Here is a 44,151-nt window from a genome sequence, read left to right as displayed (position 1 = left end):
CAGATGTGGAAGCCCGGTAACGGGTGGAGCTGACTGGTACTAATAGGCCGAGGGCTTGTCCTCAGTTGCTCGCGTCCACTGTGTTAGTTCTGAAGTAACGAACTGTGTTTATATCCGGTTGGTTAACTTCATAGTGTTTCGGTGGTCATAGCGTTAGGGAAACGCCCGGTTTACATTCCGAACCCGGAAGCTAAGCCTTTCAGCGCCGATGGTACTGCAGGGGGGACCCTGTGGGAGAGTAGGACGCCGCCGAACAACCCGCCCTTTTAGCTCAGTCGGTAGAGCGTCTCCATGGTAAGGAGAAGGTCAACGGTTCGATTCCGTTAAAGGGCTCCAAAACGAGAAGGCCCCCGCCATTGGCGGGGGCTTTTTTGCGTTTCCTGTCGGTTTTTGAGAAGGGTCGGGGGTCTCTGTCAAGCCCCGAGTCTTCGGGCCGTGACCGGGGGCGGGGTTCGGGGCGCAATGGGATCAGCAGGAGTTCCAAGGCCCTCGATCCCGGGAGGAACCTCATGAGCAGCGAACGGATTCGACAGCTCGCCCACACGGTCCGGACGGCACTGGCCGGCGACGGCGCCCACTGGTCCCCGTCCCTGTCCCCGTCCCTGTCCCCTTCACCGTCCGGTACAGGCCCTGACATGGCCGTTGAGACGGGCAGTGTGCCCTGGACCGGGGAGATGGCGGCCCCGTCGTTCATGATCCTGGTGCCGGGGCCCCGCAGGTAGGGCGGGCGGCGCGATGGTGCTCAGTCGCCGTCGCGCTGCCGGGGGATGCGGAAGGCGAGGATGGCCATGTCGTCGGAGGCAGGTTCCGCGGCGAAGCGTTCCACCGCGCGCAGGACGCGGGAGGCGACGGCGCCGGCCGTGAGGCCCGTACAGGTGGTGAGGACCTCGGCGAGGCCGTCGTCGCCGAGCATGCGGGTGCCCTCGCGGCGTTCGGTGACGCCGTCCGTGACGCAGAGCAGGACGTCGCCCGGGTCCAGGGTGAGGGTCTGCTCGTAGAGGTCCAGGTCGTCGAGGACGCCGAGGAGGGGCTGCGGTTCGGCGGCGGAGGTGACCTCGCCGTTCGGGCGCAGGCGCAGCGGCAGCGGGTGGCCGGCGCAGACGACCTTCATGTGGGCGCCGCCGTCGGGCTGCGGGTGCAGCTCGCCGTACAGGAGGGTGAGGAAGCGGCTGCGGTCGCCCTCGTCGAGGATCGCGGCGTTCAGGCGCTCCAGGACGGCCGGGCCGCCGAGGCCCTCGCGGGCCAGGAGGCGCAGGGCGTGGCGGGCCAGGCCCGTGACGGCGGCCGCTTCCGGGCCCGTGCCGCAGACGTCGCCGATGGCGAACCCGTACACACCGGGGCGGATCGGGAACACGTCGTAGAAGTCGCCGCCCACCTCGTTGCCCTCGCCGGCCGCGCGGTAGATGACCTCGACCTCGATGCCGGGGATGGTGGGGGAGCCGGGCGGCAGCAGGCTGCGCTGGAGCGAGCGGCTGATGGCGGTGCGCTCGGAGTACAGGCGGGCGTTGTCCAGGGCGAGGGCGGCGCGGCGGGAGAGGTCCTCGGCGAGTTCGAGGATCTCCTGCCGGAAGTGCTCCTCGGAGGGCTTGCCGAGGGTCAGCATGCCGATGACGCGGTTGCGGGCGAGGAGCGGGAGCACCACGGCCTCGCCGCCGACCGCCAGGGAGGTCTCGGGCCAGGGGCGGGCGCCGGACTCGCGGACCGGCTCGGGCGGGCTGACCTGGGAGAGCAGGGCCTTCAGCCCGTCGATGCGTTCCTCGTCCTCGTGCAGCACGTAGGAGAGGAACGGGTCGGAGGCCTGGTCGGCGATGGTGTAGACGGCGCACCAGGTGGCCAGGGTGGGGACGGTCATCTGGGCCATGAGGGCCAGGGTCTGGTCCCGGTCGAGGGTGCCGGCGAGCAGGTCGGAGGCCTCGACGAGGAAGGAGAGGGAGCCGCGGCGCAGTCGTTCGAGCTCGCCGAGGCGGGCCGATTCCACGGCGAGGGCGATGCGGTCCGCGGCGAACTGCAGGCGCAGGGCGTCGTCGTTGGAGTAGCGGCCGGGCATTTCGGCGGCGACCCCGAGGGAGCCGGTGAGGCGGCCTTCGACCTTGAGGGGGACGGTGATGGCCGAGCGCATGCCGGTGGCTTCGAGGAGGGGCACGGCGCCGGGGACGACGACGAGGTCCTCGTGGACGGCGGGCATGCGGGCGCTGCCGTACCGGTTGGTGCCGGCTTCGACGGGCACGCGGGCGAAGCGCTGGCGGGTGGAGGGCAGGCCGGTGGTGGCGCGGACTTCGAGCTCGGTCTCGTCGTCGGTGGCGAGGAGGAGGAAGGCGGAGTCGGCGTCGAGGAGGTCGCGGGCGCGTTCCACGGTGCGCTGGAGGAGGCCGTCGAGGTCGTCGGGGGCGGGGGAGCCGATGAAGATCTCGAAGGGGTCCGTGGGGCGGGTCTCGGTGAGGTGGCCGCCGTCCAGGGGGACCCGTACCGGGCTCTGCAGCAGGGCGCGCTCGTCGTCGTGCACGAGCAGGCAGACGATGGAGGGCTCGCCGTGGGCATCGCGGACCCGCAGGTGGGAGGCGTAGACGGGGATGACGCGGCCGTCGGCGCCGCGAATGCCGTAGCTGCCCTCCCAGCGGGACAGGCGCAGGGCCTCGGCGATGCCGGTGCCGGTGCCGGGGGTCTGCGGCCAGGCGGCGAGCTCGGCGAGCGGGCGGCCGACCGCCTTCGAGGCGAGGTGCCCGAAGATGATCTCGGCGTCCTCGTTCCAGGCGGAGACGGTGCCGGCGGAGTCGATCTGCAGGACCGCGACGCGGACCCGGCTGTCGGCCAGGGGGAGGAGCTGGTCGGGCACGACGGGCCCCGCAGAGCGGGTACCGACCGGACGGTCCGGCATGTCGAGCCGGAACCACACGTGCTTGTGCGTGGCCGTGTATTCCACACCCCAGCGGGTGGCGAGGGCGGCGCAGAGCATGAGCCCGCGGCCGTTCTCGCGGTCGGGATCCGCGTAGGGGCGGTCGCCGGGGTGCTGGAGGGGGAGCTCGCGCTCCGGGTAGCGGTCGGCGACCTCGACCCGTACGCCGTCGCCGGTGCGCAGGCACAGGACCTCGGCGCGGGTTCCCGCGTGCACCACGGCGTTGGTGACGAGCTCGCTGGTGAGGACCACCGCGTCGTCGACGATGTCCGCGAATCCCCATCCCTGGAGGGTGTCGCGGACGAATGCGCGGGCAGCAGCGACCGAGCGCCCCTGTGGATCGAAACTGGCAGCCGCCCGTGCCGTGATCACAAGTCTCCTTCGACGCGGTGGACAACGGATGCCAGGTTACTTACCTTCGCGGTCGCCATGGTGCCGTCGTCCTGGAATCCACCCGCAGGGTACGGCGGGTGTGCGATGGTGCCGGAGTGTTATGGCCGGGTTAGACCGGGGTGAAACACTGGGCAGGCTTGGAGTCGGACAGCACGTAGGTCCGAGGAGATGGGCACGGAGTAAGTGGGCACGGCGTAAGTGGACGCAGTCTGATGAACAAGATGCCCGGTGGAACAGTGGTCGACCCTTTCGGGAGGGACACGGTGGAGGCTGGCGCGGCGGTGCGGCGTACGGGAACGCGCCCGAAGGGAGGTCGCTCCCGGCGGGGCACGACGACGGAAGTCGATACCGCGGCCCTGAACAGGCTGCTCACGGCCCTGGTGTCGATGCGGGACGGGAACTTCCGCAAGCGGCTGACGGTGTCCGGCGACGGGGTGATGGCGGAGATCGCCGCCGTCTACAACGAGGTCGCCGACCGCAATCTCCACCTGACCGGTGAGCTGTCCCGCGTGCGCCGGATGGTCGGCCGTGAGGGCAAGCTCAGCGAACGGCTGGAAACAGGCGCCTGCGAGGGCTCCTGGGCGGCCGCGATCGACGCCTCGAACCAGCTGGTCGACGACCTGGCCCGGCCGGTGTCCGAGGTGGGCCGGGTGCTGTCGGCGGTCGCGGAGGGTGACCTCGACCAGCGCATGGACCTGCGGACCCAGGCCGCGGAGGGGGCCGGGCACCCGCTGCGCGGGGAGTTCCTGAAGGTCGGGCGGACGGTCAACAACCTGGTCGACCAGCTCTCCGCGTTCACCGACGAGGTGACGCGGGTGGCGCTGGAGGTGGGCACCGAGGGCAAGCTCGGCGGCCAGGCGCAAGTGCGCGGAATGTCCGGATCCTGGAAGGATCTGACCGACTCCGTCAACACGATGGCGTACCGGCTCACCGCCCAGGTGCGTGACATTGCTCTCGTCACGACGGCGGTGGCCAAGGGCGATCTGTCGCGCAAGGTCACGGTGCACGTGGCCGGCGAGATGCTCCAGCTGAAGAACACCGTCAACACGATGGTGGACCAGCTCTCCTCGTTCTCCTCCGAGGTGACCCGCGTGGCCCGCGAGGTGGGTACGGAGGGCGAGCTCGGCGGCCAGGCGAAGGTGCCCGGGGTCGCGGGCGTGTGGAAGGACCTGACCGACTCCGTCAACACCATGGCGGGCAACTTGACGGCCCAGGTGCGCGGCATCGCGCAGGTGACCACGGCGGTGGCCAACGGCGACCTGTCGCAGAAGGTCCGGGTCAGCGCGCGCGGCGAGGTCGCGCAGCTGGCCGAAACGATCAACCAGATGACCGAGACGCTGCGGACCTTCGCGGACGAGGTCACGCGCGTGGCCAGCGAGGTCGGCGCCAAGGGCCTGCTCGGCGGGCAGGCGCAGGTGCCGGGTGCGGCCGGGACGTGGAAGGACCTCACCGATTCGGTGAACACGGTCTTCCGCAACCTCACCACTCAGGTGCGCGACATCGCGCAGGTGACGACGGCTGTGGCCAACGGCGACCTGTCGCAGAAGGTCACCGTGAACGTGGCCGGCGAGATGCTGGAGCTGAAGAACACCGTCAACACGATGGTGGACCAGCTCCAGTCCTTCGGTGCGGAAGTGACGCGGGTGGCCCGTGAGGTCGGCGTAGAGGGCGAACTGGGCGGGCAGGCGCAGGTGCCCGGCGCGGCCGGGACGTGGAAGGACCTCACCGACTCGGTGAACACCGCCTTCCGCAACCTCACCGGGCAGGTCCGCAACATCGCCCAGGTGACGACGGCGGTGGCCAACGGCGACCTGTCGCAGAAGGTCACGGTCGACGTCTCCGGCGAGATGCTCCAGCTGAAGAACACCGTGAACACGATGGTGGACCAGCTGTCCTCCTTCGCCGACCAGGTCACGCGGATGGCGCGGGACGTGGGCACGGAGGGCCGGCTCGGCGGCCAGGCGCGGGTCGAGGGGGTGTCCGGCACCTGGAAGGAGCTCACCGACTCCGTCAACTTCATGGCCGGGAACCTGACCTCCCAGGTGCGCCAGATCGCCCAGGTGACCACGGCGGTGGCCCGCGGCGACCTCTCGCAGAAGATCGACGTGGACGCCCGCGGCGAGATCCTGGAGCTGAAGAACACCATCAACACGATGGTCGACCAGCTCTCGGCCTTCGCGGAGCAGGTGACCCGGGTGGCCCGGGACGTGGGTACGGAGGGCCGGCTCGGCGGCCAGGCGCAGGTGCCCGGCGTGGCCGGCGTGTGGCGCGACCTGACCGACTCGGTGAACGGCATGGCCGGGAACCTGACCTCGCAGGTCCGCAACATCGCTCAGGTGGCCACCGCGGTGGCGCGCGGCGACCTGTCGCAGAAGATCGAGGTCGATGCCCGGGGCGAGATCCTGGAGCTGAAGAACACCCTCAACACGATGGTCGACCAGCTCTCGAACTTCGCGGAGCAGGTGACGAGGGTGGCCCGAGAGGTGGGTACCGAGGGCATCCTGGGCGGCCAGGCCGAGGTGAAGGGGGTCTCCGGCACCTGGAAGGACCTCACCCAGTCCGTCAACTTCATGGCGAACAACCTGACCTCGCAGGTCCGCAACATCGCCGAGGTGACCACGGCGGTCGCCATGGGCGACCTCTCCAAGAAGATCACCGTCGATGCCAAGGGCGAGATCTTGGAGCTCGTCACCACCGTGAACACGATGGTGGACCAGCTCTCCTCCTTCGCCGAGCAGGTGACGAGGGTGGCCCGCGAGGTGGGTACGGAGGGCATCCTCGGCGGCCAGGCCCGGGTGCGCGGGGTCACCGGCATCTGGAAGGACCTCAGCGACAACGTCAACACCATGGCCGGCAACCTGACCGCCCAGGTGCGCGGGATCGCGCAGGTGTCGACCGCGGTGGCCAACGGCGACCTGACCAAGACGGTCACCGTCGAGGCGCGCGGCGAGGTCGCGCAGCTCGCCGACACCGTCAACACCATGGTCAAGACCCTGTCCTCCTTCGCCGACGAGGTCACGCGCGTGGCCCGCGAAGTGGGTACGGAGGGCAGGCTCGGCGGCCAGGCGCACGTGCCCGGGGTCTCCGGGACCTGGAAGGACCTCACCGACTCGGTGAACTTCATGGCCTCCAACCTCACCGGCCAGGTGCGGCAGATCGCCATGGTCACGACCGCCATCGCCAAGGGCGACATGACCAAGAAGATCGACATCGATGCGCGCGGGGAGATCCTGGAGCTCAAGACCACGATCAACACGATGGTCGACCAGCTCTCCTCCTTCGCCGACCAGGTGACCCGGGTCGCCCGCGAGGTGGGTACGGAGGGCATCCTCGGCGGCCAGGCGCGGGTGCGGGACGTGGACGGGACCTGGCGGGACCTGACCGAGTCCGTGAACGAGATGGCCGGGAACCTCACCCGGCAGGTGCGCGCCATCGCGGCCGTGGCCACCGCGGTGACCCGCGGCGACCTCAACCTGAAGATCGACGTGGACGCCGCCGGCGAGATCCAGGTCCTCCAGGACAACATCAACACGATGATCGCCAACCTGCGCGACACCACCTTGGCCAACAAGGAGCAGGACTGGCTCAAGGGCAACCTCGCCCGCATCTCCGCCCTGATGCAGGGCCGCCGCGAGCTGGACGACGTGGCCTCGCTGATCATGAGCGAGCTGACCCCGGTGGTCTCCGCGCAGCACGGGGCGTTCTTCCTGGCGCTGCCGACCGGGGGCACCACCGAGATCGGGACCGACGGGGGCGCGGACGGCTCGTACGAGCTGCGGATGCGCGGGAGTTACGCGTACGCCGGCGGGCAGATGCCCATCTCCTTCCGGCCGGGGGAGGGACTGATCGGGATGGTCGCCGAGGAGAAGCGGATGGTGCTCATCGAGAACACCCCGCCCGGCTACCTGAAGATCTCCTCCGGGCTCGGCGAGGCCCCGCCCGCGCACGTGATCGTGCTGCCGGTGCTCTTCGAGGGGAAGGTGCTCGGCGTCATCGAGCTGGCCTCCTTCCAGCCCTTCACGCAGATCCAGAAGGACTTCCTCAGCCAGATCGCCGAGATGATCGGCACGAGCGTCAACACCATCTCCGTCAACTCCAAGACGGAGATGCTGCTCAAGCAGTCGCAGGAGATGACCGAGCAGCTGCGCGAGCGTTCCGACGAGCTGGAGAACCGGCAGAAGGCCCTCCAGGCCGCCAACGCCGAGCTGGAGGAGAAGGCCGAGCTGCTGGCCCAGCAGAACCGGGACATCGAGGTGAAGAACACCGAGATCGAGGAGGCCCGGCAGGTCTTGGAGGAGCGCGCCGAGCAGCTCGCGGTCTCGATGCGCTACAAGAGCGAGTTCCTGGCGAACATGTCGCACGAGCTGCGGACCCCGCTCAACTCCCTGCTGATCCTGGCCAAGCTGCTCGCCGACAACGCGGACGAGAACCTCTCGCCCAAGCAGGTGGAGTTCGCCGAGACCATCCACGGGGCCGGCTCCGACCTGCTCCAGCTGATCAACGACATCCTCGACCTGTCGAAGGTCGAGGCCGGGAAGATGGACGTCTCCCCGACGCGGATCGCGCTGGTCCAGCTCGTCGACTACGTGGAGGCCACCTTCCGGCCGCTGACCGCGGAGAAGGGGCTCGACTTCTCGGTACGGGTCTCCCCGGAGCTGCCGGCGACTCTGCACACCGACGAGCAGCGGCTGCTCCAGGTACTGCGCAACCTGCTGTCGAACGCGGTGAAGTTCACCGACACCGGGGCGGTGGAGCTGGTGATCCGGCCCGCCGGGGCCGATGTGCCGATCGCGATCCGCGAGCAGCTGCTGGAGGCCGGTTCGCTGCGGGAGGCCGACGCCGATCTGATCGCCTTCTCGGTGACCGACACCGGGATCGGGATCGCCGCGAGCAAGATGCTGGTGATCTTCGAGGCGTTCAAGCAGGCCGACGGGACGACGAGCCGCAAGTACGGCGGCACCGGCCTGGGGCTGTCCATCAGCCGGGAGATCGCCCGGCTGCTGGGCGGGGAGATCCACGCGGCGAGCGAGCCCGGCCGCGGGTCGACCTTCACGCTGTACCTGCCGCTGCATCCGAGCGAGCTGCCGCCGCAGGGGTACGCGCCGCTGACGCCCGGCGGGGCGCGCGGGGAGCTGTACCGCCGCCCGGCCGCCGAGGAGGCGCGGCCCGAACTGCCGGCGGCGCCGGTGGCGCAGGGCCCCGTAGGACCCGTGTCGCCGATGGCGCTGCCGCGGGCCGGGGAACCGGCCGGGCAGGGCTCCTCGGCGCTGTTCCGGCGGCGCCGCAAGGCGATGGCCGAGCCGCCGCTGCGGGCGGAGGTGCCCGGGCAGGGCGAGGCGGAGGCCTGGTCGGTGGAGGAGCCGCTGCCCTCGACGCCGCGGACGTACGACTTCCACGGCGAGCGGGTGCTGATCGTGGACGACGACGTGCGCAACGTCTTCGCGCTGACCAGCGTGCTGGAGCAGCACGGGCTGGCGGTGCTGTACGCGGAGAACGGGAGGGAGGGCATCGAGGTCCTGGAACAGCACGACGACGTGGCGCTCGTGCTGATGGACATCATGATGCCGGAGATGGACGGGTACGCGACCACCTCGGCGATCCGGCGGATGCCGCAGTTCGAGGGGCTGCCGATCATCGCCCTGACGGCGAAGGCCATGAAGGGGGACCGGGAGAAGGCGATCGAGTCCGGTGCCTCGGACTACGTGACCAAGCCGGTCGAGCCCGACTACCTGCTGTCGGTCATGGAAGGGCACATGCGCGGGGCCGGGGCGTGACCGGGCGGGCGGAAGGTGACTCCCGAGGGAACCTTCTGCCCGTCCGGCACGTTTCCGGTTCGTGCGCTGTGACATCTTGGTGACAGGGTGTGGCGATCTCGGGACTGGGGCTACGATGACCGGCACAAGGACGGACGGCGCAAGGATGCCGTCCTCTGGGGCGGGGCCCGGCGCACAGGCCGGAGCCAGGAGCCGGGGAGGCCCCATGCCGGGGCGAGGAGGACAGGGCATGGTGCAGAAGGCCAAGATCCTCCTGGTCGACGACCGGCCGGAGAATCTGCTGGCGCTGGAGGCCATCCTCTCCGCGCTCGATCAGACACTGGTCCGGGCGTCGTCGGGGGAGGAAGCGCTCAAGGCGCTGCTGACGGACGACTTCGCGGTCATCCTGCTCGACGTGCAGATGCCGGGCATGGACGGGTTCGAGACGGCCGCGCACATCAAGCGGCGCGAGCGGACCCGGGACATCCCGATCATCTTTCTCACGGCGATCAACCACGGTCCGCACCACACCTTCCGCGGGTACGCGGCGGGTGCGGTGGACTACATCTCCAAGCCCTTCGACCCGTGGGTGCTGCGGGCCAAGGTCTCGGTGTTCGTCGAGCTGTATACGAAGAACTGCCAACTGCGCGAGCAGGCGGCGCTGCTGAGGCTCCAGCTGGAGGGCGGCGGCTCCAACGGCGCGGTGGACGGCTCCAAGGAGACCGCCGGCCTGCTGGCCGAGCTCTCCGCGCGGCTCGCCGCCGTGGAGGAGCAGGCGGAGGCGCTGACCAAGCAGCTCGGCGAGGAAGCGGCCGATCCCTCGGTGGTGGCCACCGCCGCCCACCTGGAGCGCAAGCTCACCGGGCTGCGGCGGGCGCTCGACGCGCTGGAGCCGGGGACCGGCGGCGGGGCTCCCGTACTGCCCGCCCACAGCTAGCTCCGCCTGCCGGCTCCGCGGAGGCCGTCCGCGACCCGGGAGGGCAGCGGGCGGGCCCGCTTGGCGGGCCGTCAGGTCTGGCGGGACGTCAGGGCGGGCCGCCCGTACGGGCCGAGGGCGCGGGCGTCTCCCGCCCGGTACCCGGACGACACGAACGGGTGAAGGGGTGGGCACGCGTGTCCACCGGCGCGCGCACCGGTAACCTCGGGCGCATGGCCTCAAGTACGTCCGGTAAGGGTTCCCAGAGCACGGCGGGCACCGCGAAGGGCCGCACCGGCCGTACGACGGCGCCGGCGAAGAAGGCTGCCCCAGCGCGCAAGCCGCCCGCGAAGAAGGCGGCGCCCGCCGCCAAGCGCGGCCCCGTCAGGAAGGTCGCGCCGAAACCCGCGCCGTCCCCCACCGGGGGAGTGCTGCGGCTGGTGCGCGCCTTCTGGCTCGGCATCGCGCACGCGGTCGGTGCGATCTTCCGCGGCATCGGCCAGGGCGCGAAGAACCTCGACCCGGCCCACCGCAAGGACGGCCTCGCCCTGCTGCTGCTCGCGCTCGCGCTGATCGTGGCCGCCGGGACCTGGTCGAACCTGAGCGGGCCCGTCGGGGACCTGGTGACCATGCTGGTCACCGGCGCCTTCGGGCGGCTCGACCTGCTCGTGCCGGTCCTGCTCGGCGTCATGGCGGTACGTTTCATCCGCCATCCCGAACAGGCCGACGCCAACGGCCGCATCGGCATCGGGCTCTCCGCGCTGGTCGTCGGAGTCCTGGGGCTCGTGCACATCGCCTGCGGAGCCCCCGGGCGCGACGAGGGCACCACCGCCATGCAGAACGCCGGCGGGCTGATCGGCTGGGGCGCCTCGAAGCCGCTGATCTTCACCATGGGCGCACCGCTGGCCGTGCCGATGCTGGTGCTGCTCACCGTGTTCGGGCTGCTGGTGGTCACCGCGACCCCCGTCAACGCGATCCCGCAGCGGCTGCGGAGCGCGGGGATCCGGCTCGGGGTGATCGCTCCGAACGCCTATGACGAGGAGTACGCGGAGCACGGGGACCCCGCGGCCTCGGCCGCCGCGGACCGGCACGATGCCGAGCAGTGGCGGGCCCGCTCCGGCGCCGCCGGGCCGGGGGACCCGTCGGAGGCCGCCGAGGAGGAGGCGCTCGCCCGGCGGCGGCGCCCCCGGCGGGCCGCGGGCCGGCCGGCCATGGATCGCGGGATGGACGCCGTCGACGTGGCCGCGGCGGCCGCCGCCGCGCTGGACGGGGTGGTGTACGGCGGAATGCCGCCCTCCCCGCTGGTCGCCGACCTCACCCAGGGCATCTCGGCGGAGCGCGGGGGCACGGAGATCACCGCCCCGGTTCCGCCGGCCCGGGAGGAGGGCCCCGCGGGCGGGGGGAAGCCGGCCCGGAAGGACGAGCCCGCCGGGGCCGAGGCTGCCGGGGCCGCGGCCCCGCCGCACGACACCACCGCTGCGGCCTCCGGGACGCTGTCCGTGCCCGACCTGACCAAGACCCCGCCCCCGGCCCAGGCGCTGCCGCCCCGCGCCGAGCAGCTCCAGCTGCGCGGGGACATCACGTACTCCCTGCCCTCGCTGGACCTGCTGGAGAAGGGTGGACCGGGCAAGACCCGCAGCGCCGCGAACGACGCGGTCGTGGCCTCGCTGACGAACGTGTTCATGGAGTTCAAGGTCGATGCGAAGGTCACCGGTTTCACCCGGGGGCCGACGGTGACCCGCTACGAGGTGGAGCTCGGCCCGGCCGTGAAGGTCGAGCGGATCACGGCGCTGGCGAAGAACATCGCCTATGCCGTGGCCTCGCCCGACGTGCGCATCATCAGCCCGATCCCGGGCAAGTCGGCGGTCGGCATCGAGATCCCGAACACCGACCGCGAGATGGTCAACCTGGGGGACGTGCTCAGGCTGGCGGACGCGGCCGAGGACGACCACCCGATGCTGGTGGCGCTCGGCAAGGACGTCGAGGGCGGCTACGTCATGGCCAACCTGGCGAAGATGCCGCACGTCCTGGTCGCCGGAGCCACCGGTTCCGGAAAGTCCTCCTGCATCAACTGCCTGATCACCTCGGTGATGGTGCGGGCCACCCCGGAGGATGTCCGGATGGTGCTCGTGGACCCCAAGCGGGTGGAGCTGACGGCGTACGAGGGCATCCCGCACCTCATCACGCCGATCATCACCAACCCCAAGCGGGCCGCCGAGGCGCTCCAGTGGGTCGTGCGCGAGATGGACCTGCGCTACGACGACCTGGCGGCCTTCGGGTACCGGCACATCGACGACTTCAACCAGGCGATCCGCGACGGCAAGATCAAACTGCCGCCGGGCAGCGAGCGGGAGCTGAGCCCGTACCCGTACCTGCTGGTGATCGTCGACGAGCTCGCCGACCTGATGATGGTGGCCCCGCGCGACGTGGAGGACTCCATCGTCCGCATCACCCAGCTGGCCCGCGCGGCCGGCATCCACCTGGTGCTCGCGACCCAGCGGCCCTCGGTGGACGTGGTGACCGGTCTGATCAAGGCGAACGTGCCCTCGCGCCTCGCCTTCGCCACCTCCTCGCTCGCCGACAGCCGGGTCATCCTCGACCAGCCGGGCGCCGAGAAGCTCATCGGCAAGGGCGACGGGCTGTTCCTGCCGATGGGCGCGAACAAGCCGGTGCGGCTCCAGGGCGCCTTCGTCACCGAGGACGAGATCGCCGGGATCGTGCAGCACTGCAAGGACCAGATGGCGCCCGTCTTCCGCAACGACGTCACCGTCGGGCAGAAGCAGAAGAAGGAGATCGACGAGGAGATCGGCGACGACCTCGACCTGCTGTGCCAGGCGGCCGAGCTGGTCGTCTCCACCCAGTTCGGGTCCACCTCGATGCTCCAGCGCAAGCTGCGCGTCGGGTTCGCGAAGGCCGGGCGGCTGATGGACCTCATGGAGTCGCGGGGGATCGTCGGACCGAGCGAGGGGTCGAAGGCGCGCGACGTGCTGCTGAAGGCCGACGAGCTGGACGGCGTGCTCGCGGTGATCCGCGGGGAGACTCCCGAGTAACGGGCAAAGGACCGGGGGCAACCGTTTCCCCGGGCCGCGTGTCTAGTTGAGGGAGACGGTGGTCCGTTCCGGGCCGCCGCACCGGGCGGGAGCCCCCTGGCCATTCGTATGGCGTAGGGAGGCGCCCCTCCGGTTGCTCCACCCTTTCGTCACCCCCCTAGACTGGACTTCCAGCAGGTGGCTACACGCTCGAAAGGCGCCCTCGTGTCCATCGGCAACGCCAACTCCCCCGAAGAAGAGCGGCCTTCGACCGACGACCGGTCCGAGGACCGCATCGTCGAACGTTCCGTCGAAGAGCCGTCCATCGGGACGGCCCTCAAGAAGGCCCGGATCGCCGCCGGGCTGACTGTCGACGAGGTCAGTTCCACCACCCGCGTGCGCATCCCGATCGTGCACGCCATCGAATCCGACGATTTCTCGCGCTGCGGCGGCGACGTGTACGCCCGCGGCCACATCCGTACGCTCGCCCGTGCCGTGCGCCTCGATCCGGAACCCCTGATCGAGTCGTACGACGCGGCCCACGGCGGCCGGCCGGCACCCACCCCCGCCGCGCCGATGTTCGAAGCCGAGCGGATCCGCCCCGAACGGCAGCGGCCCAATTGGACCGCCGCCATGGTTGCCGCCATCGTCGCCGTGATCGGCTTCGTCGGCTTCACGGCCTTCGGCGGCGCCGACGAGAAGACCAAGCGGCCGGTGGCCGAAGGTTCCGCCGCGCCCAAGCCCGCACCCACCCCGAACGCCTCCAAGCCCTCGGTCCAGGCGCCGCCGGCGCCCACGTCCCCGAAGCCGGAGCCCTCGGACAGCGCCATCGCCGCCGCGCCCAAGGACCTCGTCACGGTCGTCCTGACGGCCAACGACGGCGAGAGCTGGATCTCGGCCAAGGACCACAGCGGACGGCTCCTCTTCGACGGCACCCTCCAGCAGGGTCAGTCGAAGACGTTCACGGACAAGGAGTCCATCGACCTGGTGCTCGGCGATGCCGGGGTCGTGAAGCTCTTCGTGAACGGCAAGGAGATCAAGGACGAGTTCCAGCCAGGACAGGTGGAACGTCTCACATACACCAAGGACGACCCGCGTCAGGGCCAGGCCCAGGCAGGCTGACCAGCAGGGCTGACCAGCAGGGAATAGAACGTTCCGGATCCCCGGGGTGGCGCGCCGCACCCCGGGGATCTTGCCGTCCGGGACGGGAGGCGGGGGCCGGTGCCGGGACGAAGTAGTCTTGAGTCCATGCCCGAACGCCGTACCGTCGCCCTTGTCACTCTTGGCTGCGCCCGTAACGAGGTGGACTCGGAGGAGCTCGCAGGCCGCTTGGCGGCGGATGGCTGGGAGCTCGTCGAGGACGCCGCCGATGCGGACGTAGCCGTCGTCAACACCTGCGGCTTCGTCGAAGCCGCGAAGAAGGACTCCGTAGACGCCCTGCTGGAGGCCAACGATCTCAAGGATCACGGCCGCACCCAGGCCGTTGTAGCCGTCGGCTGTATGGCCGAGCGCTACGGCAAGGAGCTTGCCGAAGCGCTCCCCGAGGCCGACGGAGTACTCGGCTTCGACGACTACGCCGACATCTCCGACCGCCTCCAGACCATCCTCAACGGCGGCATCCACGCCTCCCACACCCCGCGCGACCGGCGCAAGCTGCTGCCGATCAGCCCGGCCCAGCGCCAGGACGCCGACGTGGCCCTGCCGGGTCACGCGCAGGAGCCCGAAGCCGCGCCCGCGGACCTTCCGGAGGGCGTCGCGCCCGCCTCCGGTCCGCGCGCACCGCTGCGCCGGCGCCTGGACAAGAGCCCGGTCGCCTCGGTCAAGCTCGCCTCCGGCTGCGACCGCCGCTGCTCCTTCTGCGCCATCCCGTCCTTCCGCGGCTCCTTCATCTCCCGCCGCCCCAGCGACGTGCTGGGCGAGACGCGCTGGCTCGCCGAGCAGGGCGTCAAGGAGATCATGCTGGTCTCCGAGAACAACACCTCGTACGGCAAGGACCTGGGCGACATCCGCCTGCTGGAGACCCTGCTGCCCGAGCTGGCCGAGGTGGACGGCATCGAGCGCGTCCGCGTCAGCTACCTCCAGCCCGCCGAGATGCGCCCCGGCCTGATCGACGTCCTCACCTCGACCCCCAAGGTCGTCCCGTACTTCGACCTGTCCTTCCAGCACTCGGCCCCCGACGTGCTGCGCTCCATGCGCCGCTTCGGTGACACCGACCGCTTCCTGGAGCTGCTGGACACCATCCGCGGCAAGGCCCCGACGGCCGGCGTCCGCTCCAACTTCATCGTCGGCTTCCCCGGCGAGAAGGAATCGGACTTCGCCGAGCTGGAGCGCTTCCTCACCCACGCGCGCCTCGACGCCATCGGCGTCTTCGGCTACTCCGACGAGGACGGCACCGAGGCCGCCACGTACGAGAACAAGCTGGACGCCGACACCGTCGCCGAGCGCCTCGCCCACATGCAGCGCCTCGCCGAGGAGCTCACCTCGCAGCGCGCGGAGGAGCGGATCGGGGAGACGCTGGAGGTGCTCGTCGAGACGGTCGTCCCGATCGACGAGGCCGAGGACGGCGAGGGAGCCTACGGGCGTGCCGCCCACCAGGCGCCCGAGACCGACGGCCAGGTCGTCTTCACGGACGGCGCGGGCCTGGTCCCGGGGCGTATCGTCACCGCGAAGGTGGTCGGCACCCTGGGTGTGGACCTCGTGGCGGAGCCCCTGGGCGTGGACCTTGAGGAGGCGGCCGGATGACCGGAGCCCCGGCATCTGCGGCGGGCGGGACCGGCCGCCGGCCCGCGCCCGGCGCGAAGCTGGGCGCCGCGGCGGTCGATCAGGCCAGCCTGTGGAACATCGCCAACATCCTGACGATGATCCGGCTGGTCCTGGTGCCGGGATTCGTGATGCTGCTGCTCGCCGACGGGGGCTACGACCCCCAGTGGCGGGCGCTGGCGTGGGCGGCGTTCGCCGTCGCCATGATCACCGACATCTTCGACGGGCATCTGGCCCGTACGTACAACCTGGTCACGGATTTCGGGAAGATCGCCGACCCCATCGCCGACAAGGCGATCATGGGGTCGGCATTGGTGTGTCTGTCGTGGCTCGGCGACCTGCCCTGGTGGGTGACCGGGGTGATCCTCGGCCGGGAACTCGGGATCACGCTCATGCGTTTCTGGGTCATCCGGTACGGAGTGATTCCGGCGAGCCGGGGCGGGAAGCTGAAGACCCTGGCCCAGGGCACGGCCGTGGGCATGTACGTGCTCGCGCTGACCGGGCCGCTGGCCACGCTGCGGTTCTGGGTGATGGCCGTCGCCGTCGTCCTGACCGTCGTCACCGGTCTGGACTACATCCGCCAGGCCGTCGTGCTCCGGCGCAAGGGGCTCGCCGCGGAGCGTGCCGCGCGGTGAACCTGCCGGGGGATGACGCGGTGCTGCAAGAGACGGGCGGTTCTTCCGTGGTCGGTGCGACGGTGCGGAATGCCGCGGGGCCCGCTGGTGACACCGGGGCGGTCGCGGCCGACGTGCTGCGACTCCTCGCGGAGAGTAACGGTACGGTTGCGGTTGCGGAGTCGCTGACCGGCGGCATGGTCGCCGCGGAACTCACGGCCGTCCCGGGAGCCTCCCGGTCCTTCCGCGGATCCGTCACGGCGTACGCGACCGAGCTGAAGCACCGGGTGCTGGGCGTGGACGCCGGGTTGCTCGAGGCCGAAGGCGCGGTGAACCCGCAGGTCGCGGAGGAGATGGCGGCCGGAGTGCGGCGCGTGCTCGGTGCCTCCTGGGGCATCGCGACCACCGGAGTGGCCGGCCCCGACCCGCAGGACGGACAGCCGGTGGGCACCGTTTTCATCGCCGTGGCGGGTCCCGCGGGCAGGAAAACGGTCCGTCTGCGGTTGAAAGGCTCCCGTGAGGAAATTCGTAGGGAGAGTGCACGGACAGTGCTCGAGCTGCTCGCGAGCGAACTCCGCGAGAATCTGCGGGGGCAGGATACGGAACAGGACGGGGGGATTTGATGTTTGCAGCCCTGAGTGAACACGACATCGCTCCCCGCACGGCCGCCGCGCGAGGCGGTACGGTGGGGCGTGAAGGTTACGGCTACACGGTCAGAGGAGGGAGCCACCGATGATTCTGCTCCGTCGCCTGCTGGGTGACGTGCTGCGTCGGCAGCGCCAGCGCCAGGGCCGTACTCTGCGCGAAGTCTCCTCGTCCGCCCGAGTTTCGCTCGGCTATCTCTCCGAGGTGGAGCGGGGGCAGAAGGAGGCATCTTCCGAGCTGCTCTCCGCGATCTGCGACGCGCTTGACGTACGGATGTCAGAGCTGATGCGGGAAGTCAGCGACGAGCTCTCGCTCGCCGAGCTGGCCCAGTCCGCCGCGGCGAGCGAACCGGTGTCCGCACCGGTCCGCCCGATGCTCAATTCGGTATCCGTGGCCTCGGTCACGGGTGGCCCGGAACGGGTGACGATCAAGGCACCCGTGGAAGCGGTGAACGTCGTAGCCGCGTGATGCGTGCGTGAGCGTCTGCCCGTGCGCGCGAAGCGTGCGCGTGTGCTGAGCGTATGAGTGTGGCCGGAGCCCCGGCCGGTGCCCCTTGGGTACCGGCCGGGGCTCCTTGCCGTCGCGGGGTCGGGTGCATGTGGTGCGGGCGCCGGGGCGGGTGCGGTGGTGTTCCGGGGCCGGCGCGAGGGGGTGCGGGTGCGGGCGGGGTGCGGGAGGATGGGCCCGTTCGGGTCTCCGGCCCCTGGAGGTGGCCGTGCGGCGGTTGCTGGGTATACCCGTGGGTCTGGCCCTCGCGCTGTCGGTGGGCGTCCTGTGGTGGTGGGCCGTGCTGCGGCTCGTGCTGGCACCGGCCGATGCCGGGCCGGTGGAGGGTGCGGTCGCCGTCGGGGGGTGGGGGCTGGGGCTGCTGCCGGTGCACTGCGTACCGGGGCCCGTGGGCGGCCGTCGCCGCCGCGGAGCGGCCGGCGGGCACGGTGACGGGGGCGGAGCGGGGAACGGGGCCGGGGGCGGCGTCTCGGGCCATGGCGGGGGCGCGGGTGGGGTTCCGGGTGACGGTGGGGTCCTGGGTGACGATGGGGCCCTGGGTGATGGTGGGGCCCTGGGTGACGGCGGGGGACGGGCTGGTGCCGGGCCGGAGGCCTACGGGTGAGCGGTCACCAGGGCATGGCGACTCCACCGTTCGGGCGAAGGATCTGGCCCGTCATGAAGGACGAGGCGTCCGAGGCGAGGTAGAGCACCGCCTGGGCTATGTCCTCGGGCTCGCCCACGCGGCGTAGCGGGGACATCCGGGTCATCACCGCCTCGGTCTGCTCCTGGACCTCTGGGCTGTGCCGGCCGGTCATGGGCGTGCGGATCCAGCCGGGCGCGACGGCGTTCACGCGGATGCCGTGCGGGCCGGCCTCGGTGGCGAGGGTCTTGGTCAGCTGGACGACGGCCGCCTTGGCGGCGCTGTAGCAGAGCAGGCCGGGCTGGGCGGCGTCGACGGCGCCGGAGGCCATGGTGATGATCGAACCGGGCCGGCCGGCCGCGATCATGGCGCGGGCCGCCTCCTGGCAGGTGCGCAGCACCCCCTTGAAGTTGATGTCCAGGACCCGGTCCAGGTCCTCGTCGGACGTCTCCAGAACGCTGCTGGTGTGCATGATCCCGGCGATCGCGGCGGTGATGTCGAGCGGGCCGGCCTGCGCGATCGCCGCCCTGATCGCGGCGCGGTCGGTCACGTCGAGGGGGTGGGCGGTGGCCCGGCCGCCGGCCTTGGTGACGAGGGCGACGGTCTCCTCCAGGCCCTCGGCATCGCGGTCCGCGCAGTGCACGGCGGCCCCGGCCTCGGCGAGGAGCACGGCGGTGGCCCGGCCGATGCCGCTGGCGGCGCCGGTGATCAGTGCGGTGCGGCCGGTGAGTTCGTACGCGCTGGGTGTAGGCATGCGGGGACGGTACGACCGGATCTGACGGGGCGTCAACTAAGGCGTCGGGCCGGATTGGCACCGGGGACACCAGTAGGTGGGGCGGCCGTCCTGGGGAGCCTCGCGGACGGGGGTGCCGCAGCGCAGGCAGGGGCGGTGGGCGCGGCCGTACACGAACAGGTCCTGGCCGGGGCGACGGCTTCCGGTGGTATTGCGGTGGCGGGCCTTGTTCGCGTCGAGGAGCCGGTGTGCGGCCGCGGCGATGCGGGGGAGGGTGCGGGGCTGGAGGTCGCCCACCGGGGTCCAGGGGGTGACCAGGGCGAGGAAGCAGATCTCGGCCTTGTAGATGTTGCCGATGCCGGCCAGGTTGCGCTGGTCGAGGAGGGCTTCGCCGAGGGGGCGGGCGGGGGTGGCGAGGAGATTCGCGGCGGCGGTCTCCTCGTCCCAGTCGGGACCGAGGAGATCGGGACCGAGGTGACCGACGGCGCGGTGCTCGTCGGCGGTACGGAGCAGTTCGACGACGGGGAGGCGGTAGCCGAAGGCGGTGTGGTCGGCGGTGGCGAGGATGACGCGGATCTCGTGGACGGGGCCGGGGGGTGTGCGGGAGGCGCGGGGGGCGCGTGGGGCACCCGGTGCGGGGGGTGGGGTGGGTGTGGTCCTGGTGGGGAGGATGCGCCAGGTGCCGTCCATGCGGAGGTGGGTGTGCAGGGTGAGGCGGGTCTCGGGGGCGGCTTCCGGGCGGGAGCGGGCTTCCGGGCGGGAGCCGGGTTCTTCCGCCGTGCCGGTTGCCGGGTGGCCGAAGCGCATGAGGAGGTGCTTGCCCCGGGGGACGACCTCGAGGGTGGTGAGGCCGGTGAGGTCGGCGGTGGCGAAGCGGGGGACGCGGAGGTCGGAGCGGGTCAGCTCCTTGCCCGCGAGGGCTTCGCGGAGCCGGGCCGCCATGCGGTACACGCTGTCGCCTTCGGGCATGCGTTCATTCTCCTGCGGATTCGGGCTCGGCGGGTACGGGCGGGGCGCCGCTGCGCGGGGCGTGCTCCCCGCCCCGCCCTTCCTCCGTTCCCCGGGGCTGCGCCCCGGACCCCGATTCCGGGGGCTGTGGTCCGGGGGCCCGTTCCCCCGGTCCCCGTTTCCCCGGGGCTGCGCCCGGGCCCATTCATGAGGCTGCGCCCCGGATCGGGCTTCCTGGGCTGCGCCCGTGGCCCGGTTTCCTGGGGGCCGGGCCCCGGAACGGGTTTTGCGGGCTGCGTCGGCGCCCGGGCTCCGGGGTGGGGGCCGAGCGGTGGCTGGGGGGTGGGTTGGGGGGCAGTGTTTGTGGTTCGGGCGATGAGTTTGGGTGGGGCGGGGAGTCTCATCGTTGTCATCGGCGGTTGAGGAGGAACTCGTGGGTCAGTTGTTGAGGGTCCAGAACTTCAGTGTTTCCAGTGACGGCATCGGTGCCGGTGAGGAGCAGACGCTCGAGAGGCCCTTCGGGGATGCGGATCCCGCGCGGCTGTTCGCCTGGGCCGGGGCCACGGCGAGTTGGCCCAATCGGACCGAGCCCGGCGGCAGCCGGGGGCTCGACGACTACTTCGCCCGGGACTTCTCGCACAACATCGGTGCCGAGATCATGGGCCGCAACAAGTTCGGGCCCCAGCGGGGGCCCTGGCAGGACCACACGTGGCAGGGGTGGTGGGGTGACGTGCCACCGTTCCACACCCCGGTGTTCGTCATGACCCACCACGAGCGGCCTTCGATCACGCTCTCCGACACCACCTTCCACTTCGTCGGCGGTGAGCCGGCCGATGTCCTCGCCCGGGCGCGGGAGGCGGCGCAGGGGAAGGACGTGCGGCTGGGTGGCGGGGTCACCACCATCCGGCAGTTCCTCGACGCCGACCTCGTCGACACCCTGCACGTCGCGGTCTCGCCGGTGAAGCTCGGGTCCGGGCTGCGGCTCTGGGAGTCCCCCGACGAGCTGCGCGACCGCTTCCACCTGGAGGTCGTGCCCAGCCCGAGCGGGGTGACGCACCACCTGTTCTGGCGGAAGTGAGCCGGTCCCCGCTCGGTCATTGGCGCAGGCGCAGGCCCTGGGGGGTGGCGTGGAAGCCGGTGGCTTCCACGGTCGGGGCGTAGGGGGAGGTGAGGGAGGGGGCGGCGTTGATGCGTTCCACCGTGAGGGTGGGGAGGGTGCCGGTGCGGGAGGCCGCGGTGAGGGCCGTCAGGGCCGCCGTGAGGCGGGGGTCGTCGGGGTCGGGCCAGGCGAGGAGGGTCTTGCCGCCGCGCTCCAGGTAGAGGGTGAGCTCCCCGTCGACCAGGACGACCAGGGAGCCCGCCTTCCGGCCCGGCTTGTGGGTGGCGCCGGTCGGGGGCTCCGGCCAGGGGAGGGCGGCGCCGTAGGCGTTCGCAGGGTCGGCGGCCGCCAGGACCACCGCCGCCAGCGGGGGCGGGGTCCGCTCGGCGGCGCGGAGCCGGTCGACGGCGCCGTCCATGGCGAACTGGGCCGCGCCCAGGCCTTCGACCACGTAGCCCCTGCGGGCCTGGCCGCTGTCCTCGAAGGCGGAGAGGATGCGGTAGACCGCGCTGAAGCCGCCCTCCACCCCTTCCGCGGCCACCGCGCCCCGGGTCACCACCCCGTGGCGGTCCAGCAGGGTCCGGGCCAGGGCGTGTGCGCGGTGGGTGGGGTCCGGGGCGTGGACCGGGAGCAGGGACCAGCGGCCCGACACCGTGGGCGGGCCCGTACGGGAGGAAGTGGCGCTGAGGGTGCCGTAGCGGCCGCGGGGGATCGTGCGGCGGGCTCGGTGGGCGGTGGCACCCGCCGTACGGCCCGAGCCGAGGAGGGAGCGCAGGGGGGCCAGGGTGTCGTTGGTCAGGCGGCCCGACCACGCCAGGTCCCAGACGGCGGCGGAGAGGTCCGCGTCCGAGGCGTCCGGGTGCAGGGCGCGGGCCCGGTCCGTGAGCTGGCGGAAGAACAGGCCGTAGCCGCCGGAGAGGGCGGTGAGGACCGCCTCGTGGAGCGGGGAGAGCTCCAGGGGGTGCGGCGGGGGGAGGAGGAGGGGGGCCGCGTCGGCGAGGTAGAGGGAGACCCAGCCGTCCTTGCCCGGCAGGGCGCCCGCGCCGGCCCAGACCACTTCGCCCGTGGTGGTGAGCTCGTCCAGGAGGGTGGGGGAGTAGCCCGCCACGCGGGACGGCAGGATCAGGCGCTCGAGGGCGGAAGCGGGGACCGCGGCGCCCTGGAGCTGTTCGATCGCGCGGGCGAGGCCGTCGATGCCGCGCAGGGCTCCGCCCAGGTGCTGCCACTGGGGGAGGAAGGTGGCCAGCGAACTGGGCGGGACCGGCTCCAGTTCCTGGCGCAGGGCGGCGAGGGAGCGGCGCCGCAGCCGTCGCAGGACGGCGGCGTCGCACCACTCCTGGCCGATGCCCGCCGGGTGGAACTCGCCCTGCACCACCCGCCCGGCCGCCGCGAGCCGGTGCAGCGCACCCTCCGTCACGGCCGTGCCCAGCCCGAACCGGGCGGCCGCGGTGACCGTGGTGAAGGGGCCGTGGGTACGGGCGTACCGGGCCAGGAGATCCCCGAGGGGGTCCTTCACCGGTTCGGTGAAGGCCTCCGGGACGCCCACCGGGAGCGCCGTGCCCAGTGCGTCGCGCAGCCGGCCCGCGTCCTCGACGGCCGCCCAGTGGTCCGCGCCGCCGATCCGGACCCGGATCGCCCGGCGGGAGGCCGCGAGGGATGGAGCCCACTCCGCCTCCGCGCCGCGCTCGGCCAGCTCGGCCGCCGTGAGCGGGCCCAGCAGGCGCAGCAGGTCGGCCACCGACTCGGCGTCCTTGGCCCGCCGGTCCTCGGTCAGCCACTGGAGCTCCCGCTCCAGCTCCGTCAGCACCTCCGCGTCGAGCAGTTCGCGGAGCTCGGCCTGGCCGAGCAGCTCCGCCAGCAGCCGGGAGTCCAGCGACAGCGCGGCCGCCCTGCGCTCGGCGAGCGGCGAGTCGCCCTCGTAGAGGAACTGGGCGACGTAGCCGAAGAGGAGGGAGCGGGCGAAGGGGGAGGGCTCGGGCGTCGTGACCTCGACGAGGCGGACCCGGCGGGCCTCGATGTCACCCATCAGCTCGGTCAGGCCCGGCACGTCGAAGACGTCCTGCAGGCATTCCCGTACGGCTTCCAGCACGATCGGGAACGAGCCGAACTCGGAGGCCACCTGGAGCAGCTGCGAGGCGCGCTGGCGCTGCTGCCACAGGGGGGTGCGCTTGCCGGGATTGCGGCGCGGGAGCAGCAGGGCTCGGGCCGCGCACTCGCGGAAGCGGGAGGCGAACAGTGCGGAGCCGCCGACCTGGTCGGTGACGATCTGCTGGACGTCCCCGTGGTCGAAGGTCACGTCCGCCGCGCCCAGCGGGGGCTTCTCGTCGTCGAAGTCGAACGAGGCCGAAGAGACCGAGCCGCTCTTGCCCGCCGGGTCGTGGTCCAGGAGGTCCAGGTCCATGCTCAGCAGGTCCGCGTCCGGCAGGCGCAGCACGATGCCGTCGTCGGCGTGCATGACCTGCGCGTCCATCCCGTACCGCTCGGAGAGGCGGGCGCCGAGCGCCAGCGCCCAGGGGGCGTGCACCTGGGCGCCGAAGGGGGAGTGGACGACGACCCGCCAGTCGCCGAGCTCGTCGCGGAACCGCTCGACGACGATGGTCCGGTCGTCCGGTACGTGGCCGCAGGCCTCGCGCTGTTCGGCGAGGTAGGACAGGACGTTCTCGGCGGCCCAGGCGTCCAGGCCCGCCGCGAGCAGGCGCAGGCGGGCGTCCTCGGGGGTGAGGCCGCCGAGCTCGCGCAGGAACGCGCCGACCGCGCGGCCCAGCTCCAGCGGACGGCCCAGCTGGTCGCCCTTCCAGAACGGGAGCCGGCCCGGCACCCCGGGGGCGGGGGTGACCAGGACGCGGTCGCGGGTGATGTCGACGATCCGCCAGGAGGTGGTGCCGAGGGTGAAGACGTCGCCGACGCGGGACTCGTAGACCATCTCCTCGTCGAGCTCGCCGACCCGGCCGCCGCCCTTCTTCGGGTCGGACCCGGCCAGGAAGACGCCGAAGAGCCCGCGGTCCGGGATGGTCCCGCCGGAGGTGACCGCGAGCCGCTGGGCGCCGGGCCGGCCGGTGATCGTACCGGCGACGCGATCCCACACCACCCGGGGCCGGAGCTCGGCGAACGCGTCCGAGGGGTAGCGGCCGGCCAGCATGTCCAGCACCGCCGTGAAGGCCGAGTCGGGCAGCGCCGCGAAGGGGGCCGCCCGGCGGACCAGGGCGAGCAGGTCGTCCAGCTGCCAGGTGTCCATCGCGGTCATCGCGACGATCTGCTGGGCGAGGACGTCGAGCGGGTTGGAGGGGATCCGCAGGGACTCGATCGAGCCCGTCCGCATCCGCTCGGTGACCACGGCCGCCTGGACCAGGTCGCCCCGGTACTTGGGGAAGACCACCCCGGTGGACACCGCGCCCACCTGGTGGCCGGCCCGGCCCACCCGCTGGAGCCCGGAGGCCACCGACGGCGGGGACTCCACCTGGATGACCAGATCGACCGCGCCCATGTCGATGCCGAGTTCCAGACTGGACGTGGCGACCACGGCGGGCAGCCGGCCCGCCTTCAGGTCCTCCTCCACCAGCGCCCGCTGCTCCTTGGAGACCGAGCCGTGGTGGGCGCGGGCCAGCAGCGGCGGAGCGCCCTGGGCGGCGCCCGACTGGGCCATGATCTCGGCCGGGGGCGAGCCCTCGGGCAGCGGGCCGCCGGTGGCCCGCTCGTACGCGATCTCGTTGAGCCGGTTGCACAGGCGCTCGGCGAGGCGGCGGGAATTGGCGAACACGATGGTGGACCGGTGGGCCTGGACCAGATCGGCGATCCGCTCCTCCACGTGCGGCCAGATGGAGGGCTTGTCGCCGCCCTCCTTGCCCTCGGTTGCGGGGGAGCCGCCCAACTCGCCCATGTCCTCGACCGGGACGACCACCGACAGGTCGAACTCCTTGGTGGAGGGCGGCTGGACGATCTCCACTTTGCCGCGCGGGGCGAGGTAGCGGCCCACCTCTTCCACCGGGCGGACCGTCGCGGACAGGCCGATCCGGCGCGCGGGGCGGGGCAGCAGCTCGTCCAGCCGCTCCAGCGACAGCGCGAGATGGGCGCCGCGCTTGGTCCCGGCGACCGCGTGCACCTCGTCCAGGATCACCGTCTCGATCCCGGCCAGCGCCTCGCGGGCGGCCGAGGTCAGCATCAGGAACAGCGACTCGGGCGTGGTGATCAGGATGTCCGGCGGCCGGGTCACCAGCGCGCGCCGCTCGGCCGGCGGGGTGTCGCCGGAGCGGATCCCCACCCGGATCTCGGGCTCGGGCAGGCCCAGGCGCACCGACTCCTGCCGGATGCCGGTCAGCGGGCTGCGGAGATTGCGCTCCACGTCCACCGCCAGGGCCTTCAGGGGCGAGATGTACAGGACCCGGCAGCGCTTCTTCGGGTCCGCCGGGGGCGGGGTCGAGGCGAGCTGGTCGAGGGCGGCGAGGAAGGCGGCCAGGGTCTTGCCGGAGCCGGTGGGGGCGACCACCAGCACGTCCGAGCCCGCACCGATGGCCCGCCAGGCGCCCTCCTGGGCGGCGGTGGGCGAGACGAAGGCCCCCGTGAACCAGGAACAGGTCGCGGGGGAGAACGAGTCGAGCGCAGTACCGGACATGCCCCCATCGTGCACCCGCCCACCGACAACGGGCCGGACCTGTGGAAACGTCCCGGCCGTCCCGGGCGCAGAATGGGGGGATGGGGACGGGGACCGGGACCGGAGCGGACGAGGGCCGCCGGGAGTGGGCACGGCACTGGCAGTACGCGGAACTGCCCGGGCTGGACCTGCTGCGCGCCCACTACGTGCGCCACACCTTCCCGCGCCACGCCCACGACGGGTACGTCATCGCGGCCGTCACCGGCGGCGTCGAGGAGATCGGCCTGCCGGGGGACACCCTGCGCGCCGGGCCCGGCAGCGTGGTCCTGATCAACCCCGAGGTCCCGCACACCGCCCGCGCCGGGGTCCCCGAGGGCTGGGCCTACGCCACCCTCTACCCCTCCCGGGCACTGATCACCGAGGTCGCCACCGAGATCGGGACCCTGCGCGGAACCCCCGGCTTCACCGCTGCCATGGTCACCGACCCGCAGGCCTCACGGGCCATCACCGAGGTCCACCGGGCCGCCGAGGCCGGCAACGCGCTGGCCGCCGACACCCTGCTGCGCGGGGTGGTGGCCCGGATGCTGACCCGGCACGCCGGGCCGCTGCCCGCCCGCACGGCGGGCCGCGCGGGCGCCGCCGACGCGGAGCGGGCCCGGGCCGTACTGGAGGAGCGGATGGGGGAGCCGCCGTCCCTGGAGCAGCTCGCGGCGGAACTGGGAACGAGCCCCTTCGCCCTGCTGCGTGCCTTCCGGGACCGGTACGGCATGCCCCCGCACACCTGGCTGACCGACGCCCGGGTCCGGCGGGCGCGCCGCCTCCTCGACGCCGGGATCCCCCCGGCGGAGGCAGCGGTCACCGTCGGCTTCACCGACCAGCCGCACCTGAACCGGCACTTCACCCGCATCGTGGGGGTCCCGCCGGGCGCGTACCGGCGGGGGCGGGTGGCCGGTTAGGCTCCGGATCATGGACCGGTTGGAGCAGGTCAGGGCATGGGGCGCGTACGCGGCGCAGGTGCGCGGGCGGGTGCCCGAGCGGCCGCCCCCGGGCGCGGTGGTGGAGCGGGACGGGCCCCTCGTACGGACCCACTACGGCACGCACGGCACGGTCGGGCACCCGCCGCTGACGCACAGCGGGCGCGGGGAGGTCGCGGAACTGGTGCGGCGGCAGCAGGAGGCCTTCGGAGCGCGGAACGAGCCGGTGGAGTGGAAGGCCTACGGGGCCGATCCGCCGGTCCTGGCCGAGGAGCTGGAGGCGGCCGGGTTCACGGCGGACCCGGAGCGGTCGCTGATGGCGGCGGAGTTCGCGCGGCTCGCGCGGGCGACCGACGGCCGGGTGAGATCCGTGGGGACTGGGGCCGGTGTGGGCGCGTTCGCCTTGGCCGGCGGCCCGCACGCGCGGCCGCTGGCGGAGGTGGATGCCGATGGCTGTGCTCCCTACGGCCACGACGGGGCAGCGGACACCGTCGCGCTGCTCGACCGCGGTCGCGTGACGGCCGTCGGGTGGGCCGGGCGGTTCGCGGACTGCGATTTCGTCGAGATCGGCGGGCTGACCGGCCCGTACGCCGAACTGGTCCCGGCCTTCGCCCCGCTGGGCCGCAAACGCTTCCTGAAGGGGCGCGAGGCGCCGTACTGCGTGGCCGAGGCGGACGGTGAGCTGCGGACCGCGCTCACCGAAGCCGGGTTCGCGGAACTCACGACGGTGCGCACCTACCGGTGGCATCCGGGCCGAAGCCCGGCCCGGACGCGACCGGTCAGGGAGACCCGCGATACGGAAGAGGGCGGGCTCTGGGACCGTCTCGCGGAGGAGTTCGGCTTCCGTCCGAGCATGCATCGGTTTCCCGGGTTCCACGAGCCCGTTCCGTCCGTCACCTGGTCCCTCGCCGCACTGGACGAGGAGGAGGGGGCACTCGATGCCCTCGACGTGATCGCCCACCGTGCACTGACCGAGGTCACGTGCCCCGGAGAGCCACTGGTCTGGCTCGACTGGCAGCACACCGGCTACGTCTTCGATCCCCGCAGGGTGGGCGGACCCGGCGAGCCGCGATGGCCCGGGGCGGTGTACCCGGACGGCGACTACTACCTCTACCTGCACCCGGACCTGCTTTTCGGCACCTTCGGCCATCCCTGGGAGCAGACCCTGTGCGTCTGGGGCGCCGGGCTGCTCGCCGCCGTCGAGGGGGAGCTCACCGGGCTGCTCGGGGAGCCCTTGCGGCGCCGGGACACCCCTGGCTAGACGAGTCCCGCGCGGGTCTCCTCGATCAGGGTGCGGGCCTCGGTGACCGTGGCGGTCAGGGAGTCGGGCGTCGTGCCCGGTGCGGCCAGCAGGGTTCGTACGCGTTCGCCGAAGGCGGGCGGGGCGGACGGCAGGAGTTCGGCGGCGGCCAGGGCGCCCTTCTCGTTGAGGCACCAGCGGCGGTCCGCCGCGTACAGGGCCTGTACGAGGATGCCGAAGGCCCTGGACAGGCACAGGGAGACGTACAGGGCGTCCGCGCGGGCCGCGCCCTTCGCGGCGCCCGCGGCCAGGAACTCCGCCTCCCAGGCCCCGGCCAGCAGGGCCTTCCGCAGCGGTTCCGGGTAGGCCGCGACCGAGGTGCGCAGGGCGGCGAGCTCGCCGGCCGGGTCGGCGAGGACCTGGCCGAGGGCCACCTCGCCGGGGTAGCAGGGCGACCAGAAGCCGAGCGGGTGGCCCGGCTGCACGCCCACTTCGTAGCGGCCCTCGCGGCAGTCCTGCCACACCCGCTCCACCCGGTCCAGGTCGCGCAGGATCCAGTCCACCGCCACGCCGTCGACGCGCAGCCAGGCCCCGCCGTTGACCCAGGGGCCCCAGCCGCCCGGGCCGGCCACCTCCACGCCCGGTCCGGCCAGCGCGCCCAGCGCGGCGAGGTCGAGGGGGCCGCGGTAGTAGACGCCGAGGTCCCAGTCGGATTCGGGGCGGTGCTCGCCGCGGGCCCGGCTGCCGCCCAGCATGACCCCGCGTACCCCCGGCACCTCGGCCAGCCGGTCCGCCATGTCCTTGATCACTTCGTGCATGGTGCAAGAACGTACAAGACCGGTACGGGGCGGCCCACGTAATTTCGGGGCGTGGGAGAACAACGGATGGCCATACAAGAAGGACCCGACCAGCAAGGACGCGACCGGGGCATCCCCGGCGGGGCGGCGGCTCCCGGTGGGGTGCCCGCGGGGGACAAGCCGCGCGCCGCTGTAGTTCGGGACGCGCTCGGCGTCGGAGTGGCGGTCGGGCTGTCCGGGTTCGCCTTCGGGGTGACCGCCGCCGGATCCGGGGTCAGCACCCTCCAGGCGTGCGTGCTGAGCCTGCTGGTGTTCACCGGGGCCTCGCAGTTCGCGCTGGTCGGAGCCCTCGCGGCCGGCGGGAACCCGTTCACGGCCGCCGCCGGGGCCTTCTTCCTCGGGACCCGCAACGCCTTCTACGGGCTGCGGCTGTCCCAGCTGCTCGCGCTGCCGAAGGGCGTGCGCCCGCTCGCCGCGCACTGGGTGATCGACGAGACCACCGCCGTGGCCCTGGCCCAGCCCGACCGGAAATCGGCCCGGCTCGGCTTCACCGTCACCGGGCTGTCCCTCTACGTCCTGTGGAACCTCACCACCCTGCTCGGCGCGCTCGGCGCCGAGGCCATCGGGGACACCCGGGCGTGGGGGCTGGACGCCGCCGGGCCCGCCGTGTTCCTCGCGCTGCTCGCGCCGATGCTGAAGACCGGCACCGAGCGGGCCGTCGCCGCCCTCGCCCTCGTCCTCGGACTGGGCCTGCTGCCCGTCCTGCCCGCCGGGGTGCCCGTGCTGATCGCGGCACTGGCCGCGCCGATCGTGCTGTGGATGAAGGGACGCCGCGCGTGAACGTCTGGATCGCCATCGGTCTCACCGTCGTCGGCTGCTACGGCGTGAAGCTCGCCGGGCTGCTCGTCCCCGCCGGAGCCCTGGAGCGGCCCGCGGTGCGCAAGCTCGCCGCGCTGCTGCCGGTCGCGCTGCTCGCCGCACTCACCGCGCAGCAGACCTTCGCCACCGGGCAGCAGCTCGTGCTCGACGCCCGCGCCGCCGGGCTCGCGGCCGCCGGGGTCGCGCTGCTGCTGCGGGCCCCGTTCCTCGTCGTGGTCGCGGCGGCCGTCGCCGTCACCGCGGGGCTGCGGGCCCTGGGAGGCTGACCGGGCCGGGGGCGCCGGGGAGCCGCCCGTACGCGCGCAGGGTCAGCAGCGCCTCCAGCGTGGCGATCGGGCGCCGCTCCAGCGAATTGCCCGGCGCCCACGCGCCGCGGTGCACGGGCCAGCCGCCGTCCGGCTGCTGCAGGCCGGCCAGGAAGCGCAGGGAGCCGTAGAGCTCCGCGTCCGTGAACCAGCCGCGGGCGAGGGACTCCGGGCGGTGGGCGAAGTCGTACGGGTACAGGTGCTCGTCCGGCGCGTGACCGGGCACCCGCGGGTACGCGTCCTGCCGCGCGGGGTCCAGTACGACGAGCCGCTGGTCGCGGACCAGGCGCCCCAGCCGGTCGGCGGCCGCCGCGGCCCGGGCCCGGTCGGGCACCCCGTCGAGGAAGGCCACCGCGCCGCGGACCTCGTACGGGTGCCAGTGGCGCAGGTTCTCCACCCGGTCCCAGCAGAAGTCCGTCGCCCGGAACAGCCACGCGTGCCAGACCCGGTTGCGGTGCAGGATCCCGACGACGGGGCCGGTGGCCAGCAGGTCGCCCGGCGGATCGTCGTGCAGCGGGTGGTAGGGGGCCGCCGGGTAGCCGCCGGAGGCAGGAGCGGTCGCCGGGAGCGCCCCGTCCGCGGTCGAGACCCGGGTCAGGTGGGCGCAGAGCCGCTCGATGCGCTGTCCGGCGCAGCGGCCCAGGCCGTCCAGGACGCGCAGGGCGTGGGCGGTGTGCAGCGGGTGGCTCAGCGGACCGCGCAGGTCCGGGTCGAGGGCGTGGCCGTATCCGCCGTCGCCGCCGAGGTAGGCGCCGAGGGCGGTGTCGACCGGGTCGGCCTCCCCGCCGAGGAAGTGGAACGCGAACCGCCGCTGTTCCAGCACGCGGGCCGTGAGCCAGATGAACTGCTCGGCGCGGGCCAGTGCGCCCGGCGCCGCCGTCCCGCTCGTCGCGGTCGCCGCCGCCGGGGCGGGCGCTTCGTCTCCAGGCATGCCAGGAACCGTAGGGGCCCGGGCTGCGCCGGAGGGGCACGAACGGTGAGGGTGCACTCTCCGGGGCGGGATACTGGAGGCATGCGGTTGACGATTTTCTGGGAGCGGATGGCCGAGCACTTCGGTGCGGGCTACGCGGACTCCTTCGCGCGGGACCACGTCATGACGGAGCTCGGAGGACGGACGGTCCACGAGGCGCTGGACGCCGGCTGGGAGGCCAAGGACGTGTGGCGCGCGGTGTGTTCGGCCGTCGACGTGCCCGCCTCGCTGCGCTAGCACGGCGATCGCTTCGCGGTTCGCGGCGCCGGTGGGACAGACTGGTCGGCGTGGCAGCCAGTGATGAGACGACCGACCGGCCCGAAGATCCCCGGAGCACGCCGCCGGCCGGGCCGCAGGACCCTGCCGGCGCTCCGGCCGCAGGCCCCGTAACGGCAGATGCAGGGGGGCCGGGTCCCGGTGCGGACCGTCCCCCGGCGAACGGCTCCACGGGGGGACCTGCAGCGGCACCGGAACCGGCTGCGGCTGATGCCCGGATGCCGCGCTGGCTGCCGCGCGCGGTGGTCCTCGTCCTGGCCCTGGTGGCCTGCTTCCAGCTCGGCAGCTGGGCCTTCCACCAGCTCATCGGGCTGCTCGTCAACATCCTGATCGCGTTCTTCCTCGCGCTCGCGATCGAACCGGCCGTGGCCCGGATGGCGGCCCGCGGCATGCGCCGCGGGCTCGCCACCTTCCTGGTGTTCCTCGGGGTGTTCGTCGCGGCCGCGGGATTCGTCGTCCTGCTCGGCTCGGTCCTCGCCGCGCAGATCGTCGACCTGGTGGAAGGATTCCCCGGTTATCTCGACTCGCTGATCGGCTCGATCAACGACACCTTCCACACGGACCTGTCCCGGCTGGACATCCAGGACAGCCTGCTGCACTCGGACTGGCTGCAGAAGTACGTGCAGAACAGCGCGAGCGGCGTGCTCGACGTGTCCGCCACCGTGCTCGGCGGACTGTTCAAGCTGCTGACGATCGGTCTGTTCTCCTTCTACTTCGCCGCCGACGGGCCGCGGCTGCGCCGCGCCCTGTGCTCCGTACTGCCGCCCGCGAAGCAGGCGGAGGTGCTGCGGGCGTGGGAGATCGCCGTCACCAAGACGGGCGGATACCTCTACTCGCGCAGTCTGATGGCACTGATCTCCGGGATCGCGCACTACATCGTCCTCGCGGTGCTGGGCGTGCCGTACGCGCCCGCGCTCGCGGTGTGGGTGGGGCTGGTGTCGCAGTTCATCCCCACCATCGGCACCTACCTGGCGGGCGCGCTGCCGATGCTGCTCGCCTTCACGGTCAACCCCTGGTACGCGCTGTACGTCCTCGGATTCGTGGTGGTGTACCAGCAGTTCGAGAACTACGTGCTCCAGCCGAAGCTGACCTCGAAGACGGTGGACATCCACCCGGCGGTGGCCTTCGGCTCGGTCATCGCGGGCACCGCCCTGCTGGGCGCGGTCGGGGCGCTGATCGCGATCCCGGCCGTCGCCACGATGCAGGCCTTCCTCGGGGCGTACGTGAAGCGGTACGCGGTGACCGGGGAGGACGCCCCCGGGGGGAGCGCTACTCCGCGCCGGCGCCGCCGAGTACGGATTCCAGGGCTTCGGTGACGGCCGCCTCGGTGGCGGCCTTGCCGATGCCGAGGGAGGAGAGCACGCCTTCGCCGTCCTCGAGTTCGAGGAGGGCGAGCAGGATGTGCTCCGTGCCCACGTAGCTGTGGCCCAGGCGCAGGGACTCGCGGAAGGTGAGTTCGAGCGCCTTCTTCGCGGCGGCGTCGAAGGGCACGAGGGCGGGGAGCTCGGCGACCGCCGCGGGCAGGGCCGCGGTCGCGGCGGCGCGCACCTCCTCCGGAGAGATCCCCTGGGCACGCAGGACGAGCGAGGCGAGGGATTCGGCGTCGGCGAGCAGCCCGAGGATCAGGTGGGCGGCGACGATCTCGGCGTTGCCGGCCGCGCGGGCCTCGTTCTGGGCGGTGACGACGACGTTGCGGGCGCGGGGCGTGAACCGGCCGAAGCCCTGTGCGGCGTCGACGTCGGCGCCCTCCCCGGCCTTGTCGGCCTTGGGGACGAAGCGCTTCTGGGCGGCCTGGCGGGTGACGCCCATGCTGCGGCCGATGTCGGTCCAGGAGGCGCCGGAGCGGCGGGCCTGGTCGACGAAGTGGCCGATGAGGTGGTCCGCGACGTCCCCGAGGGCCTCGGCGGCGACGACCGCGCCGCTGAGCTGCTCCAGGGTGTCGGTGTGGACCTTCTTGATGGCCTCGATGAGGTCGTCGAGGCGTACCGGATTGGTCATGCGAACGGGTTCCACCGAAGGGTTCGTCATGAGTGCAACCCTAGGTTGACAGTCGAGAGGGTGTCAACCTCGGGTTGTCACTCTTCGGGTCCGTAGTCCGGGGTCCGTGGTCCATGGTCCGTGGTTCGCGGTCCCCGGGCCGCGGTCCGTGGTCCGCTCAGGTCCGGGTGCTCGGTTCCCGCAGCAGGAACCGGGCGCGTTCCCGCCAGGCCGTCCCGTCGTAGGCCACCAGGTCGACGGCGCGGACGCGGGCGGTGAGGGGGAGGCGGGCGGCCAGGTCGGCCTCGGCGGCGTCCAGGTCCGCCTCGGGGGCGCGCTGGGCGACCGTGAGGTGCGGGACCGGATCCTCGTAGCGGCCGCCGTAGGGGCGGACCTCGGGCCAGCGCTCGGTGACTGCCCGGGTCAGCCCGCGCAGCGGGGCGTCCGGCTCCGGGGCGAGGTAGAGCATCCCCGGGAACCGGCCGGTGCGCCCGAAGCGCAGGTCGAAGGCGTGGTGCGGGCTCAGGGCTGCGGCGATCGAGGCGTGGACCGAGGCGTCGATCAGGCTCTCCGGGAGGAACGGGTAGAGCACGCTCACGTGCGCCGGTACCCCGGCTCCGGCCCGGGTCGCGGGGTCGATCCGCTCCTGCCACTCCCGGACGACGGGTTCCGCTTCCGGTATCCGCACGATGAGTGCGGTGCGGCCGGCGGGGAACATGCTGGGGGTGGTGCCGTCCCTGGTGTCGCCCGTGGTGCCGCCTGCGGCGTCGTCCGTGGTGTCCGTCATGGAAGCGGATCATGCCAGCCGCCCGTGGGGCGCGGGGGTCCGGCGTGGCACGCTTGACAGGGAAATCGAACACGCATTCTTATTGGTTATCCACAGTCAAAACGGACGTGGGACCGCGTTGTCAGTGGCAGGCGTTAGCGTCAATGGCGTGAAGCGATCGACTCAAGCAAATCGGGTGGAACCCATGGCAGGCAACGACCGTGAGAAGGCTCTCGAAGCCGCTCTCGCACAGATTGAACGGCAGTTCGGCAAGGGTGCCGTGATGCGTCTCGGCGACAAGCCGAACGATCCCATCGAGGTCATCCCCACCGGATCGACCGCGCTGGACATCGCGCTCGGCGTCGGCGGACTGCCGCGCGGCCGTGTGATCGAGGTGTACGGCCCGGAGTCCTCCGGTAAGACGACCCTGACGCTGCATGCCGTGGCCAACGCGCAGAAGGCCGGCGGCACCGTGGCCTTCGTGGACGCCGAGCACGCGCTCGACCCCGAGTACGCCAAGGCCCTCGGCGTCGACACGGACAACCTCATCCTGTCCCAGCCGGACACCGGTGAGCAGGCGCTGGAGATCGTGGACATGCTGGTCCGCTCCGGTGCACTGGACCTCATCGTCATCGACTCCGTCGCGGCGCTCGTGCCGCGCGCGGAGATCGAGGGCGAGATGGGCGACTCGCACGTGGGTCTCCAGGCCCGTCTGATGAGCCAGGCCCTCCGGAAGATCACCGGTGCGCTCAACCAGTCGAAGACCACCGCGATCTTCATCAACCAGCTCCGCGAGAAGATCGGTGTGATGTTCGGCTCGCCGGAGACCACCACCGGTGGCCGCGCGCTGAAGTTCTACGCCTCCGTGCGCCTCGACATCCGGCGCATCGAGACCCTCAAGGACGGCACGGACGCGGTCGGCAACCGCACCCGCGTCAAGGTCGTCAAGAACAAGGTCGCGCCGCCCTTCAAGCAGGCCGAGTTCGACATCCTCTACGGCCACGGCATCAGCCGCGAGGGCGGCCTGATCGACATGGGCGTGGAGCACGGCTTCGTCCGCAAGGCCGGCGCCTGGTACACGTACGAGGGCGACCAGCTCGGCCAGGGCAAGGAGAACGCGCGGAAGTTCCTCTGCGACAACCCCGCCCTGTCCGACGAGATCGAGCGGAAGATCAAGGAGAAGCTGGGCGTAGGAATCCGCAAGGACGCTGCGGCTGCCGTCCCGGCCGAGGCCGGCGCGGACGCGTCCGCCGAGACCGCGGCCGTGCCCGCTCCCGCGTCGAAGGCCAAGACCGCGGTCAAGGCCGCGGTCGCCAAGAGCTGACCCGTGTGGGAGCAGGCAAGGGGTGGCGCGGACGGCGGTGAGGACCGCCGCGAGGGCAGTCGCCGGGGCCGCCGCGAGGGCGGCGGCCGGGGCGGCCGTCGCTCGGAGGGACGTGAGGGCCGCGAGGGACGCGAGGACCGTCCGGAGCTGCCGCCCCAGAGTCCCGAGGAGCAGGCGCGGGCGATCTGTCTGCGTCTGCTCACCGGGATGCCGCGCACGCGGCGGCAGCTCGCCGACGCCCTGGCCAAGCGGGACATCCTCGAGGAGGTGTCGGAGCAGGTCCTCTCCCGCTTCGAGGAGGTGGGCTTGATCGACGACGCCGCCTTCGCCGGGGCCTGGGTCGAGTCCCGGCACCGGGGCAGGGGGCTGGCCCGCCGGGCGCTCGCACAGGAGCTCCGTACCAAGGGGGTGGCCCCCACCCTCGTACAGGAGGCCCTGGAACAGCTGGACTCCGACCAGGAGGAGGAGACCGCCCGGGAGCTCGTGGAGCGCAAGCTCCGCGCGACCCGGGGCCTGGAGCGGGACAAGCGGATCCGGCGCCTCGCCGGAATGCTCGCCCGCAAGGGGTACCCCGAGGGCATGGCCCTGCGGGTGGTCCGCCGTGCGCTGGAGGCGGAGGATGAGGACGCTGACGACCTGGCGATCTGACGGGGTGACACCGGGCCGGGCGCGGGCCCGGTGACGGCCCGGGCGGCGGCGCGGGAACGCCCCGCGGCGCGTGGCTGCGGGGCGCCTTGTGGGGTTAGTCGACTTGCTCCCCGTCGTACATACCGCCCTTGCAGTAGTTGCCCGCGTCGTTGATCGCCGGTGCTCCGCCGCCCTGCTTGCATTCAGAGGGGGTGACGACGGACGGGGCGCTCTGTGCGGTGGCAGTGGCGGCGCCGGTGAGGCCAATTCCGGCGAGGGCTACCGTCGCGAACGCGGCGGCCAGAATTCGTCGAATGCGCATGTGGTTTCCCCTTCCACGGATTGCCTCAAGTGGGGCACTAGCCAGCTTCTCACCCTGGGGGTGGCCCGTCACGTTGGGCCATTTGGGTGATAGTGCCGGCGGGGTCCCGTGCCGCGTCCCGCTGGGGTGCAGGAGCTGCCGGGCAGGCGAGACGGTGCGACGCTGGGAGTGTCGCGATGCCGGATCGCGGGGGCGCGGGGGCCCCGAGCGGAGGTCCGAGTGCGTCCCGGCCGGTCCGCGGTCCGCTCCCTTCGGCCTCGCGGCCAACCCCGGAAGGCAGGTGCGTCCCATGCGCACGTCGACCCGTATCGCCGGTGCGTTCGCCGGCCTGACCCTTGCCTTCGGCGGCACGGTCCTCGCCGCTCCCGCGGTCGTGGCGGACATCCCCGCCTGCACCCAGATGGCCGAACAGGCCGGTGCCACCGATTCCGGCTCCGTCAGCGCGGCCTGCGGCCGTGGTGTGGTCGGAGACCTGCAGAGTTGTGTGAGCGGGCTGAGCGGGGCAGGAGTGGCGGGCGGCGCCGCGACCGGTGCCTGCCGCGCGGCGGCCAACGAACCGCGGTAGAGGACTCCGCGAGCCCTTGGCTCGCGGGCCCCGGGCGGAGCGCCCATGCTGAAAGGAGGGCGCCGTCGTCCTGAGGCTCGTCCATCCCGAAGGCCGAACGAAGGTGCCCGGGAGGAGGAACCCATGCGTATGCGAAGAATCCTGGGCCTCGCCCTCGCCACGGCCACCCTGGCCGGCGCGAGCGCCGTCGGCGCCGTCAGCGCCGGGGCCGCCTCGTCTCCGAACATCTCCCGGGACGAGTGCACGGCCGCAGGCGGACAGATCGTCGCCCGCCCCTACGCCTGCTACCACTGCGCCCTGCCCGACGGGACCTCACCGGCGATCACCTGACCGCCCGGTGCGCCGCCCCCGCACGGAGGCGGCGGCCTTGCCGGTGACCTGACCCGCCCCACCGCGGAACAGGTCCAGCAGGTCATCCAGCTCCGCCGGCCCGACCGCCGGCCCGACAGCACGACCGATGAGCCGACCGGCGCGCCACACCGCCGGCCGGCTCCGCCATGCGCTCCGACGGCTCCCGGCACCGCTCCGTCGTTCGGCCCATCAAGGGCACCGGCCGCAACGCCGAAGAGGACCAGGCGGAGTCGCTCCACCCTCGCGTTCCGGTACACCTCCGCGCCCCCGGCCGCCCCCGATGATGGCGGTCCCGTACCCCGGCCGTACGGCCCGGAGGAGTTCCCGCATGCGCGCCTTCCTGCCCCTGACCGCCGTCACCGCCGCCGCGGCCCTGCTCGTCACGGTCGCCGGTGCGACCCACGCCGCGGCAGACCGGAACCCCGACGGCACGCCACTGGTCAAGGTGTCGCACGGCGACCCGTACGCGCACTGCACCGTCGGCGCGATCTCCCCCGAGAGCGTCGTCTACCCGGGCACCGAGGTCGAGCCGTACCTGTCCGTCGATCCCCGCGACCCGAAACGCGTGGTCACCGTGTACCAGCAGGACCGCTGGAACGACGGCGCCGCCCGCGGCCTGGCGGCCTCCTGGAGCACCGACGGCCACACCTTCCACCGGAGCACGCTGCCGTTCAGCCTGTGCGCTCCCGGCGGCGCGGACTACGAGCGGGCCTCGGATCCCTGGGTGAGCACCGGCCCGGACGGCACCGTCTACGCGAGCGGGGAAGGGGTCGACTTCACCCGGAGCACGCGCAGCGCCCTGCTGGCCGCCACGTCCCACGACGGCGGCCGCACCTGGCACAACCTCACCACCACGCACGTCGACGAGCAGCCCTTCTTCAACGACAAGCCCTCGATCACCGCCGACCCGGTCCGCGAGGGCACCGCCTACCAGGTCTGGGACCGCCTCGACAACGACCCGCCCGGCCCCAGCTCCCTCGACGGTCCCGGGTACATCTCCCTGACCCGGGACGGCGGGCGCACCTGGAGCGGGGCCCGGCGGTTCGTCGACACCGGCGCCGTGCCCAACACCCAGACCATCGGCCACGTGATCGTCGTCGACCCGCGCACCGGCACCCTGTACGACTTCTACGACCGGATCACCGTCTCCGACGACCTGAGCACCGTCATCGAAGCCCGCTACGAGATGGTCACCTCCACCGACGCCGGAGACACCTGGACCGCCCCGGTCACCGTGGCCCGGGACACCTCCGTACCGGAGGTCGACCCGAACGACCCCGCCAAACTCCTCCGCGCGGCGGCCACCCTGCCCAGCCCGGCCGTCGACCCCGGGTCGGGCGCGCTGTACATGGCCTACGAGGGCTCGGACTTCTCCGGCGGCAGCTTCGACTCCGTCCAGCTCGTGCGCTCCACCGACGGCGGACACACCTGGGGGAGCCCCGAGCTGATCAGCCCTGAGGGCGTGCCGGCCTTCTCCCCGTCGATCGCGGCCGACGAGCGGGGCACGGTCGCGCTGACCTACTACGACCTGCGCTTCCTCAAGCCGGGTGACACCACCACCCTGCCCACCGCCTATCAGCTGGCCACGCTGCCGCACGGAGACCCGGGGCTCCGGACCGAACGACGGATCTCCCGGGTCTTCGACTGGCTCCAGGCGCCTTTCGCCGGCGGGTACTTCCTCGGTGACTACCAGGGCCTGGTCGCCGATGGCAAGGGAGTGCGGGCGGTGCTCACCGAGACCGACTCCGGCGCACCGCAGAACCGTACGGACGTGTACACCGGCAGTTTCCGCACCCGCTGACCGACGCGGACGCCACCGCCCGGCCGGGCGGCCGGGCGGTGGCGGGGAGGCGTCAGACGACGGGCAGGCCCGCGGACTTCCAGGCCTGGAAGCCGCCCGTGAGGTCCGTGGCGTTGGGGAGGTCCAGGGCGTGGAGGGAGGCCGCCGCCAGGGTGGAGGCGTAGCCCTCGTTGCAGATGACGATCACGCGGATGTCGTGGTCCACCGCCTCCGGGAGGCGGTGGGAGCCCTCGGGGTCGAGGCGCCATTCCAGTTCGTTGCGCTCGATCACCAGGGCGCCCGGGATCAGTCCGTCCCGCTCGCGCAGGGCCTGGTACCTGATGTCGACCAGCAGCGCTCCGGTCAGGGATTCCGCGTGCGCCCGGTCCGCGTCCACGCGGGTGTACGTGGTCCGCAGCCGCTCGATCAGCGCGTCGATGCCGCTCACTGCCAGTCCGCCGGACGCTCGACCTGCTCCAGCGTGAGCACCGGGCCGGTGCGGCTGTAGCGGCGGATCAGGGGCAGCGGCGGGTAGTACGCGTGGACGGAGATCGCGTGCTCGGTCGCGGACTCGTTGAGCACCTCGTGCACGTGGTGCTCGCCGAAGGCCCGCCCGGTGCCCGCGCCCAGTGCCCGGGTGCGGTCCACGTCGGGGGCCAGCGAGAGGGACTGCCAGCCCTCCGAGGGGAGGCGGACCGCCAGGGAGTTCTCGGTGAGCTGCCCGCGCGCGGTGGTGAACGCGCCCCGCGACTCGGCGTGGTCGTGCCAGCCGGTGCCGGTGCCGGGCGGCCAGCCGATCAGCCAGGCCTCGCTGCCGCCCGGGCCGTCGAGCCGGATCCAGGTCCGGCCCTCGGGGTCGAGGGGGAGGGAGGCGATCAGTGCGGGGTCGGAGGCGATGCGCCGGGTGAAGGCGAGGAGGTCCGCCGCCGAGAGGGCCGGGGCGGAAGGCAGAGTCGTTGCCGGGGCAGGGGCGTGCGTGGGTGCAGACATGGAGGGTGACCGTCCTGGGGGTTCGCGAGAGCGCGCGGCACATCCGGATGGGGGCGCGCGAGGGGAAGGCGAATCAGCAGGAAGGGCGACATACGCAGCCCGCGTAGCGGAGCAGGTCCATATGGACCCTCCGCCACAGGCGTACGTCGTTGCCGGTCATGTCCGCGAGTGAAGCACGACTCGGCCGGAGGGTCAATCGATCACGGGTGCAGCGGCGGGCAGCGCCTTGGGAGTCGCGGCCGGTGCGGCGTCCGGAGCCCCGTGCCGGACCGCGTCCGCGGCCTCGTACAGCCCGGCCGGATCGACCCCGGCGAAGGTGGCCGCGAGATGCCCGTCCGGTCGTACGAGGAGCACGGTGTGCGCCGCCGCCCCGGGGTAGCCGTCCGCCACGAGCAGCTCCGCCCGGACCGGCAGCGCGGCGACCGCCGCCGCGAGGCGGGGCATCAGGCCGGCGCCCACCCAGTGCCGCCGGTCCCAGACCCCGGTGCCCGGGGCGACGAGGACGACGAGCAGCCGGCCCCGCCCCAGCTGGTCGCGCAGCGGCACCGCGGAGCCGTCGGGGGCGGTCACCGGGACGTTCTCCACGGACGCGCCCGGCTCGGTGGCGGTGGGCACGTCGTGGACGGCCACGGGCGGTGCGTACACCGGCTCCGCGCCGAGTGGCCCGCGCCCCAAGTGGCCGTCGGTCAGGAGTAGTTCGGCGGAGCGCGAGGCCCCGGGGAGGTAGGTGCGCAGACCGCCCCCGGCCCGTAGCGCGGGCATGGCCTGGTCGGCGGCGCGCAGCCGGGCGGCCACCGCCCTGCGGCGCTCGGCCTCGTAGCTGTCGAGGAGGGCTTCCGAAGCCCCCTGGTGCCAGGCGAGGGAGAGCTTCCAGGCGAGGTTCTCGGCATCCCGCAGGCCCTCCTCCACGCCCTGGGTGCCGAGCGCGCCGAGCAGGTGCGCCGCGTCCCCGGCGAGGAAGCAGCGGCCGTCGCGCCAGCGCCGGGCGAGCCGGTGGTGCAGGGTGTGGACCCCGGTGTCGAGGAGCTCGTACGGGGGCGTCGTGCCCCCGCACCACAGCGCGAGGCTGTCGCGGATGAGGGTCACCAGCGCGTCGGGCGTGACGAGGTCCCCGCGCGCGGGGAGCAGCCAGTCCAGCCGGTACGCCCCGTCGGCGAGCGGCCGGGCGGTGATCTCGTCGGGCGGGCTGCGGTGCAGCAACGCCTCGCCCGGCCAGGGCAGTTCGGTGCGCAGGGCGGCCACGGCGTGCCGTTCGACGGCGGTGCGGCCGGGGAAGCGGATGCCGAGGAGCTTGCGCACGGTGGAGCGGGCCCCGTCGCAGCCGACGAGGTGGCTGCCGCGCCACCAGGTGGTCTCGGCGCCCCGGGTGTGGGCGGTGACCCCGCGGCCGTCCTGCTCCAGGGCGTCGAGCTTGCTCTCGGTGATCAGCTGGACCAGGGGATGCGCGGCGGCGGCGTCCCGCAGCCCGCGGGTCAGGGCGTGCTGGGGGAGGTGGATCGGGGCCGGGCCATCCTCGAAGGTGATCCGCTGGGACGCGCGGCCGCGCCGCATGGTGCGCCAGGCGGTGAAGTAGGTGCCCTCGTCGCGCAGCGTCGTACAGCCCAGCCGGTGCACCATGGCGGCGGTGTCCGCGTGCAGGGCGACGGTGCGGGCGGGGCGGAGCTCGTCCTTGCCGGACCCCTCGTCGAGCACGACGCAGGGCACGCCCTGGCCGGCCAGGGCGAGGGACAGGGACAGCCCGACGGGCCCCGCGCCGACGACGATCACCGGGTCCATGATGTGGCTCCCGGTGTCCGGTATGTGATCACAGAACGTATGCAACCCACTGGAGGTGCCTGCGTCAAGTGACGCCGGGCCGGACAATGCCGTGGGGTGGGGGGGGGGGGGGTGTGGGGCGCCCCCCCCGGCCCCCCCGGGGGGGGGGGGGGGGGGGCCCCCCCCCCCCCCCACCACACGTGTCCCGCCAGTGTACTGACCGACTGTCAGACCGGATGCCGGACCCGGGTCCGAGCAGATGTCCGATGCCGCGCCGGGAGGGCGGCCGGGAGGACGGCCGGGGACGGTCGGAAGGGGGCCGGTCAGCTGCCGCCGCTGTTGCCCGCGTCGAGGGTCGCCGGGACCACGGCCCCGGTGCTCCGCTTCGACTTGCGCAGGCGGCCCTCCAGCCAGGAGGCGAAGGTGGTGAGGGCGAAGTTCACCACGATGTAGATCACCGCGATCACGATGAGGGTCGGGATGGTGTTGCTGAAGTTCGCCGAGATCTGCCGGTACTGGGTCAGCAGTTCGGTGAGGCCCAGGACCGCACCGCCGATCGCGGTGTCCTTGAGGATCACCACGAGCTGGCTGACCAGCGCGGGCAGCATCGCGGTGACCGCCTGCGGGATCAGGACGTAGGTCATGACCTGGCCCTTGCGCATGCCGATCGCCTTCGCGGCGTCGGTCTGCCCCCTCGGCAGCGAATCGACGCCGGCCCGGACGATCTCGCCGATGACCGCGGAGTTGTACAGGACCAGCCCGGTGATCACCGCGTACAGCGGCCGGACTTCGGAGTCGACGCCGGTGTACTGCACGTAGAAGGCGGAGCCGAAGAGCATCAGCATCAGGACCGGGATGGCGCGGAAGAACTCGACCCAGGTGCCCACGATGCTGCGCACCCACGCGTGGTCGGAGAGCCGTCCCATGCCGAGGAGGGCGCCCAGGGGCAGGGCGATCACCATGGAGATGGCGCCGGCCCGCAGGGTCTCGCCGAGCCCGGGGAGCAGGAACGTCGTCCACACCTCGCCGGTGAGGAAGGGGCTCCACTTGTCGCCGTCGAGCTGGTTCTTGTCCGCCAGGGCGGACAGCACCCACCATGCGACGGCTCCGGCCACGACGAGGAATATCCCGCTGTAGATCCAGTTGCGCGCCTTGGCCTTGGGGCCCGGGGCGTCGTACAGCACGGAGGTCATCGCTTCACCGCCACTCGCTTGGCAACCCAGCCCAGGAGCAGGCCGGTGGGCAGGGTCAGAAGGACGAAGCCGAGGGCGAAGATGCCGAAGACGGCGAACAGGTCCTGCGGCTCGTTCTCGACCATCTCCTTCATCAGCAGCGCCGCCTCGGCCACGCCGATCGCCGCTGCCACCGTGGTGTTCTTGGTGAGGGCGATCAGCACGTTGGCCAGCGGCGCGACGACCGCCCGGAAGGCCTGGGGGAGCACGATCAGGGTGAGCGTCTGGACGAAGCTCATGCCCAGGGCGCGGGAGGCCTCGGCCTGGCCGACCGGGACCGTGTTGATGCCCGAGCGGATCGCCTCGCAGACGAAGGTGCCGGTGTAGGCGATGAAGCCGAGGACCGCGAGCCGGAAGCCGATGTCCTTGAAGGTGCCGCCGCCGAGTGTGACGCCCAGGGTCTGGTTGAGGCCCAGCGAACAGCCGATGATCAGCACGGTCAGCGGGGTGTTGCGCACGAGGTTCACGTACGCGGTGGCGAAGCCCCGCATCAGCGGGACCGGACTGACCCGCATCCCGGCCAGTACGGTGCCCCAGATCAGGGACCCGACGGCCGAGTAGAGGGTGAGCTGAACCGTCACCCAGAAGGCTCCGAGCACGTCGTACTGCCCGGAATCAAGAAAATCGAACACGATGGCCTGCGCTCTCCCCAGGATGGCCAGGTTGGCCGGTGGGGCACGGCGCCGCCCGCGGCAGGCGGGCGGCGACGGTCCTCACCGATGGATCGGCCGGCGGACCGGCCGCCGGGTCAGCTGCCTTCGGTGACCGCGGGAGCCGGCTCGTTCTTGTAGCCGGACGGACCGAAGTTCTTCTTGATGGCGGCTTCCCAGGCGCCGTCCGCCTCCATCTTCTTGATGGCGGCGTTGACCTTGGTCTGGAGGTCCTTGTCGCCCTTCTTCAGGCCGATGCCGTAGTTCTCGTTGCTCAGGCTCAGCCCGACCAGCTTGAACTTGCCCTTGTTCTTGTCCTGCGCCGCGTATCCGGCCAGGATCGAGTTGTCCGTGGTCAGGGCGTCGACGGCCTTGTTCTCCAGGCCGGTCAGGCACTCGGAGTAGCCGCCGAGCTGCTGCAGGTCGGCCTCGGGGGCCAGCTTGGTCTTGACGTTCTGGGCCGACGTGGAGCCGGTGACCGAGCAGAGCTTCTTCTTGTTGAGGTCCTCGGCCTTGGTGATCGAGGTGTCGTCGGCACGGACCAGCAGGTCCTGGTGCGCGAGGAAGTACGGGCCGGCGAAGTCGACCTTCTCCTTGCGCTTGTCGTTGATCGAGTAGCTCGCCACGACCAGCTTCACGTCACCGTTGGCGATCAGGTTCTCGCGCTCGGCGCTGACGGCCTGCTTGAACTCGATCTGGTCGGGCTCGTAGCCGAGCTCCTTGGCCACGTACGTCGCCACGTCCACGTCGAAGCCCGTGAACTTGCCGTCCGGAGCCTTCAGGCCCACACCCGGCTGGTCGAACTTGATGCCGATGACGATCTTGTCTTTCTTGGCACCGGCCGTGGAGCCGGATTCACCCGCGGGCTTGT

Annotated in this window: 36 protein-coding genes, 1 tRNA gene and 1 rRNA gene (1 of these 38 running past the window's edge); 22 read left to right on the top strand and 16 right to left on the bottom strand. The window is 72.4% G+C overall.

All coding sequences use genetic code 11. The features are described 5' to 3' along the window. Positions 1-137 precede the first annotated feature (137 nt). Positions 138-255, top strand: a 5S ribosomal RNA gene (rrf, locus tag ACIA8F_RS11515). A gap of 5 nt (positions 256-260) precedes the next feature. Then, positions 261-336: transfer RNA gene (locus ACIA8F_RS11510), tRNA-Thr, on the top strand. Positions 337-742: 406 nt separating this feature from the next. On the opposite strand, the gene ACIA8F_RS11505 is transcribed toward ACIA8F_RS11510, so the two are convergent. Then, entirely contained in the window at positions 743-3,265 is a 2,523-nt protein-coding gene (locus tag ACIA8F_RS11505; RefSeq protein WP_399378074.1) for a SpoIIE family protein phosphatase, read from the bottom strand. Positions 3,266-3,507: 242 nt separating this feature from the next. Between ACIA8F_RS11505 and ACIA8F_RS11500 the strand changes: the two genes are divergently transcribed. The 8 genes from ACIA8F_RS11500 (at position 3,508) to ACIA8F_RS11465 (ending at position 17,471) form a co-directional block, all read left to right on the top strand. Continuing rightward, complete coding sequence (locus ACIA8F_RS11500) at positions 3,508-9,060, top strand: HAMP domain-containing protein (RefSeq protein ID WP_399378087.1); 5,553 nt, start codon at positions 3,508-3,510, stop codon at positions 9,058-9,060. Positions 9,061-9,289: 229 nt separating this feature from the next. Continuing rightward, entirely contained in the window at positions 9,290-9,976 is a 687-nt protein-coding gene (locus ACIA8F_RS11495) for a two-component system response regulator (protein ID WP_383946886.1), read from the top strand. A gap of 212 nt (positions 9,977-10,188) precedes the next feature. Further along, complete coding sequence (locus tag ACIA8F_RS11490) at positions 10,189-13,005, top strand: DNA translocase FtsK (RefSeq protein ID WP_399378073.1); 2,817 nt, start codon at positions 10,189-10,191, stop codon at positions 13,003-13,005. 204 nt (positions 13,006-13,209) lie between these two features. Then, complete coding sequence (locus ACIA8F_RS11485; RefSeq protein ID WP_399378072.1) at positions 13,210-14,106, top strand: RodZ domain-containing protein; 897 nt, start codon at positions 13,210-13,212, stop codon at positions 14,104-14,106. 126 nt (positions 14,107-14,232) lie between these two features. Continuing rightward, entirely contained in the window at positions 14,233-15,726 is a 1,494-nt protein-coding gene (gene rimO, locus ACIA8F_RS11480; RefSeq protein WP_399378071.1) for a 30S ribosomal protein S12 methylthiotransferase RimO, read from the top strand. Next, positions 15,723-16,379, top strand: a complete 657-nt coding sequence (gene pgsA / locus ACIA8F_RS11475; protein WP_399378069.1) for a CDP-diacylglycerol--glycerol-3-phosphate 3-phosphatidyltransferase — start codon at positions 15,723-15,725, stop codon at positions 16,377-16,379. Before rimO ends, pgsA begins: the two co-directional genes overlap by 4 nt. Positions 16,380-16,441: 62 nt before the next feature. Continuing rightward, on the top strand, positions 16,442-16,981 hold the full coding sequence (locus ACIA8F_RS11470) for a CinA family protein (protein WP_399378086.1): 540 nt from the start codon (positions 16,442-16,444) through the stop codon (positions 16,979-16,981). A gap of 109 nt (positions 16,982-17,090) precedes the next feature. After that, entirely contained in the window at positions 17,091-17,471 is a 381-nt protein-coding gene (locus ACIA8F_RS11465; protein ID WP_112451800.1) for a helix-turn-helix domain-containing protein, read from the top strand. Positions 17,472-18,118: 647 nt separating this feature from the next. Here the strand turns inward: ACIA8F_RS11465 and ACIA8F_RS11460 are convergent. Together ACIA8F_RS11460 and ACIA8F_RS11455 are read right to left on the bottom strand one after the other, a co-directional pair. After that, complete coding sequence (locus tag ACIA8F_RS11460; protein WP_399378068.1) at positions 18,119-18,886, bottom strand: SDR family NAD(P)-dependent oxidoreductase; 768 nt, start codon at positions 18,884-18,886, stop codon at positions 18,119-18,121. Between the two features lie 36 nt (positions 18,887-18,922). Next, on the bottom strand, positions 18,923-19,834 hold the full coding sequence (locus ACIA8F_RS11455) for an Fpg/Nei family DNA glycosylase (protein WP_399378067.1): 912 nt from the start codon (positions 19,832-19,834) through the stop codon (positions 18,923-18,925). 412 nt (positions 19,835-20,246) lie between these two features. Between ACIA8F_RS11455 and ACIA8F_RS11450 the strand changes: the two genes are divergently transcribed. Continuing rightward, a complete protein-coding gene (locus tag ACIA8F_RS11450) occupies positions 20,247-20,891 on the top strand; it encodes a dihydrofolate reductase family protein (RefSeq protein WP_399378066.1) in 645 nt (214 codons plus the stop codon). 16 nt (positions 20,892-20,907) lie between these two features. Here ACIA8F_RS11450 and ACIA8F_RS11445 read toward each other — a convergent pair whose 3' ends face one another. Further along, on the bottom strand, positions 20,908-25,521 hold the full coding sequence (locus ACIA8F_RS11445) for an ATP-dependent helicase (protein ID WP_399378065.1): 4,614 nt from the start codon (positions 25,519-25,521) through the stop codon (positions 20,908-20,910). Positions 25,522-25,601: 80 nt separating this feature from the next. On the opposite strand from ACIA8F_RS11445, the gene ACIA8F_RS11440 reads away from it, so the two are divergent. Then, entirely contained in the window at positions 25,602-26,456 is an 855-nt protein-coding gene (locus tag ACIA8F_RS11440; RefSeq protein ID WP_399378064.1) for an AraC family transcriptional regulator, read from the top strand. A gap of 10 nt (positions 26,457-26,466) precedes the next feature. Beyond that, complete coding sequence (locus ACIA8F_RS11435) at positions 26,467-27,735, top strand: DUF2716 domain-containing protein (protein ID WP_399378063.1); 1,269 nt, start codon at positions 26,467-26,469, stop codon at positions 27,733-27,735. On the opposite strand, the gene ACIA8F_RS11430 is transcribed toward ACIA8F_RS11435, so the two are convergent. Further along, positions 27,732-28,532 (bottom strand): nucleotidyltransferase domain-containing protein, encoded by an 801-nt coding sequence (locus tag ACIA8F_RS11430; protein WP_399378061.1) that lies wholly within the window; start codon positions 28,530-28,532, stop codon positions 27,732-27,734. The genes ACIA8F_RS11435 and ACIA8F_RS11430 overlap by 4 nt on opposite strands. Before the next feature lie 66 nt (positions 28,533-28,598). On the opposite strand from ACIA8F_RS11430, the gene ACIA8F_RS11425 reads away from it, so the two are divergent. Continuing rightward, positions 28,599-29,351 carry an AzlC family ABC transporter permease gene (locus ACIA8F_RS11425; protein WP_399378060.1) on the top strand — a complete coding sequence of 251 codons (753 nt, stop codon included), beginning with the start codon at positions 28,599-28,601 and terminating at the stop codon, positions 29,349-29,351. After that, entirely contained in the window at positions 29,348-29,656 is a 309-nt protein-coding gene (locus ACIA8F_RS11420; protein ID WP_383946852.1) for an AzlD domain-containing protein, read from the top strand. The genes ACIA8F_RS11425 and ACIA8F_RS11420 overlap by 4 nt, the downstream gene beginning before the upstream one ends. Here the strand turns inward: ACIA8F_RS11420 and ACIA8F_RS11415 are convergent. Beyond that, positions 29,625-30,626 carry a hypothetical protein gene (locus ACIA8F_RS11415; protein WP_399378059.1) on the bottom strand — a complete coding sequence of 334 codons (1,002 nt, stop codon included), beginning with the start codon at positions 30,624-30,626 and terminating at the stop codon, positions 29,625-29,627. The two genes, ACIA8F_RS11420 and ACIA8F_RS11415, sit on opposite strands and share 32 nt — an antisense overlap. A gap of 81 nt (positions 30,627-30,707) precedes the next feature. On the opposite strand from ACIA8F_RS11415, the gene ACIA8F_RS11410 reads away from it, so the two are divergent. Continuing rightward, positions 30,708-30,902: a DUF3046 domain-containing protein gene (locus ACIA8F_RS11410; RefSeq protein ID WP_214955542.1), complete on the top strand. Its 195-nt coding sequence runs from the start codon at positions 30,708-30,710 to the stop codon at positions 30,900-30,902. Positions 30,903-31,159: 257 nt separating this feature from the next. Next, entirely contained in the window at positions 31,160-32,257 is a 1,098-nt protein-coding gene (locus ACIA8F_RS11405; RefSeq protein WP_399378058.1) for an AI-2E family transporter, read from the top strand. Here the strand turns inward: ACIA8F_RS11405 and ACIA8F_RS11400 are convergent. Then, positions 32,211-32,969: a Clp protease N-terminal domain-containing protein gene (locus tag ACIA8F_RS11400; protein WP_399378057.1), complete on the bottom strand. Its 759-nt coding sequence runs from the start codon at positions 32,967-32,969 to the stop codon at positions 32,211-32,213. The two genes, ACIA8F_RS11405 and ACIA8F_RS11400, sit on opposite strands and share 47 nt — an antisense overlap. Positions 32,970-33,096: 127 nt before the next feature. Next, positions 33,097-33,705: a 2'-5' RNA ligase family protein gene (locus tag ACIA8F_RS11395; RefSeq protein ID WP_399378056.1), complete on the bottom strand. Its 609-nt coding sequence runs from the start codon at positions 33,703-33,705 to the stop codon at positions 33,097-33,099. Positions 33,706-33,889: 184 nt separating this feature from the next. Between ACIA8F_RS11395 and recA the strand changes: the two genes are divergently transcribed. Both recA and recX read left to right on the top strand, forming a co-directional pair. Next, positions 33,890-35,008 (top strand): recombinase RecA, encoded by a 1,119-nt coding sequence (recA, locus tag ACIA8F_RS11390; RefSeq protein ID WP_399378055.1) that lies wholly within the window; start codon positions 33,890-33,892, stop codon positions 35,006-35,008. 3 nt (positions 35,009-35,011) lie between these two features. After that, positions 35,012-35,656, top strand: coding sequence for a recombination regulator RecX (gene recX / locus ACIA8F_RS11385; protein ID WP_399378054.1), 645 nt, complete (start codon positions 35,012-35,014; stop codon positions 35,654-35,656). A 94-nt stretch (positions 35,657-35,750) separates the two neighbouring features. Here recX and ACIA8F_RS11380 read toward each other — a convergent pair whose 3' ends face one another. After that, positions 35,751-35,957 carry a hypothetical protein gene (locus ACIA8F_RS11380; RefSeq protein ID WP_399378053.1) on the bottom strand — a complete coding sequence of 69 codons (207 nt, stop codon included), beginning with the start codon at positions 35,955-35,957 and terminating at the stop codon, positions 35,751-35,753. A 289-nt stretch (positions 35,958-36,246) separates the two neighbouring features. Here ACIA8F_RS11380 and ACIA8F_RS11375 point away from each other — a divergent pair, with 289 nt between their 5' ends. The 3 genes from ACIA8F_RS11375 to ACIA8F_RS11365 all read left to right on the top strand — a co-directional run bounded on the left by ACIA8F_RS11375 (position 36,247) and on the right by ACIA8F_RS11365 (position 38,674). Next, the gene (locus ACIA8F_RS11375; protein ID WP_399378052.1) at positions 36,247-36,522 is read left to right on the top strand and encodes a hypothetical protein; all 276 of its coding nucleotides are present in this window, start codon (positions 36,247-36,249) and stop codon (positions 36,520-36,522) included. A gap of 123 nt (positions 36,523-36,645) precedes the next feature. Next, positions 36,646-36,852, top strand: a complete 207-nt coding sequence (locus ACIA8F_RS11370) for a hypothetical protein (protein ID WP_399378051.1) — start codon at positions 36,646-36,648, stop codon at positions 36,850-36,852. Positions 36,853-37,201: 349 nt separating this feature from the next. Further along, positions 37,202-38,674, top strand: a complete 1,473-nt coding sequence (locus ACIA8F_RS11365; RefSeq protein WP_399378050.1) for a sialidase family protein — start codon at positions 37,202-37,204, stop codon at positions 38,672-38,674. A 52-nt stretch (positions 38,675-38,726) separates the two neighbouring features. Here ACIA8F_RS11365 and ACIA8F_RS11360 read toward each other — a convergent pair whose 3' ends face one another. From ACIA8F_RS11360 to ACIA8F_RS11330, 7 genes are all read right to left on the bottom strand, one after another. After that, positions 38,727-39,107 carry a rhodanese-like domain-containing protein gene (locus ACIA8F_RS11360; protein ID WP_399378085.1) on the bottom strand — a complete coding sequence of 127 codons (381 nt, stop codon included), beginning with the start codon at positions 39,105-39,107 and terminating at the stop codon, positions 38,727-38,729. After that, entirely contained in the window at positions 39,098-39,643 is a 546-nt protein-coding gene (locus tag ACIA8F_RS11355) for a cysteine dioxygenase (RefSeq protein WP_399378049.1), read from the bottom strand. The genes ACIA8F_RS11360 and ACIA8F_RS11355 overlap by 10 nt, the downstream gene beginning before the upstream one ends. A 73-nt stretch (positions 39,644-39,716) precedes the next feature. Next, entirely contained in the window at positions 39,717-39,803 is an 87-nt protein-coding gene (locus ACIA8F_RS11350; protein WP_311318651.1) for a putative leader peptide, read from the bottom strand. A 32-nt stretch (positions 39,804-39,835) separates the two neighbouring features. Next, on the bottom strand, positions 39,836-41,419 hold the full coding sequence (locus ACIA8F_RS11345) for an FAD-dependent monooxygenase (protein WP_399378048.1): 1,584 nt from the start codon (positions 41,417-41,419) through the stop codon (positions 39,836-39,838). A gap of 302 nt (positions 41,420-41,721) precedes the next feature. Next, the gene (locus tag ACIA8F_RS11340) at positions 41,722-42,591 is read right to left on the bottom strand and encodes an amino acid ABC transporter permease (RefSeq protein WP_399378047.1); all 870 of its coding nucleotides are present in this window, start codon (positions 42,589-42,591) and stop codon (positions 41,722-41,724) included. Next, positions 42,588-43,262, bottom strand: coding sequence for an amino acid ABC transporter permease (locus ACIA8F_RS11335; protein WP_399378046.1), 675 nt, complete (start codon positions 43,260-43,262; stop codon positions 42,588-42,590). The genes ACIA8F_RS11340 and ACIA8F_RS11335 overlap by 4 nt, the downstream gene beginning before the upstream one ends. Before the next feature lie 116 nt (positions 43,263-43,378). Continuing rightward, positions 43,379-44,151, bottom strand: partial view of a glutamate ABC transporter substrate-binding protein gene (locus ACIA8F_RS11330; RefSeq protein WP_399378045.1) — the 3' portion only. It continues 82 nt past the right edge of the window; only the last 773 of its 855 coding nucleotides appear in the window; the start codon falls outside the window, past its right edge — the gene reads right to left on this strand; its stop codon occupies positions 43,379-43,381.

Source organism: Streptomyces sp. NPDC051563 (assembly GCF_044454225.1).
Classification (GTDB): domain Bacteria; phylum Actinomycetota; class Actinomycetes; order Streptomycetales; family Streptomycetaceae; genus Streptomyces.
This window is presented reverse-complemented; position numbering and strand designations above follow the sequence as displayed.

What these genes read in the sequence shown, in the direction of transcription:
- ACIA8F_RS11500 (WP_399378087.1), top strand. Translation starts at nt 3,508, where the DNA reads ATGCCCGGTGGAACAGTGGTCGACCCTTTCGGGAGGGACACGGTGGAG.
- ACIA8F_RS11495 (WP_383946886.1), top strand. Translation starts at nt 9,290, where the DNA reads ATGGTGCAGAAGGCCAAGATCCTCCTGGTCGACGACCGGCCGGAGAAT.
- ACIA8F_RS11490 (WP_399378073.1), top strand. Translation starts at nt 10,189, where the DNA reads ATGGCCTCAAGTACGTCCGGTAAGGGTTCCCAGAGCACGGCGGGCACC.
- rimO (WP_399378071.1), top strand. Translation starts at nt 14,233, where the DNA reads ATGCCCGAACGCCGTACCGTCGCCCTTGTCACTCTTGGCTGCGCCCGT.
- pgsA (WP_399378069.1), top strand. Translation starts at nt 15,723, where the DNA reads ATGACCGGAGCCCCGGCATCTGCGGCGGGCGGGACCGGCCGCCGGCCC.
- ACIA8F_RS11465 (WP_112451800.1), top strand. Translation starts at nt 17,091, where the DNA reads ATGATTCTGCTCCGTCGCCTGCTGGGTGACGTGCTGCGTCGGCAGCGC.
- ACIA8F_RS11460 (WP_399378068.1), bottom strand. Translation starts at nt 18,886, where the DNA reads ATGCCTACACCCAGCGCGTACGAACTCACCGGCCGCACCGCACTGATC.
- ACIA8F_RS11455 (WP_399378067.1), bottom strand. Translation starts at nt 19,834, where the DNA reads ATGCCCGAAGGCGACAGCGTGTACCGCATGGCGGCCCGGCTCCGCGAA.
- ACIA8F_RS11445 (WP_399378065.1), bottom strand. Translation starts at nt 25,521, where the DNA reads ATGTCCGGTACTGCGCTCGACTCGTTCTCCCCCGCGACCTGTTCCTGG.
- ACIA8F_RS11440 (WP_399378064.1), top strand. Translation starts at nt 25,602, where the DNA reads ATGGGGACGGGGACCGGGACCGGAGCGGACGAGGGCCGCCGGGAGTGG.
- ACIA8F_RS11435 (WP_399378063.1), top strand. Translation starts at nt 26,467, where the DNA reads ATGGACCGGTTGGAGCAGGTCAGGGCATGGGGCGCGTACGCGGCGCAG.
- ACIA8F_RS11430 (WP_399378061.1), bottom strand. Translation starts at nt 28,532, where the DNA reads ATGCACGAAGTGATCAAGGACATGGCGGACCGGCTGGCCGAGGTGCCG.
- ACIA8F_RS11425 (WP_399378060.1), top strand. Translation starts at nt 28,599, where the DNA reads ATGGCCATACAAGAAGGACCCGACCAGCAAGGACGCGACCGGGGCATC.
- ACIA8F_RS11415 (WP_399378059.1), bottom strand. Translation starts at nt 30,626, where the DNA reads ATGCCTGGAGACGAAGCGCCCGCCCCGGCGGCGGCGACCGCGACGAGC.
- ACIA8F_RS11410 (WP_214955542.1), top strand. Translation starts at nt 30,708, where the DNA reads ATGCGGTTGACGATTTTCTGGGAGCGGATGGCCGAGCACTTCGGTGCG.
- ACIA8F_RS11405 (WP_399378058.1), top strand. Translation starts at nt 31,160, where the DNA reads ATGCCGCGCTGGCTGCCGCGCGCGGTGGTCCTCGTCCTGGCCCTGGTG.
- ACIA8F_RS11400 (WP_399378057.1), bottom strand. Translation starts at nt 32,969, where the DNA reads ATGACGAACCCTTCGGTGGAACCCGTTCGCATGACCAATCCGGTACGC.
- ACIA8F_RS11395 (WP_399378056.1), bottom strand. Translation starts at nt 33,705, where the DNA reads ATGACGGACACCACGGACGACGCCGCAGGCGGCACCACGGGCGACACC.
- recA (WP_399378055.1), top strand. Translation starts at nt 33,890, where the DNA reads ATGGCAGGCAACGACCGTGAGAAGGCTCTCGAAGCCGCTCTCGCACAG.
- ACIA8F_RS11380 (WP_399378053.1), bottom strand. Translation starts at nt 35,957, where the DNA reads ATGCGCATTCGACGAATTCTGGCCGCCGCGTTCGCGACGGTAGCCCTC.
- ACIA8F_RS11375 (WP_399378052.1), top strand. Translation starts at nt 36,247, where the DNA reads ATGCGCACGTCGACCCGTATCGCCGGTGCGTTCGCCGGCCTGACCCTT.
- ACIA8F_RS11370 (WP_399378051.1), top strand. Translation starts at nt 36,646, where the DNA reads ATGCGTATGCGAAGAATCCTGGGCCTCGCCCTCGCCACGGCCACCCTG.
- ACIA8F_RS11365 (WP_399378050.1), top strand. Translation starts at nt 37,202, where the DNA reads ATGCGCGCCTTCCTGCCCCTGACCGCCGTCACCGCCGCCGCGGCCCTG.
- ACIA8F_RS11355 (WP_399378049.1), bottom strand. Translation starts at nt 39,643, where the DNA reads ATGTCTGCACCCACGCACGCCCCTGCCCCGGCAACGACTCTGCCTTCC.
- ACIA8F_RS11350 (WP_311318651.1), bottom strand. Translation starts at nt 39,803, where the DNA reads ATGACCGGCAACGACGTACGCCTGTGGCGGAGGGTCCATATGGACCTG.
- ACIA8F_RS11345 (WP_399378048.1), bottom strand. Translation starts at nt 41,419, where the DNA reads ATGGACCCGGTGATCGTCGTCGGCGCGGGGCCCGTCGGGCTGTCCCTG.
- ACIA8F_RS11340 (WP_399378047.1), bottom strand. Translation starts at nt 42,591, where the DNA reads ATGACCTCCGTGCTGTACGACGCCCCGGGCCCCAAGGCCAAGGCGCGC.